Genomic DNA, 57671 nt, shown 5'->3' on the forward strand with positions numbered 1-57671 from the left:
TCCCAGCAAACATGTGTTTGCTGGGATATAATTATTGTTTATTTTAGTCTAAAACCTGTATCGGTTATTTAGGACTAGTCATGGGGTTAATCCATGTTTTTTACAGAAATAGTTTTCCTGTTGGCTTCAGGCATTGTACCAAATACTCTGTCCCAAAAAGAAGTGGTTACTCCAAATGCTCTGTCGTGTTGTTGATAATGGTGGATATTGTGATGTCTCCACCAGAAATTAAATCGTTTTGGCGCCGGAACTTTGTGAATGGTATAATGCACTGTCATATAAGATACATATCCAATCATAAATCCGGGTCCGAAAGTGTACGCGTAATTTCCGATAATCAGGTAAAAAACACCAAAGAAAATGGCAGCAATCAGCAATGAAGGAACCGGAGGTAAAACAAGTCGATCCTTATCATTCGGGTAGTAATGATGGATTCCGTGAAAAAGGTATTGAATCCCTGAAGAAAAAGTGGCATCACCAATCTTATGATATAAAAAGCGATGCATAAAGTACTCAGCCAACGTCCAGGAAAAATAGCCGGTAAAGAAGGCCAGGATAATTGATGTTGCACTTGGATTGATATTCAGGTAATAGTACCTTATCAGGAAAAATGCGATTACAAAGTACATCAATAAAATAACGATTGGATGGGTTTTGGTTAGCAGCTCAAGAAATTTATTTTTAAAGAGCTTTGGCGATTTACTATTCGGGTAAACGGGTATTTCGTATTGGCTCATGACTAGTTATTTTTGCAAATGTCTTAAAAAAATGGAAAACAATTCCCTTAAAATATATTAAAAAAACAATATTTTAACATAGGATAAGGAGAAATGTTTAGATAAATTTTTTTGAAATAAAAGTATGATGCGCATAATATAAGGTGAGAAGTACTGCCTGTTTTTATTTTTATAAGGGGTTGATTTGTAGCTGTGAAAAAATAAAGTGTTACAAAAAGAGGAATCAGAGATTGAAAAACGGGAGGTAAGGTGTAGTATACGATACAGTAGAAACTAAAGTGCAGATAGGAAACTGTAGGGGACTGTATTTTTGAGAAGAAAAATGAACGGATAAAATATAGCTTGAGATAGAAATGTTTCAGGAATACATAAACAGTGGTGATTGGTTCATTTCGTGTAAAAAATAGGATCATATCTTCACATCCAATTAGGGGTACTTATCCGGAGATGTAGTGAAATTCGTTATCTTTGCAGGCTGTAACACCACAGAAGTAGAATGGTGTAAGAGGCTAAACGAAAAAGAAAACAATGTTTAGACATCAGGGCAAAAGCAGAACACTTACACATAATCTACAAATCGCTACCGTTCTGTCTTTTGTGGCTGGAATCGTAAATGTTACTGGTTTTTTAGCATTTCAACAGTTAACAACAAATGTAACCGGACATTTTGCATTATTTATCAATGATATAGCCAATGCAGATTTTTGGAAAGGAACCATCTATTTTCTCTATATTTTTTCTTTCTTATTTGGTTCATTTTTATCGGGCTTTCTCATTGAAATGTTCCGGGAAAGTAAAAAACTAAATATTTTTCTGGTTCCGATGATACTGGAATCATTGATCCTGATTTCAATTGCATTGGTTGGTAATATTGCAGAAATAATGTATCCTGATAGTATTGTTTGCCTGTTACTTTTTGCAATGGGATTACAAAACTCATACGTCACAAAAATTTCCAATGCTATTGTTCGGACGACGCATCTGACCGGACTTTTTACGGATTTAGGAATTGATATATCACTATTATTTTTCCCTAGATCACATCCGAACAGAGAGAAGTTAAAAGCAAATATCAAACTTCGTTTATACATTATTTCATTCTTTTTTGCAGGCGGGTTGATTGGTGGTTTTCTATACTCTGAGATCGATTTGAAACTGAATACCTTGTTCTTCGGAGCTTTTATATTGCTAATGAGTCTATTCTATGATGATTTCCGGTTTAAACTGATTAAGGCTAAAAGGAAATATGCCAGTAAGAGAGTTCTATAATCAGTTTTTGAAAAATTCCAATTAGTGATAGTATATTTGTTCGGTAATCATAAATAACAAAATCAACCGTTTTCAGAGTGATGAGGTATTTAATTAATCATCTATCGGGAACATTAATATAATGTATATGAATAAGGTACTACTACTTCTTCTGGTTCAGTTTATAGTTGTTTCATTTTTTGCGCAAACAGATCAGGAAAAAGCGTTTGAAAAAGCGAAAGAAGCGATAAAAATGATGGATGCAGGGCAAATTGATGAAAGTATACAACTGTTGAGGGAATGCGAAAAAATGGATCCTGAGAACTATCAATATCCTTACGAAATAGCTTATGCGCATGTTTTGAAAGAAGAGTATGATAAGGCTGCAAAAATTCTAAAGAAAGTAAAAAAGTATAAGTTTATAAATAGTCAGGTTTATCAAATGCTAGGGAACTGTTACAGTTTAATGGGAAAACCTGAAGTAGCCATAAAAGAGTATGAAATGGGGATGAAAGTCTTTCCTAATTCAGGTAATTTACACTTGGAAAAGGGTAATATATACCTTGGACAGGGAAAGTATGATGAAGCTGTTGTTAATTATGAGAACGGAATTGCTGTTGATCCGACATTTACATCGAACTATTACAGACTCGCGAAGTTGTTTTTAAATTCAAGGGATAAGCTTTCAGGGTTAATTTATGGTGAGATATTTATGAACTTAGAACGAACTACTACAAGGACTCAGGAAATGAGCGAGCTTCTTTATGATGCTTATCAGTCATCTATCACGTTGGGAGATACGATGAGAGTAACTTTTTGTAAGGTGATTATTGATGCTGCTACAATTGTTTCGGGAGAAGAATTTCGTTTGCCTCTTTGTGCTGTTTTTGAAAATAACTTCATTTTAGCCTTATTAGGAGAACAAACACTCGATTTGAATTCTCTCGCCTCAATTCGAAAAAAATTCATTGAGAATTATTTCAAAAAAGATGCTGAGGAATATCCAAATGTGCTTTTTCAGTTCCATAAGCAAATGCTTGATAATGGTGTTTTTGATGCATATAACCATTACCTGTTTCAAATTGGTAACCAGGAAGAATTTAACCAGTGGAAAGAAAGTCACCAAAAAGAATTTGAGGAGTTTGTGGTTTGGTATATTCAGGAAGAGAATAGTTTGAAAATAACGAATGATACTAAGTTTATCAGGTCAAGATAGGTAAGTGGGGGAATGGTATTCTATCGGAAAATACTGAATTGTCAATTGATAATTTGTAGTGTGCTGATGGTCAGTTTTTCTGATCTTTACAGTCAGGGGTTTGATTGTTCTGAGTTTTATCGTACATATTGTAATCAAGTAGGAGTTGATTCGATACAAATCCGCAAGAATACAATAGATTTTACTGATAATGGAGGAAATGTAACTGTAAACTCTATATTGGGGTGCATAAATAATCTGGATGCTTTTTGCGCAGGGATTCAACAGGCTTTAGAAAAAAAGGAACTCTCCATTCGGCAAATAGGAGATCCGGGGCATGTTAGTGTATGCCATTACTTGTCGTATGAGGAGTATGGTATTCATTTAGTAATGACTGGAGATATAATAATGGATTCAGGTGTTTTTGATGAAAATGCAGGATTTAATTTTATTATGAGTCAGCGCATTAAGGATAGTCTTGGTAGAGTAGTATTTGAGAGTCTTGGAAAAACACACACAGGTAGGATTGATATTGATGATTCGCAGCTTCAAACATTATTTACGTCACTGTATGTAGATAATAAAACAGATTCGACACTGTATGTGAAAATGAATGAATCCAAATTGCTTCAAACAGCATTTAAACATCTCAGGGGTGTCATATTTATAGATGCATTAACTAAAAAACAGTTTTCTTATTCTGAATTGTTACAGGGAATAGAACTAAAATGTAGAGGGGATCGGGAGCGAAGAAGTTATTTGAAGATAAACTTCAGCGAGTATGAAAACCCAGCTTTTTGTACCAGAGATGACTTGATATGGATTCTACCAATTAACTTTAGAGAATAAAAATTGGGAATGAATACTTCTGATAAAAAATTCTGGGAAGAACGTTACGACGAGCAAAATACAGGGTGGGATTTGGGACAATGTTCACCACCACTGAGAGATTGGTTTGATAGAGAAGAGAACAAGCAACTGAATATTCTGATCCCCGGAGCCGGAAATGCGTATGAGGCAGAGTATTTATACAAATCAGGCTTTACCAATGTGGTTGTACTTGATTTTGCAGAAACACCGATTTTGAATTTCCGGAAAAGAGTAATTGATTTCCCGCAGGAACAATTGATCTTGCAGGATTTCTTTGAGCATGAAAAAAAATATGACCGTATTGTAGAGCAAACATTTTTTTGTGCTATTCCACCCGATTACAGAGAGCGATATGTGGAAAAAATAAAAGAATTGTTGGTGCCGGGAGGTAAACTGATTGGGGTTTTGTTTGATCGTGATTTTCCTGCAGGTCCCCCGTTTGGAGGAAGTGCAGTAGAATATAAACAACTGTTTGAAACCCACTTTTCTTCGGTGAAAATTTATCCGTGTTTACATTCAGTTACTCCCCGAATGGGAACAGAAGTATTCATTGAAATTGAAAAGTGATAAAATAAATACGAAAAAATGAAACCTTTACGGGAAGTTGCCGTTATAAGTTCATAACGGATCAATTATTAACTTCTACAGGTTAAGGATAACGGGATGTCTCTGGCATCCCTTATTTTTTGTTTAAAAAAACAATACGATCGTCTGAGATGTCGGCTGAAAACACAATTTTATTTTCCTGATAAAAATCACTCCTGACATTCGACGAATTGATTAACTTTAGCGGCTCAAATTTGATAAAGATGACACCAAAATTCCATACACTGAAAGTTAGTGACATTCGAAAAGAAACACCGGATTGTGTATCCATTGCCTTTGAGGTGCCGGATGCCTTAGTTAGTGACTACGTGTTTCTGCCCGGACAGTACCTGACATTAAAGCGCGATTTTGAAGGAGAAGAAGTGCGTCGTTCGTACTCCATTTGTTCAGCTCCGTTTGAAAAGGAATTAAGAGTGGCGGTAAAGCAGGTTGAAAATGGTAAGTTCTCAACGTATGCGAACCAGGAATTAAAGATTGGTGATTTATTGGATGTTATGACACCGGTGGGGAGATTTTGTCCGGAGATACAAGCTGAAAACCATAAACACTATGTTTTGGTTGCAGCAGGATCAGGAATTACCCCTGTTATATCAATTGCGAAGTCGGTTCTTAATGAAGAGCCTGAAAGTCAGGTGACATTGTTATATGGAAATAAAGGGGTAGGTTCTATTATATTTAAGGAAGAACTTGAAGCGTTAAAGAATAAGCATCTGACGAATTTGAACCTGATCCATGTGTTGTCCCGGGAAAATTTAGGGAATGACATTCAGCGAGGAAGAATTGATGCGGGAAAGTGCGATGCTATTTATGATTCATTCTTGAAAAATCAGCAGGTAGATGAAGTATTCATTTGCGGACCTGAGAAAATGATTTTGGATGTGAAAGATCGAATGGATTCGTATGGTATTCCATCATCACAGATTCATTTTGAGTTGTTTACAGCAGCTGTTCCTAAGAAAGAAGCTTCTGTAGCAAGCGGACCAAAGATTGAGTCGAATGTTACAGTGATTCTTGATGGCGTTGAAATGGAAATACGTGTGAATTCGGATGGTGATAATATTCTGGATGCTGCGTACAATGCCGGTGCGGATGTGCCTTTTGCCTGTAAAGGAGGGGTGTGTTGTACCTGTAAGGCAAAAGTTCTTGCAGGAACGGCGAAAATGGATGTTAATTATGGATTGGAACCGGATGAAATAGAAGCCGGATATATCCTGACCTGTCAATCGCATCCGACTTCGGAAAAACTGGTCGTGTCATTTGATGACTAATTTTGATAGTAGAAAGAGAAAGATAAGAGAGAAAGAATGGGATTATTGGGTAAGTTATTTGGTAAGAAAACGGAATCATCACTCAGAATTCCGAAGGGATTTGTACTGACAACCGTAGAGAAAATACAACGGGAGACACCACTTTCTGTAAGTATTCAATTCCGGATTCCGGAGGAGCATAAAAGTCGGTTTAATTTTATTCCGGGGCAATACATAACTGTTTTGGTTACTGTCAATGGGAAAGAAGAAAGACGATCATACTCACTTTGTAGTTCACCCGAAGAAGGAATTCGAATTGGTGTAAAAGAAGTAGAGGATGGTATTGTAAGTACTTTCCTGAACCGGCAACTGGCCGAAGGACAGGAAATCATGATTTCTTTTCCCGAAGGAAATTTCCGATTGAAGGAAAAAACAGGAAATTATGTAGCTTTTGCAGCAGGAAGTGGGATTACACCGATTTTATCTATTGCTAAAACACTCGCTGGAGCAGGTGGAAAACTGAATTTGTTTTATGGAAACAGAACGCAGGAAACAATTATGTTCAGATCTGAGTTGGAGCAATTATCTCCGGCTGTTCAGGTGAAACATATATTGTCGGGTGAAGAGCTTGAAGGATTCGGAACGGGGCGGTTGAATAAAGACAAAATCAGTGAGATTATAAAACAAGATCTTGCTATGCTTCGTGCTGATGGTTTTTTCATTTGCGGACCGGAAGAAATGATCGTTTCAGCAATCGAAACACTCAAACTTTTTGGCGTACAGGAAGATAAAATCATCTATGAGCTGTTTACAACACCTGTTCTTATGAAATCCAATGAGAAAAAGGTTGTGGCAGAACAATTTGAAGGAGTTTCTCACGTCGAAGTAGAGATGGATGGTGAAATGATTACTTTCGATTTGGCTACAAAAGGAAAAAGTATTCTGGATCATTTGACAGATATGGGAGAAGATGCTCCATACTCTTGCAAAGGTGGAGTTTGTTGTACATGTCGCGCAAAAGTAACGGAAGGATTAGCCGTAATGGATTTGAATTACTCCTTGACGGATAAGGAAGTTGAAGAGGGGTATGTGTTGACTTGTCAGGCACATCCTGCCAGCGAAACGTTAAAACTGACATACGATGAGTAAACAGGTCGTTATCATCGGAGCAAGTAGGGGAATAGGGGAAGAGTTGGTACATCAGTTTGCTAAACAGGAGGATTGCCAGGTTTTGGCTTTATCCCGAAACAGTAAGCAAATGTCAGAGGTGTTTTCAGAGTATCCATCTGTTACTTGTGTCACATTCGATCTGGATGGAGATAAGGTACGTGAAACAGCAGAAAGGATCTTTGCGGGAGTAGATAAGATTGATATTATTATCAATAACGCCGGGAAGTTGGTAAATAAACCGTTCCTTTCTCTGACAGCCGAGGATATTCGTTCGTGTTACCAGGTAAATGTGATGGGAGTATTTTCCGTTATGCAGGCGGCACTCCCTAAAATGTCTGCTGGCGCCCATTCCGTTATGATTTCGAGTATGGGAGGTTTTCAGGGATCGGTTAAGTTTGCCGGACTGAGTGCTTACAGCACATCGAAGGCCGCATTAGCTTCACTGACGGAATTACTGGCTGAAGAATACAAGGAAAGTGGAATAGCATTTAATTGTCTTGCATTGGGAGCAGCTCAGACAGAAATGCTAGAAGAAGCTTTTCCAGGGTATCAGGCTCCTGTTTCAGCTTCACAGATGGCAACCTTTATTGCTGATTTTTCCTCCAGTGCACATCAATGGATCAAAGGAAAAATCATTCCGGTTTCGCTTAGTACTCCCTGATAAAGAGTAGTAGAGAGAAAGCTACATAGCTGCCAATAAAAGTTCAATATCCTTGTAGGGTAGACCGAAAACCTTACCGAGAATTTCACTCGTCAGCGTTCCTTTGTACATATATACGCCACTTCTGAATCCGGGATCGTTTTTAATCAGCTCTTTACAGCCACCCTGATTCCCCATTTCAATAAGAATAGGAGAAAAGATATTGGATAACGCAAAAGAGGCCGTACGCGATACCCGTGATGCAATATTGGGTACACAGTAATGGATAACCCCATGCTTGGTAAATGTTGGGTTATTGTGATTCGTAACTTCAGAAGTTTCAAAACAACCACCCTGATCGATGCTTATATCCACTATAACGGAACCCGGTTTCATTTCTGCAACCATTTCTTCCGTGACAATACAGGGAGTTCTTCCAAGCGGTGCCCGCATAGCTCCTATTACTACATCTGCACGAAGAAGAGCTTTGGAAATTAGTTTCGGTTGAAGTACCGAAGTGAAAATTCGTGTTCCGATATCGTTCTGTAAGCGACGTAGTTTTGAAAGTGAGTTATCAAAAACTTTTACCGAGGCTCCCAGTCCGATGGCGGATCGGGCAGCGAATTCCCCTACTGTTCCGGCACCAAGAATTACTACCTCGGTGGGTTGGACACCTACAATACCTCCTAGCATCAATCCTTTTCCATTAGGATTGGAAAGTAATTCGGATGCAACCAGAATGGCCGTATTTCCGGCAATTTCTCCCATTGTTCTGACTACCGGGAAAATTCCCTGATCATCCTGAATATAGTCCCAGGCGACAGCAGTTATTTTCTTACGGTACAATTTTTCCAAAGTGGCTTTGGGTTGTACAGACAACTGCAAGGCGGACAAGAGCGTTTGTCCCCCCGGCATTAATTCAATTTCTTCTTCCGAAGGAGGGGCTACCTTCAGGATAATGTCACACGAAAAGACTTCCTTTTTATCATAACAGATTTCAGCACCTGCTTCAGAGTATTCATTGTCCGAAAACTTTGAATGCTCCCCAGCTTTGGATTCGACACGGATTCTATGTCCGTTTGCTGTAAGCAGGGAAACGGCCTCAGGAGCCAGTGCTACCCGGTTTTCCTGAAAAGAAGTTTCTTTGGGGATTCCAATAAAAAGTTTCCCCCTTTTTCGGCCTATTTCCAGTGTCTCTTCCTGCGGAGATAGTGATCCTGCCTTAAGCAGATGTTTCAGCGTTTCCGGATCTGTTATCATAACTCTACAATTAGCGTGCGTGATTGATCTTCATTTACTTCAATTTTCACTTCTACGTAATCTTCCGGTAAAAGGTTTAAAATTTTATCCGGCCATTCGATAAAGCAGATGGAATCCTGATAAATAATCTCTTCAATACCAAGATCAAGTGCCTCTTCCATACTCTCAATGCGATAGAGATCAAAATGAAAAATGGGACCGTACATGTACGAGGAATACTCGTTGATAAGTGCAAATGTGGGGGAGGAACCATCATCTCGGGCATCCATAGCTTTCAGGAGGGCTTTCACGAAAGTCGTCTTTCCGGCTCCCATCTGTCCGTTAAAACAAATGATTTTTCGATCCTTGATGAGTTCCAGAAATTCCTTCGCGGCACCGATAAGATCTTCAACCTTTTGAACGTGTATTTCTTTTTTGGTTTCCATTACAATCATTTGGCCTGCAAAATTACGAAAGGTATAAGAATTTCTTCAAGAGAAATTCCTCCGTGTTGAAAAGTATTTCCGTAGAATTTTACAAAATGATTGTAGTTATTCGGGTAAACAAAGAAGTCTTCTTCTCTGGCAAATACGTATTCGCCTGAAACGGATGTTTTAGGTAGAAAAGCATCTCCCGGATTTTTGATACTGAAAGCATCCTTATCTTTGTAACTGAGGTTACGTCCTACCTTATATCGGAGATTCGTATTGGTACTTCTTTCTCCTACAATCTTTACAGGGTTCTTCACACGAACGGTTCCGTGATCGGATGTGATAATAAGGCGTCCGTTTGTTTCAGCTATTTTCTTTAAGATGTCTCTTAGAGGACTGTGTTCAAACCAACTCATCGTAATGGAACGGTATGCAGCTTCGTCATCAGCTAATTCCCGGATGACTTCCATGTCTGTGCGGGCATGGGAAAGCATATCAACAAAGTTATATACGATAGCCGTGAAATCATTGTCCACGATCTTATTAAACTGATCTGCCAGTTTTTTCCCGGCATCGTAATTGGTGATTTTATGATAGCTCCAACGGATATCTTTACCCAATCGTTTTAGTTGAGCTTCAAGTAACTCATTTTCGTGATTATTCTTACCGCCTTCGGCATCTTCGCTGACCCAAAGTTTAGGAAATTTACGTTCAATTTCTCCCGGCATCAACCCGGCAAAAAAAGCATTTCTCGCATATTGGGTAGCTGTCGGAAGAATAGAGTAAATAATAGAGTCACTTTGAATGCTGAATTGTTCTGTAATCAAGGGTTGTAACACCTTCCACTGATCGTAACGCAGGTTGTCAATCACAAGTAGAAACGTTTTCTCTCCTTTATTGATGTGGGGAGCTACACGATGTTTAAATACCGTATGAATCATCTCGGGAGAATCATCAGCTCCGTTTAACCAGTCCGTATAGTTATCCTCAATGAATTTGCCGAACTGCTGATTTGCCTCTTTCTTTTGCATTAGCAGAATTTCATTCATACTATTGTCACGAGAATTAGCAAGCTCAAGTTCCCAGTACACCAGTTTCGCATATAGTTCAGCCCATTCTTCTGCATCTAAACGATCTCCCATTCGCATTCCCAGATTTCTGAATTCCTGTTGATACGATGAATTCGTTTTTTGCGAGACAAGTTTTGAATGTTCCAGTGTCTTTTTCAAACTGAGGAGAATCTGGTTGGGATTGACCGGTTTGATCAGATAATCGGCAATTTTAGCTCCGATCGCTTCTTCCATAATATGTTCCTCTTCACTTTTAGTGATCATAATAACAGGAACAGAAGGTCTGCGTTCTTTTATTTGTGTCAATGCATCCAGTCCGCTGATTCCGGGCATGTTTTCATCCAGGAAAATTACATCAAAAGAAGTCTCTTTGTTTTTTTCAATGGCATCCCCTCCGTTATTTACGGTTTCTACTGTATATCCTTTTGATTCCAAAAAGAGTATGTGAGGCTTTAGTAAGTCAATTTCGTCGTCTGCCCAAAGAATTTTTGTACTCATTCGTTTAAATATTTGTTAGTTTTGACACCAGATATTAAAAATAAGGTTTTGCAGTCAAATTCCCTAATTAATAACAAGAAGAAAATAGTTAACGATCCGGTGTACGGTTTTATTTCCGTTCCGGGATCGTATTTTTTCGACCTGGTGGAACATCCTTATTTTCAGCGATTGAGAAGGATCAAACAATTAGGGTTGACAGACCTTGTATATCCGGGAGCTTTGCATACCCGTTTTCATCATGTTCTTGGTGCTATGCATCTTATGGATAAAGCATTGACAACCTTGAAACGAAAAGGTACTGTAATTTCCCCGGAAGAAGAAAAAGCCGTTTTAACGGCTATTCTCTTGCACGATATTGGCCACGGTCCGTATTCACATACACTTGAACATACCATTATCAAAGGTGTGACGCACGAAGAAATATCGGGTGCGATTATGAAACGTCTGGCAGAGGAGTTGGGAGATGAACTGCTGCGGGCCTTACATGTATTCGAAAATGATTATCCGCGACCGTTTTTGCACCAGTTGGTTTCCAGTCAGCTGGATATGGATCGGATGGATTATTTGAATCGGGATAGCTTTTACACAGGAGTTTCCGAAGGTAAAATTGGTAGTGACCGGATCATTGAAATGCTAAATGTGCATAATGAACAGCTTGTTGTAGAAGAAAAAGGAATTTATTCGGTGGAAAAATTCATTACTGCCCGTAGATTAATGTACTGGCAGGTCTATCTACATAAAACAGTTGTGGGAGCTGAGTTTATGCTGATTCGAATTTTGGAACGGGCAAAGGAACTTGTGCGATCAGGAGAAGAGATCTTTGCCAGTCCTGCTTTACGGTTTTTCTTGGAAAATGATATCTCGAAAGATGAATTCCTAACCAATCGGGAAGTTCTGGAAACATTTACGCGGTTGGATGATTACGATATTATGGGCGCCATTAAAGTATGGTGCAGTCATAAAGATCGCATTCTTTCTTTGTTAAGTTCAAAACTGGTAAACCGAAAGCTATTAAAGGTAGAGGTATCTAAAGAACCCTTTAGTCCGGATCGCCTGAACCTCGAGCGGGAAATGGCAGCAAGTCTTCTCGGAATCTCATTGGAAGATGCTCATTATTTCGTTTTTGCGAATAGCCTGACAAACAATGCTTACTCCAGCGATAAGCAAAATATTAACCTGCTCATGAAAAACGGAGAAGTTATCGATTTACCGCATGCTTCCGATAACCTGAATATTTCAGCGTTATCAAAACCGGTTAAAAAATACGCGCTTTGTTACCCCGTAGGGTAAGTACCCGCATGTATAGTACAGGTACTTATTTTGGTTTAGATTTTTGCTACAGGCCATTCATCTCCGTCAGGAAATTGATTTTCCAGATAAAGAGAAATCTCTTCGGGTGAACAAATACAGCTCTCCAGTTGCTTCAGGATTTGCTGTTGATCCATATCCTGTCCGATGAAAACAAGTTCATTCAAGCGATCTCCAAAGTCTTTGCTCCATCTTTTTTCAATTTCTTCATGATAATCTAAGAAAGAGGCTATCGTATTCTTTCTTCGTAGGGCATACTCGCCCACCAAACACCGGCACTGTCTGCCCGGAGTGCTCCTCCTGCCTGCGACCAGTTTATAGCCTGAGCTGGGCGGGAAGCCATCCAAAGTAGTCCTTTACTGCGGATAATGGTGGAAGGAAACTCTTTTGTCACAAAATGCCATGAACGATGTGGATGAAAAGGCCGGTTATCACGAAAAACAAAGGAAGAAATTCCATACTCTTCTGTTTCCGGAGTATGATTACCTTCCAGTTCTTTGATCCATCCGGCAGCATTTTCTGCTTTTTCATAATCGAACAGCCCCGTATTAAGTAGTGTCGAAGGAGCAATTTTCCCAAATTCAGAAGTAAGAATTTTTGCTTCGGGATTTAGTTTTTTCAGAACTGCCTTAAGAGTTACGAGTTGCTCCGGACTAATGAGGTCGGTTTTATTAATCAGAATAACATTTGCAAACTCAATTTGATCAGTCAGGAGATTAACGATTGTTCGGAGATCTCCTTCCATGTCTGTAAGTTCCCGGTCGGACAAATATTCATCGCTGCCAAAATCCCTGAAAAAATTAAAGCCGTCAACGACTGTAACCATACAATCAATATAACTATAATGACTGAGGTCAATGCTTCCGTCTTCACTCACAAATGAAAAGGTTTGTGCAACAGGAACAGGTTCACTGATTCCCGTACTTTCGATAAGTAAGTAATCAAAACGGTTAGATTTGGCTAACTTTTCTACTTCAATCATAAGGTCTTCCCGAAGCGTACAACAGATACAACCGTTTGACATTTCTACCAGTTTTTCATCTGTTCGGGAAAGGGTGTATTCCTTTTCCACGAGTTTCGCGTCAATATTAATTTCACTCATATCATTTACAATAACAGCAACCTTCAGGTTTTCTTTATTATGCAAAATATGATTGAGAAGAGTGGTTTTTCCCGCTCCCAGAAAGCCACTAAGCACTGTTACCGGAAGCTTTTTTCTATTTTGAATCATGTTGTTATTTTACCAGTTTAAAAAATTCTTCCCGTTCTTTTACGGAATTAAAGATTCCAGAGTAAGAGGTGGTAATCGTATCACTTGTTGGATCTTTTACACCGCGTAAACTGACACATAAGTGACGGGCTTCTACATAGATAATTACATCTTTTGTGGATAAAACTTCTTTTAGTTCCTCTGCGATCTGTTCGGTGAGTCGTTCCTGTACTTGTGGGCGACTGGCATAATATCTCACGATACGATTGATTTTTGACAGCCCGATTATTTTTCCCGTTGATTGATAGGCAACATGTACTTTTCCTATCATGGGGAGGAAATGATGCTCACAAAATGAAGTGAAACTGATATTTCTTTCAATCAGAAGCCTGGAGTAGTTATAGGAATTGGAAAATATAGAAACAGAGGGTTTGTTTATGGGATTTAACCCGGCGAATAACTCCTTAACATACATTTTTGCAAAACGATAAGGAGTTCCTTCCAGACTATCACTTGTCAGGTCAAGTCCTAGCGTTTCCATAATCTTTTGAAAATGAAAAGCAATTTCAGTCATCTTCTCCTCGTCACTTTTCTCGAAAGCATCCTCTCGGATCGGATACAATAATTGTGAGAATTCGTGATGATCTCCCTGTTCCTCGAATCGTTCTGTTTTATTTGTTTCTAAACTCATTTTTAGTGGCGAAAATAGATAGAATATTCCATTTATGCAACTTAGTTGCATAAATGGAATGGTACAATTTGAATAAGCAGGAGAAACAAGTAAACAATAAAGAAGTACTTTATTACGTTATATTACTGTTGTTGACTCTGTTGATTGTTTCTTTATGTTCCATCTGAACTAGCTGATAAAGAAAAGTCAAAATTCCCTGTAACTTTTTTGAATTACTTACTTATAGAGGTAAGGACCAGTTAAAACCAAATAAAACCAATAAGCTATGACAGTTAACCCATTGTATCACCATACTCCGGAGAAAATTCAGCGTGAGTTGGAGTGGATACAGCATGCAAAGAGGGACCCGGAGAGGTTTGCTCCTTTGTATGACAAGTATCATGAACAGATATTCAGGTACATCTATCAGCGGATGGATGATATGGATATGGCAGCAGACGTTACGTCTCAGGTTTTTTTGAAAGCAATGAAAAATCTGCACAAGTACGAATTCAGGGGGGTTCCTTTCGGATCGTGGTTGTACCGGATTGCAAAAAGTGAATTGTATCAATCGTTCAGAGAGAAGCAGGCTATAAGAACGGTGAATGTAGAAACAGTACATTTGAGCGAGATGATGGATGTTTTTAGTGAGGAAGAAAACGAAGTCAACAGAGCAAAATTATTTGCCTGTATCGCAAAACTGAAAGAAGATGAGGTGCAATTACTTGAAATGCGGTATTTTGAAAAAAGACCTTTCAGGGAGATTGCCGAAATTCTTGATGTAACAGAAAATAACGCTAAAGTACGCTGCTTTAGAGTCGTAGAAAAATTAAAAAAACTCTTTCATAAAAAGTAAACTATGGAAAAATTCAAAATGAATCTGGATCGTGAGCAGGTTTCCAGGGAACAGATTCAAGGTTATCGGAATTTTAACCAGCTGAAAAAAGATTTTGAGTTGATAAAAAAACCGATTTGGAAGACCCCCTGGTTCTGGGGAGCCGGGGGAGTAGCTTCCACCACTATACTAGTCACCATTTATCTATTAACCCAGTCAAAAAACATAACGCATGAAATAAACTATACTCAGGCAAATCTTTTCCAGTCTACTACACTAATTGATCAGGAAAAAACGGAATCTGAAACGGTAACTATTCAGGAAGAATTGGTTGCTGAGTACCGTAAGGAAACCAAAGAGCAGGGTGCTTCTGAAACGAAGGCGAGTATGCCGGATCAGGAAAGTAGCTCGGATAAGACTATTTCTTCCACTCCGGAGAAAAGTGAAGAATCATCAGGTAATCGTCCTGTTATCCGTTTGGATATTGTAGAGGAAGAGTTTCCGGAACTGGCAAAGTTGTCAGGCGCATCTCTTGAAGTACTGAAAGGTTCGCGCTTCGATCCTTCCTGGTTTGAGCAAACCTGGGATGATGTTGAGTTGATCAGTCTCGCTGAAAATAAATTCGTATTGAAGTTCAGTTCAGGAAAAGAACTGAATAAACTCTATGTTCGCAAGCTATAAGTAAACAGGAGTTATGATTCGAATAAGTGTGCTGCTTTTTCTTTTAGTGGCGTTTATACCTGTCGTATCTTCTCAGGAATACACCTTGAAGATTCGGAAAAAGATTAAAGAATCTGATTATTATCCGCATTTTGATCGGGTTATGGATGGAGATATTGCTATAGACAGGTTGTGTTCATCAGTTCTGACTAATAATTTAGGATGGAAAGTAGTTTCGTATGCGCTTTCTTATGGTGCGGACACAGGAAGTAATATCCTTTTCATGGAAGGTGACAAAATTCCGGCTGATTTATGCAGAAGATGGAAAGCGGGAGGTTACGAAAATCTGGCGTTGTATTTTACCCGTATTACAGCGATTGATAAGGAGGGAAAATACTATACATTGAGTAACCTCAGGTTAATATTAACGAATGATTAAAGAAATCGGTCTAATGGCTTGGTTTTTATGTTATTGGTTTAATTAAAAAAGAGGTGTGTATAAAAAAAAACGTGTGTTTTTTTCGTAAAAAGTAAAAGCTTTGTAAATTAGCGTTTTAAAATGAACTGGTTAAACAGTAAAATTGAACCACACTATGCAAATATTAACTAAAGTTCAGCATGTTATGCTGGCAGGTCTGGTGCTTGTCGGATTTTCATACACGCTGAAAGCTCAACCTACGAATTTTAATACTTCCCGAAATTGGGCGCTTCATAAAAAAGAAGTCTATTTTGGTTTAGGTGCAACCCAGTTCCTAGGAGATGTCGGAGGTGGAAAAGGTGAAGGTCGTCAAAAGACATTCCTTGATCTTAACTTTCCTGCTACCCGTATTGGAGGACATGTAGGATTCAGATACCGCTTTCACCCGATGTTTGCAACAAAAACACATTTGAATATCGGTATGGTTAGTGGTGATGATGCGCTTTCCAAAGATGAAATTCGTTTTAACAGAAATCTTCATTTCAGATCAATAATTATAGAGCTTTCTCAACAGTTAGAGTTCATTTTGTGGTCCAATGAACAAGTAGGGCGCCGTTACCGCGTTCCGGGGTTGAAAGGTTTCAAAAATAAAGCATCTCAGATTTATCTTTTCGGAGGAATTGGTATTTTCTATTACAATCCTCAGGCACGTTACAACGGAAGCTGGACAAGTCTTCGCCCATTGGGTACGGAAGGACAAAACTTCGATGATGGAGCAAAAAAGTATGGCCCGGTGAGTGTATCTATTCCTATGGGATTAGGATTTAAAGTGGGGATTGGAAGAACCTGGAAACTGGGAATGGAGTTTGCGTATCACATGACATTTACGGATTACATTGATGATGTTTCTACAGTATATTACAACGAAGCTGCATTGGCAGCTCAGGATCCTGTTGCAGCTTCATTGGCAAATCCTACACTTCGTCCTGATTGGTTTAATTCAAATTCAGGTTCCAATCAAAGAGGAAACTCAAAAGATCGGGATGCACTGTTCTTTGTTAATGTAACATTGATTAAAAATATTACTTACTCGAATAGAACTGTTGGAAAAACCTCTGTTCGTTGGCGTTCGGTTAAGGCGAAATTCTAAAAAATATTTTTCGAAAGAACCTGTTGATTTGGGTGTAAGGTTTTTAACTTTACACTCAAATTTTTTTTATGTATAAGTTAATTCGCTCCTTCCTGTTTAAGGTTGATCCTGAGAAAGCACACCACTTTGTCTTTACTGCATTAAAAACGCTTCTGGCTATTCCCGGAATGAAATGGCTGTGGAAAAAATTATATGTAATCGAAGATAAGCGGCTGGAAAGGGAAGTGTTTGGAATTACTTTCAGGAATCCGGTCGGACTGGCAGCCGGGTTAGATAAAAATGCCGAATTATTCAATGAACTTGATTATTGTGGATTTGGATTTATAGAAGTAGGTACAGTTACACCCAGGCCACAGGACGGAAATGAGAAACCCCGTTTATTTCGATTGCCGGAGGATAACGGGCTGATCAACCGAATGGGCTTTAACAATGGTGGAGTAGAGGTAATGGTAGAACGTTTGAAACAACGAAAGTCAGGTCTGATCATAGGAGGAAATATAGGGAAGAATAAAGTGACTCCGAATGAAGAAGCAGTGAGTGATTATATATATTGCTTCAATGCCCTGTTTGATTCTGTTGATTACTTTGTTGTTAATGTAAGTTCTCCAAATACCCCTAACTTGCGTGAATTGCAGGATAAAGAACCTCTATTAGCCTTATTGAATACCCTGCACGGAGAGAATAAGAAAAGGACTTCCCCAAAACCAATTCTGTTAAAGATTGCACCGGACCTTAGCGATTCGCAGCTTTTGGATATTATAGATATAATTAAAGAGAGTGGTATTCAGGGCGTGATAGCAACCAACACTACGATCTCACGTGAAGGTCTTACAACCGATCAGAACCGTATTCAGGAGATTGGGGCAGGAGGATTATCCGGAAAACCGGTAAAAAACCGATCAACAGAAGTTATTCGTTTTCTATCTGAGAAATCAGGAAAGGCTTTTCCTATTATCGGAGTAGGTGGAATCTTTACTGCTGCTGATGCTATTGAGAAGCTGGAAGCAGGTGCAGACCTGGTTCAGGTGTACACCGGATTCATTTATGAAGGACCTGCAATGATTAAAAACATTAATAAAGAGATCCTTCGGAAATACAAAAAATAATTAAACAGAAATCTCGGATACATTATTTAGAATATCAACAAATATTCATTATTTTTAGCCATGCAAAGCTTGAAACTGATCGAATGTCCGCGTGATGCCATGCAAGGCATCAAAGAGTTTATTCCTACGGAAAAGAAAATTGAATATATCAACTCACTACTTAAGGTAGGGTTTGATACGATTGACTTCGGGAGTTTTGTAAATCCGAAAGCGATTCCACAAATGGCACATACGGAAGATGTGTTGAAAGGTCTTGATTTGAGTTCGACAAAGTCAAAGCTTCTGTCTATTGTAGCGAACAAGCGTGGTGCGGAAAATGCGTCAGTTTTTGAAGAAATAGATTACCTGGGGTATCCGTTTTCTGTTTCAGAAACTTTTCAACAGCGAAATACGAATGCTTCTATTGAAGAATCTTTTATTCGGGTAGAGCAAATCCAGAATATTTGTAAGAAATCAGGGAAAGAGTTGGTTGTGTATCTTTCGATGGGGTTTGGAAACCCTTATGGTGATCCATGGAGTCCGGATCTGGTTACTGAATGGTGTGAAAGACTATTTTCACAGTTAGATATTCGGATCATGGCCTTATCCGATACGATAGGTGTTTCAAATGATGAAACAATACGCCAATTGATGACAACTGTTATTCCTGCTCTGCCTGAAGTGGAGTTTGGTGCACATCTTCATACGACTCAGGAAACTTTTGCCGAAAAAGTCAAAGCTTCAGTGGAAAGTGGCTGCTTCAGATTGGATGGCGCAATAAAAGGTTTTGGAGGTTGTCCTATGGCTAAAGATGACCTTACCGGGAACATGCCAACTGAGAAGATGGTACATTGGTTGCAGGAGAATGGATATGAAACAGGGTTGGATATGGAAGCGTTTAACAAATCGCTTACATTGAGCGGAACCGTTTTTCCCTTGTAAGAGTATCGAAACAAATGTGAAAAAGTCAATTATGAAGTTAATTTCTTCCTTTTTATGTATTTGTTTACTCGTTTTGGTCTCCTGTGGAGAAGATCAGACCAAGAAGACTTCCTGGGAATCGGGAGATGAAGAAGAGATAGAAATTCCAGAAGACTTTGTAGCGGACACGATTGCTATCCGGAATTTATTTGATGAATTGACATTCCCGGATACGGTGATGTATGATTTGTTGGCAGAATTAGGTATTTGTGATACGGTTAAAGGTGCTGAATTCAATATCCATAAACCACCCTGTGAGCCTCGGTTTTATAAGTTTTTCCGGTATAAAAAAGACATGCCCTGGAAGGAAGGATTTGCATTGGAGATCAGAGCAGGAGTAGAGGAGTTCTATCTAAGACGTTTTATCTTATTTGAACGAATAGATGGAAAACTGACAAAAATTCAGGGGTTTGTTGCAAATTTAGTGGAGCAACATACTACTCACACAGGCTATTATGATTTGATGTTACTGTTCAGGGATGAGGAAGCAGGATCCTTTGTAGTGAAATATTCATGGGATAAAGATCGGTATGTTTACCGTTCTGTAGAGGCCATAGATGGTTATCTGGTAAAAGAAGAAAGAAAAGATTCCATATCAAACGTCGTACACCAGAGATTGGAAGAAAACAGTATGTTCTTTTGACAAAACAACTAAGATTCATATTTTTTACTCCTTTACTACTACTCGTATTAACGGGGTGTATCCCGGAAGGAGATTTACAACCGATTATTCCAAAAGATTATCTCAACGATAACAGTTCTAAAGTCTGGTTGGTTGCTGAAGAAACAGAAGGGGGAAAAGATTACTCTCCTTTCAAAAGAGAAAAGAAACAAACCTTTTTATTTTTTGATGACGGTACTTTTTATGTACAGCAATTAGGAGATTGGGGAACAGGTAAGTTTTATTCGGGAACTTATATTTTTTCTATAAATAACAGAAATAGTGAGTTGCAGTTAGATCTGGATTACGGAGGCGGTAATAAAGTCGGTTTTTGGGTACTTGAATCTCTACGAAATCGATTTGTATTAGAGTACAAAGATATTCCGGAAAGGAAAATTGTTTTAACGACAATAACGAAGCCGGAGCGATAAATCTTAGATCATACTGAAAATGATTTGTGTAGCGCCGATTTGATCGCTCATAAAATTGCTTACCTGATTTCGTAAAGTATCACCTCCCGATAGAATCGATGAATACGCATTCAGAAAAGTCGTTTCGTCAGAAATAGAAAAACCGATTCCAGCTTGTATAAAAGTTTGTGCCTCCGGAAACTTAGTGTGGTTCGGACCGAAAATTACCGGAAGACCGAAAGAAGCCGGTTCTAAAATATTGTGAAGTCCATTGCCAAAGGCTCCTCCTACGTAGGCATAATTGCCATAATAATAGGCACTGGCCAGCAATCCGATACAATCGATAATCAATACATGGGTTTGTCCGAAATCTGTTGAGGAATCACATGAAGATAACCGTAGAAAAGGCACAGATAACTTTTTTTCAATAGCTGTTATATGACTTTCGTGTACTTCGTGTGGTGCAATAATAATTCGTTCAGGAATAGCTCCTGAATTGATAAGTGGAAGCAGTAAATCTTCATCTACAGGCCAGGAACTCCCAACCACCATAACCGCATGGTTTGAAGAAAACTTACTGAGAATGGGGTGGGAAACAATGTGTTTTACATTTTCGGACACTCTGTCGTATCGTGTATCACCACTTATGGTAACATTTGAAATGCCAATGCTATTCAATAACTGTTTACTGCTTTCATTTTGTACAAAGAAATGAGTAAAACAACCCAATACTTTCCTGAAGAATTGATTGTTCTTTTTGAAAAAACGTTGTTCTTTTCTAAAGAGACCGGAAACATTATATACCGGAATTTTTTGTTGTTTTAGTTCAAAAAGATAATTAGCCCAGAATTCATATTTGATAAAAAAAGCTTTGTCCGGTTGTAATATGTCTATAAAATCCCGGGCATTTTGGGGGGTATCCAGAGGCAGATAGAGAATACAATCTGCTCCTTCGTAATTTTTACGAATCTCGTACCCGCTGGGACTGAAAAAAGTAATAACAATCTTTTGGTCAGGATTTTCATGTCTGACACGTTCCAGTAGAGGTCTTCCTTGTTCAAATTCACCCAAAGAAGCACAATGAAACCAGTAACAGCCTTGTAAAGAAGGTTGGTTATACAGTTGTTTACGCCAGTTTTTCCTTCCGGAAATCCATTTTTTAGCCTTTGGAGTAAAAGGTTGGGCAAGCCATACTATAACTCCATACGCCCGGATTCCGAGATTATAAAAAATACGCATTAGTTAAAGTAAACAGATTTAGCCTTTCGTTTATAAATCGGAATGTACCAACCGCCTCGGATACCTAACTGGAAGTCGTACAGAATTCCCTGATACGACGGAGCTCCCGTGTCATAAAAATAACTCCTGCTGTATTTGGTGAATCCCTGATTGGCGTAGAACCCGACGTAGAAATGAATTATTCCCCGCGTACTGAGGTGTGAATATCCTACAAACTGATGAAGACTTAATCCTACTGCCTGTCGATCATATCCTCGTTTATTTTCTGTTTCTATCATCGGAACAACGTCGTATGTTGTTTCAATTCTGATCTTGGACAATGTATATCCGGCACCGAGGGAAACATATAATCCCGAATTGGGATTCGGACCAAACCATGGGAAGATCTTACCGGCGTGGGCATTTACATTAAATCCACGTTGGAATAGCTCGACTACAGCCTGTCCGCCTCCAACTTCAGTAATAAATCCCTTGTCATCTACCAGGTGATCAAATAAACCTTCTACACGGATGGAATTCCCGAAATTGAAATTACCTTCTACTCCGTATACCCAGTTCTTTTTCGTTTTATAACCGGCTGTAAGCCCGATCTGGTTGGTATATCCATATCGTTTTGCCAGATCCATCGTTGGAAAGACAGCTGTGTAATGAATCCCTACCATTGGAGTACCAATCGCCTCATCTTTTAAATTACGCTGCCCGAATGTGTAGGAAGTTGCTAAAAGAATAATAAACAGTAACCGAATCTTCATAATTACAAATGTATAAATCAGAAACGTAAACTATTCCGATTTCGTACATATTTCTATATTTACCTAAAAATCACTAGATGAATACTATTTTCCCGGTACGCTCAGTTATCAGCCGAGAGGAACGAACCCGTCAAATGAAGCAAAGACCACTTATGGTTTGGTTTACAGGTTTGTCAGGAGCTGGCAAAAGTACGCTGGCAGCCGGATTGGAAAAGGCGTTGTTTGAACGCGGGTTTAAAGTGTATCATCTGGATGGGGATAATATTAGAAATGGTCTCAACAAGAACCTGGGTTTCTCGGAAGAAGACCGGACAGAGAATATCCGAAGAGTAGGTGAAGTAGGTGCACTAATGACAGATGCAGGTCTAATCGTATTATCAGCTTTTATATCTCCTTTTCAACGGGATCGCAACAAAGTCAGGGAAATTATCGGAGAGGATAATTTTATAGAAGTTTTTGTTGACTGCCCACTGAATATCTGTGAACAAAGAGACGTAAAAGGTCTTTACCGAAAAGCAAGAAGGGGAGAGCTAAAGAATTTTACAGGGATTGACTCTCCGTATGAATCTCCCGAACAACCTGATATTCATATTTTTTCTGACAGGGAGAGTATTGACGAATCAATCGAAAAGCTTTTGACTTCTATTTTACCTAAAATTTCAGGTTCTTGATCTGTCAAAATGGAGAGAAAGAATTTTAAATAGTCAAAAAGCCTTGATTTCATTGCCTTTCTACAAAGATTTACTAAAAAAAGCAAATTTTTTTTGTTAAAAAGTCAACCCTTTCCATAACTCATACGTCTTATAAATAGGAACCAGTAACCCAATAGCTTATGAGACAGTTAAAAATAGCCAAACAAGTAACCAACAGAGAAACAGCTTCCCTTGACAAATATTTGTTAGAGATAGGTCGTGTAGATCTGATTACTGCCGAAGAAGAGGTAGAGTTGGCACGTCGTATTAAGCAAGGAGATCAGCGGGCATTAGAGAGGCTGACCAAAGCCAACCTGAGGTTTGTTGTTTCTGTTTCGAAACAATATCAGAATCAGGGATTGTCGCTTCCGGATCTTATTAACGAAGGAAATGTAGGGTTGATCAAGGCAGCTCAGCGGTTTGATGAAACACGCGGATTTAAGTTTATTTCGTATGCTGTATGGTGGATTCGTCAGGCAATTTTGCAGGCATTGGCAGAGCAGGCGCGTATTGTACGTCTTCCGCTAAATAAAATCGGGACGATCAATAAAATTAACCGGGCTTTTGCGGAGTTGGAGCAACGATATGAGCGGCCGCCTTCAGCGGAAGAGTTGGCTGAGTTTCTGGATTTAACTACTGATGAAGTAAAACAATCACTTAATAATTCGGGGCGTCACATGTCTATGGATGCACCTCTGAAAGACGGAGATGAATCTTCTTCCAGTATGTTGGATGTTATGGAGAATGAAGATCTTCCGGGACCGGAGAATGAGTTGATGAAAGAATCGTTGAGAAAGGAAATTGAACGTTCACTTTCTACTTTGACGCACCGTGAGGGGGATGTGGTTCGTTTGTATTACGGATTGAACGGTACTCCTCCGATGACACTGGAAGAAATCGGAACTCAGTTTGACCTTACAAGAGAGCGTGTGCGACAGATTAAGGAAAAAGCCATTCGGAGATTGAAGCATACATCCCGGTCAAAGATTTTGAAATCGTATTTAGGATAATTGAGCGTTAATTAAAATACACTAAGGTAAAACGAACCTGAATCATTAATGATTCAGGTTCGTTTTGTTTTTAGAGGAGTGAATGATAAATTTGAGCTATTTTAGACCGGATCAACATCAATACTTATACGAACCGATTTGTTTACAGGGCTAGAGTAGAACTGGTTAATGATTTCCTGAAGTCTTCCTTTAATTTTTTTGTGAGAAGCTTCACGCTCCATTTTAATGCGTATTATTTTGATATACGAGTTTTGTATTTTACGGACTAAAGGATATTCCGGACCAATAATTCGGCTTCCGAATACGGCTTTTAATTGCTGTGCCAGATCGGCAGCAGATCCCTCCAATTGTTGTTCTGACTTGTGTTTTAGAGTAAGATAAATCAGCTTGGTATAGGGAGGATACCCAAAGTTTTTTCGTTCGATAAGTTCCTGTTTATACATGGTAACATAATCATGGTGCATAACTTGCTGTATAATCCAGTGCTCGGGAGTTCCGGTTTGAATAATTACTTTACCTCTTTTATTCCTGCGTCCCGCTCGCCCTGCTACCTGAGACATAAGTTGAAAGCTGCGTTCAAAAGAACGAAAATCAGGGTAGCGCAACATCATATCCGCATCAAGAATCCCAACAAGAGAAACATTATCAAAGTCAAGCCCTTTTGTCACCATCTGTGTACCTACAAGTACGTCAACTTCTTTTTTTCCAAATTGTTCCAGAATTTTCTGGTATCCGTCTTTGGAACGTGTAGAATCAAGATCCAATCGGCTGATTGTAACTCCGGGAAGAAGAAGGGACAATTCATCTTCAACCTTTTCTGTACCAAACCCATGCATGTGTAACCGGTTACTCCCGCAATTGGAGCACGTCCCCACCGGAGGAATTGTGTAACTACAGTAATGACACTTCAGCATATTGGAGTGCTTGTGATAGGTCAGAGATACGTCGCAATTTTTACATTTTGGCGACCAGTTACAGACTTCACAAATCCATATTGGTGTATAACCTCTCCGGTTCTGAAAAAGAATAATTTGCTCTTTATTATCCAGTGCTGTTTTCATTTCTTCCAGCAGAAAAGAACTGAATAGCGAGTGCATGGTTTTCCGCCGCCGCTCTTTTTTCAGATCGGCACATTGAATTTCGGGCATTTGAATTCCTCCGAAACGCTTTGAAAGTTCTACAAAGCCGTACTTTCCTTCTTGGGCATTGAAATAGGTTTCTATGGAAGGTGTGGCAGTACCGAGTAATGTTTTAGCACCATGTAAGTGACTTAGAACAATAGAGACATCTCTTGCGTGATAACGGGGAGACGGGTCATATTGCTTAAATGTATTTTCATGTTCCTCGTCAACAATAATAAGACCTAATGATTTGAATGGTAAGAATACACTGGATCTCGCACCCAAAATGATCCTGAATTTCGTCGGATCATCCCGAAGTACTGAATTCCATATTTCAACCCGTTCATTCTGATTGAATTTGGAGTGATATACACCGATCAGATCACCAAAATAAGCGGAAAGACGATCAATTAACTGGGTGGTAAGAGCGATTTCAGGGAGAAGGAAAAGAACCTGACGTCCTTGTGCCAGTTGTTCTTGAATCAGTTCAACATAAATCTCTGTTTTTCCCGAACCGGTGACTCCGTGTAAGAGACAAACGTCTTTTTCCTGAAAGTTTTCTCTGATTTGTTGAAGTGCTGTCGTTTGCTCGGGTGATAATTCTTTAGTTTCTGTCAGGGTTGTATCCTCCGAATTCAAACGGGAAATTTCGAGGCGTAGACTTTCGAGAATGCCGTTTTTTTCGAGTGTATTTAAAGCGGATAATGAAGCACCGGCATCCACAAGTTCACTTCTACGAACTGGAGATGCAGTATTTTGAGCAAAACCTCCGGCTTTCAGGTAATGCATGAGGGCTTCAAATTGTTTTTTCTTACGTCCATCCTGTTCCAGCTCATTTACCAGTTCTGAAAGCACTTCTTCCTGCGAAAATTGACTGTTAAGTTGAACAAAAGTTGCTGTTTTTGGAGTGTATTTATAGCGCATCTCTTCAACCGACATGACAATCCGTCTGTCAATGAGCTTTTTGATCAATGCATGAACAGATTTTTGTTGGAGAATCTGAGAGATTTCTTTCAGGTCTAACGTATCCTGAACATCAAGAGCTTCAACAATCAGATATTCTTTATCGTTGAGTTCATCATAGTTTCTGTCAAAGTCAGGGTGAAGAACAATTTTTGTCTCACTGGCAAGCTTAAAGTTGCCGGGGAGTGCCGCATTCATTACATCTCCGATGGGAGCCATGTAGTATTCCGAAATCCATTTCCAGAGCTTGAGTTGTTTTCCCGTAATAATAGGAGACTCATCCAAAACATGCTCAATGTACTTTGCCTGATATTCTTTGGGGATTTCTTCATGTACACGGACTACAATTCCCGTGTATAATTTAGATTTTCCAAAGGGAACAACTACTCTGACGCCATTTTTTATCGTGTCATTCAGTTCGAAAGGGACGCGATATGTGAATGTCAGGTCAACCGCCAGCGGAAGAATAATATCTGCAAAAAAAGTTTTTCTTTCGGACATGGATGTAAAGATACCAAAAAGGAAACGTGAAGAAGAGATTGATTTTTATAAAAAAAGCCTGCTCTTTTTAAGGGCAGGCTTCATACATAATATAGTATTCAGCTTACTGACATCGGAATGACATCGGATTCAGCGGATTGTTATCAATGGGATGATTCGAACAGAAATCCAGCTCATACGTGTACGGACCTTCACACAATTCACGCATTGAATTCTGATCCAGCGTACGGTAATTGCCGTTCACAAATAGTTTATCAAATCGGTGGGTATAACGAGCTGAGAATAAACCTATCGCCCCTTCCAGATTCGTATACGTTGGTTTGCTCTGCGCCAATGACGACGAAGGCTGTGATGCCAACATATAATTGGTTAAGTCTTCAGCTCCGGCGGTAAGAATAATCTCTACTTTTGTGTGCAAACGACGTTCTACAGACGGGTCAATTGGAATACGGTCACGCACCATTTGGAAGAATTGTTCTCCGGGAACAGAAACACTAATAGTTCCTCCCGTATAATTCTCACCACTTAACTCAGAAAGATTCCAGGTAAACGATTTGGACGTTGGAATACCTCCGGTGTATTCATCCCAATGAAAAACAAACTTAACATTGTAGCGTGAGTTTCTTCCTCCGCTTCCGGAAGCAGTTGTCCAAATAATTGGGATTCCTTTATAGTCTCCCGGTTGTGCACCGCGTAAGGCAAATGTTGTTTGTTGAATGGGAGATTGAATAGTTACGTTACTTACCACTCTGGTTTGTCCTTTAACGATATGCTCTCCATTGTTGATGTTGGCTTCCAGACGATAAATTGCATCAGGATATAATGTATCAGCATAGAAGTAATACAATTTATGTTGCGGTGCATAGAAAGCTCCATTTTCACTCTTATTCTCCAGAATAGTATCGCGAAGAGGCCATTCATTCTGTATAGATCCATTTATTACTTCTACTACTTTTGCATCAACCTGATCAAAATAGCTGGAATCAGCTACTTTGGCAAAATCATAGGCATTTCCTTGTCCCAGGAATGTTTTATTAATGCGGATGTACTGAAACTTCTCTCCTTGATCCAGAAGACCAAAAATAATAGGAGTTACCTGGTAGTCTGTTGTGACATCAAATTCAGATTTACACCCTGTCACCAGTAGGAATGTAGCTATACCGGACAAAGCTAGAAATGAATGTTTTAGTTTTTTCATGATTTTAACAATAGAACCCAAATGTATGTAAAAATATTGAAAGTAGACGAGAGGAAGAATCAACGGATTGTACCGTTTAATCAATTGACGGGTAAGTAAGTCGCTTTGCCAGAAGAAAACGCTGCTTATAATATGGCGTTTGGTACTCATCAATTCGAACACCACCACTTACGGAGGCATGGATCATTTTAAAACCGCCGGAATTTTTCTCGATTACCAGCCCTACATGCCCGACTGTTTTGACAGAAACTCGTCTTCCCGTAAAGAAAACAAGGTCTCCGGGCTCAATATCATGTAGGGGAATTTTTTCTCCTGACCGGGCTATTTCTCTTGAAGATCGTGCCAGATCAATTCCGAATTTTCTATGGATGTAGTTAATGAAGCCACTACAATCGAATCCGGAGGGAGAGCTGCCTGAGTAACGATAAGGAGTACCCTGAAATGAATAGGCATAATCAATGATCGAGTCTGTTGTGCACCATCGTGCCATAAGGGAGGATTCGTCGGAGGGAATACTGTCTTTTACCACCATAAGTGTATCATTTCCCGCAAAAAGTATCCCGGAGAAAAGCTGAAAACAAAAACTTAAAACGATAAATAGCTTCATTTTTTTAATTTCCGCACCGAATTTATGACTATTTTCGTTCATAACAAGTGTTTTTCGGTATGAAGCGGATTAATTATGAAAAACTTAACAAATTATATTATTCTATCGGTGAGGTAGCCGAAATGTTTGATGTAAATACTTCATTGATTCGTTTTTGGGAAAAAGAATTTACTGTTCTGAAACCGAAAAAAAACACCAAAGGAAATCGTCAATTTACTCCGAAAGACATCGCTGCTATCGAAAAGATCTATGTGCTTGTGAAGGAAAAAGGGTTCACATTAGAAGGAGCAAAGAAGGCGATGAAAAAATCAAGTGGAATAGATCCTTTGGAACAAGAAACACCTTCGGTTGATAACGTGATCAGTCGATTAGAACAAATCCGCGAAAAATTAATCCGATTGAAAAAGTAAATGCGACTGATGATCAGCCGCATTCATGGTGATTTACTGTATTCGAATTACTTTTTTCATGTTTAAAAATTGGGGAGGACATATCCAATTTCCTTTTTTATCAATAATACCCCATTTTCCGTTACTTTTTACCGAAGCATATTCACAGTTAAATTCATGTGTACTTTCAAATTGAGCAGGGATAGCCCATTCTCCTTTTTCATTGATGAAACCAACCAGTCCCTCTGTAGTTTTTGCATACGCGAGTCCGTTTGAGAAATCACCGCAAGATTTTACGTTTTCGGGTGTTATCAGTTTACCGTCAGGTTGTACATAGGACCAGTTTGCTCCCTGTTTAACACGGGCTAGTTTACTCTCTACACTAAACTCATGAGCTGCATCAAATAAAGGTTGAATCACCCATTCGCCCTTTTTATTGATAAACCCTACTTTTCCCTCTTCTGTTTTTGCCCAGGCAAGTCCAGCGGAAAAGTCTCCGGCAGATTTGAATGATGGTGCGATGTGTACCTTACCTTTTTCATTGAGAAATCCAACCTTTCCATCCTCTAATCGAAAGGCGGCTAATCCTTCTGAGAAAGCCTTGATAGTAGCTGCTTGCACAGAATTGATGCGCGTTGTATCTCCGGATTTAGTAAGAATGAAATGATCCGTTCCCAGGGTAGCTACAGCGTAACCTTCTGTAAAACGGGTTACTTTATCATATTGAGGTGCAATAACGATTTTACCTTGTTCGTCAATAAATCCCCATTTTTTAGAATAGGAAACTGCCGCCAGACCGTCCGAATAACCTTTTAGGCCAAGTCCGAATAGGTTCATAAGTACAAAACCACTTCGTTCAGGTGTAATCGAAGCTCCGTCTTTTCGGATAAAGGTGTGTTCTCTTGTTTTAGGATCGTATACAGGGGCTGTTCCGTTTTCTGAGAATTCAAAACATTTTTTGAATTGAGGAGCGATAAGAAGCTCTCCTTTTTCATTTGCATATCCCCAAAGTTTTGAATTTTCAGGGAGAACCTGCACTCTGTATTCTTGTGCTGAAACCGTTGAAAATAGAAAAACGGTAAGAATGATGAAAAGGTTTTTCATGGTGTTTTTTTATCAAATTTACAAAATATACCAAATAAAGAAGGGCCTCATCTGAAGCCCTTCTTATTATATATTATTTAGGTTACCATTTATTTTTTGTACACCAGGTGGAGATACGTATTTCCTTTTATCTCTTGTCCGTCCATATCAATGATAACATATTGACAGAAATAAACACCTTCTGCACAGAGTTGCCCTGATGATTGGTCTTTACCGGTCCATCCATCCTGCGGATTTACATCTGTTATGCGTCCGACAGTATTTCCCCAACGGTTCATAATGGTAGCATCAAAAGAAGCTGCATTTTGAAGATTGAAGTGATAGGTATCATTGATTCCGTCACCATTTGGAGTAAATACATTGGGGATCACGTACGACAACGGTGCAAAAAGAGCTACTTCGATGGAAGAATTATAAACATCACTACATCCGTTCGCATTGGTGACAATCAGCGTAACAGTATAAGTTCCGGCGTCAGTATATTCAGAAGTCAAACTTGCATCAGATGAATTACTGGTTTCTCCGTTTCCAAAATCCCAGTTATAATCCGTAGCTCCTGAGGAAGTATTGTCAAAAGTAACGACAAGAGGGGCGATACCTTCTGAAGGAGAAGCTGTGAAAGACGCTTCGGGATTAGCATCAACAACAATCGTTACCTGGTCGGTATTAGAGCAACCGTTAGCATCTGTCCCGGTAACTGTATACGTAACACTTCCGGGTGGTTGTACAAATGCCTGTCCATCCTGAACACCATTGTCCCACGAATAAGAGACAGCACCCGACCCTGAAAGTATAATATCACTTCCTTCACAATACGTTTGGTCATTTCCGGCATCAACAACAGGTAAATTATTTACAGTTACGGTAATTTGAACAGGACTGGAAGTACATCCTCCGAACTGTTCTGTAACATAATAGGTGTGTACTCCCACTGCAGAAGATGGGGTGAAAGTAGTTCCGGTAGCAATACTTGTTGTCAGAGAAGGATCATCGTACCAGTCCAATTGACCTCCGGCTGAAGCAGTAGCAGTCAAATCTGTTACATTATCTCCCAAACAATAGCTGGTTGTACCTGTTACGGAAGGAGCAGGTGCAGGATTGATTGTTATAAGGAATGTTTCCGGTGTTCCCTGACAGCCGTTTACATCCGGTGTAACTTCAATTTGTCCTGATATAGGTGTGTTACCGGTATTTGTTCCGGTAAAATCAGCAATGTTTCCATTTCCTGAAGTTCCCAACCCTATTGCTGCATTTGTATTCGTCCAGCTGAATGTTGTTCCGGGTAGCGATCCGCTAAAATCGGGAACATCTACAAGACCATTTGCACAAACGGTAATGTCTGAAACCGGGTTGACATCAGGAGCAGGACTGACTGTAACAGATATAATTCCTGATGAAGTCCCGCTACAGTTCTGGTCATCAACGGAGAGTATTTCATAAGTACCTGCTCCGGAAGGCGAGTATGTATAAGGGGATGAATTGATAGTTATAGTTTGGGTATTACTTCCGTCAGTTAGTTGGATGTCCCAGGGACCGGTTCCCGTTAAATTGATCGTAAGATCGGGTAGGGGATCTCCCTGGCAAGCCGTTCCTCCTCCTGACAGGGTTGCGGTAGGAGCCGGAAGAATGGTTACCGGACTCGAATGATTTGCTGCCGGACAGGCACCAGAAGCAGCAATATCGTTAGTTACAGTATAGGTTCCGGGTAATGAGTTTTGTAAATCAATTTCTCCGGTACTGGCATCAATGGAAAGATCCGTGGAAGATGCGGTGTATTGTCCGCTGGAAGCACCCGGTACAAGTTGAGGTACAGGATTAGTTCCTCCGGCACAGAATGGTCCGGAATAAGAAAATGTAGCATCCGGAGCGTTGGTTATCGTAATGGATTGTGAATGTGTTCCTGGACAGGGACCGTTAGTTGTAAAGGATATGGAATAGGTGCCTGGTCCTGTAGCGGCCATGTCGATTTCTCCTGTCGTAGGGTCAGCAAAAGTGACCCCTGTTCCCGTAAATGTACCTGAAACAGATGTACCATTTGTTATGACAGGGACTGGATTGGGTGATGATAGACAGATAGTGGATGGAGTGTATTGAAAATCTGCATTTTCACTTGGGTTTACCACAACTGAAGCAGAATTCGATACCTGGTTTCCACAGGCGTCGGTTACAATGGAGTAAACAGTTTGTGATCCGGATCCGGTGAAGTTGATTGAAGTAGAAGCTCCGGTTCCTACTGAGGGAGTTCCGGATGGATCCATACTCCATTCATACGTGTATGGAGCAACTCCGTATTGAGCCGTTGTCGAAGCGGTTAGAGAACCTCCTTCACAGACTGTATTGTTGGATAGTGTTATCGGGTTGGTAGGCGATTGGTAATCAATAGTTTCTCCCTCTATAGTGATCGTCCATGGAGTGGCAGCGCCAATACAGCTGCTGTTACAACCTGTAGCTCCATAACAGGTACGGAAAAACTGCATTGTAAAGTTTGCGTTTTGCGGTGTACAGGATGGAGCAGGGAGACAACTCTGAAGGTCTGAAAAGATAGATATGTTTACACCGTCACAAGTTCCGGTTCCTATACTGTTACAGAACCAGTAGTATCCTGCCTGGCTTGGACTTACACAAGATCCTGTTGCAAATCGGACAGCACCGTCTTCCATCCAGCAAAGTCCCGCTGCTGTATAAGAGAACGTCCATAAAACATCCGTTAATTGTGCATTAGCCGGAGTAGGAACAGTGAGGTTGTAATCACAGGAATTAGTGAATCCACAACTGGAATTATACATTGATCCTGTAATGGATGCTTGTGCAAGACTATTGGAACTGGAAACAAGCGGGTCAATGATTAATTCTCCGTATTGTGCCAGTTTTTCTTCAATCCATGCGTCACTAACAGCAATTCGCAGATGGTTGCCATTTAGTTCGTATGGAACTTCAATCAATTCAGATTTTGCTGCATTTCTTGGGTAGAGAATAGGCTTTCCGATTTCCAGAATAGAAGTCGAATTGCTTTTATACAATACACGATCGTTTGCAAAACTTTGACCAGGGAAAGATTCAAACTCAAGGTTACCGTTTCCACCAGAAAATTCGTCAGAGAAAATCAGTTTATCATAGTTGTTGAAAATATGTTCCTTTATAATGAAATTAGTTTTGACAGCTCCTCTCATTACAGCCATTTCAGCGTCAATACCCGGAAATACGGAATGTACACGAATTCCTTCCGATCCGACGGTGTAATTACTCCAATCTGCTGTAGCCAGTAATGTTTCGTCTCCGTTTACGACTCCGAATAAGGACCAATTGTTAAATGTGATTTTTCCGGATGGAGTTTGAATAAAACTGTGTTCGGAATGAGAATCAAAGCCTACAGGATCTGTTTGTAGAGAGGCAATGTACTGACCGTTTCCGACATCTGCAATACGATGATCAATGGTTTGCCAGAACTTTCCGTTTTTCTGATGTAATTGACCCATTGCCTGTTGGATATAAAAAACACTGGTATCCTTTGTGCTAACAAAGTACCGGCTTTCAGAAGTTCTTTTTTCATAAATTTCTACACATTCTTCGCAGGGTGTGTTATACGGGAGTTTTCCGAATTCAGGATGTGAATAATAGGTTTCTGAATTCAATACTTTCCATAATGGATTATGATTCTCAATGCGCTTTTCAAAAGAAGAAAAATTGTATTCCTTTGATTGCATTCCTTCTTTAGCTTTTTGTTGTGCGGAAAGAGGTGCAACCCCTAAAAAAAGAAATGAACAAACAGAAAGCGTCGGTAATATATGTGCTTTAAAAGCAGAATAATTGATTCTCATAGTGTTTACAGTAATAGTTCTTAATCAAATCAGAGAGTAGATAACTCTCACTCAATTCAGACGATAAACATACTTCTTTCGTTGCATATAGAGGGCTGGAAACAATAAATAAATATGAAAGTAATTGATTTGTAAATAGTAATGGCAGAACTACGGTACGGCAGAAAAGTGTTTTATCGGTTCAACATTCTTATTAACTTTGCATCCTAAATTTTTTAAAATGGATATTCCAAAGACGTACGAATCAGGTAAAGCAGAGGAAAAGTGGTACAGCCACTGGATGAACAAAGGATATTTTCATTCGGAGCCGGATGAAAGAGAGTCTTATACAGTCGTCATTCCTCCGCCAAACGTGACCGGAGTCTTACACATGGGGCACATGCTGAACAATACGATTCAGGATGTATTAGTACGTAAAGCCCGCATGGAAGGAAAAAATGCATGTTGGATTCCCGGGACGGACCATGCATCCATTGCTACTGAAGCTAAAGTGGTAAATAAACTGCGGGCGGAAGGAATTAAGAAGTCAGATTTGTCAAGAGATGAATTTTTGAAACATGCCTGGGAATGGAAAGAAAAACATGGTGGTATTATTTTGGATCAGTTAAAAAAACTGGGGGCTTCCTGTGACTGGGAGAGAACACATTTCACCATGGATCCGGAGTATTCAGAGTCTGTACTTGATGTATTTGTAGACTTGTATAAAAAGGGGAAGATTTATCGTGGAATCCGGATGGTAAATTGGGATCCTGAGGCTTTGACCGCACTTTCTGACGAAGAGGTAATTTATAAAGAAGTCAACTCAAAGTTATTTTATGTTCGCTACAAAATAGCAGGATCAGAAGATAGCTGGTTGACGATCGCCACCACACGTCCGGAAACAATTTTGGGAGATACGGCAATTTGTATTAATCCAAATGATGAGCGATTCAAACATTTGCATGGAAAGCAAGCTGTTGTACCGGTTGCTAACCGAACGATTCCAATTATTCTGGACGAATATGTAGAGATGGATTTCGGAACAGGATGTCTGAAGGTTACACCTGCTCACGATGAAAATGATTACGATCTTGGAAAGAAACACAATCTTGAAACGATAGACATTCTCAACGATAACGGAACGCTTAATGCGCATGGTCTGCATTATGAAGGGAAAGATCGTTTTGAAGTACGTAAACTGATTGAAAAAGAACTATACGATAAAGGGTATCTGGTAAAAACAGAAGATCATATCAATAAAGTTGGTTTTTCAGAACGCACGGATGCTGTTATTGAACCTAAGCTTTCTCTTCAGTGGTTCGTGAGTATGAAAGAACTTTCAGAGCCGGCGTTAGAGAATGTAATGAACGGAAAGATTAATTTCTATCCGGAAAAAATGAAGAATACGTACCGCCACTGGATGGAAAATATCAAGGATTGGTGTATTTCCAGACAGTTATGGTGGGGGCATCGTATTCCTGCCTGGTATTATGGTACAGGGGCAGATGAATATGTGGTAGCCAAAACAGAGGATGAAGCTATCGCTTTGGCTGGTGAGAAATCAGGAAAAACGTTTGAGAAAGGAGAATTGAAACAGGATGAAGATGTTCTGGATACGTGGTTCTCTTCCTGGTTATGGCCTATTTCGGTGTTCAATGGATTGACACAGCCCGGTAACGAGGAAATAAAGTATTACTATCCGACAAATGATTTGGTTACTGCTCCGGAGATTATGTTCTTTTGGGTCGCAAGAATGATTATTGCAGGATACGAATACATGGGAGACCTTCCGTTTAAAAATGTATACTATACAGGAATTGTAAGAGATAAACTGGGACGTAAAATGTCCAAGTCGCTTGGGAACTCTCCTGATCCGATAAAACTGATCGAAAAGTATGGAGCGGATGGAGTTCGCGTTGGAATTCTGATTTCCTCTCCGGCAGGAAATGACTTGCCTTTTGATAGTTCGCAATGTGAGCAAGGAAGAAATTTTGCCAATAAAGTATGGAACGCTTTCCGTTTGGTAAAATCCTGGGAGGTGAAAGACATGGATCAGCCGGAAGCTTCCCGCAAAGCAATAGAGTGGTTTGAAGCCAAGTTGAATCAGGGAATTGCAGAAATTAATGATGCATTTACCAAATTCCGTATCTCGGATGCTTTGATGACAACCTATAAATTGGTTTGGGATGATTTCTGTTCGTGGTATCTGGAAATGATCAAGCCCGGATATGAACAACCGATTGACAGCAAAACGTATGAGATGACACTTCAGTTCTTTGAACGATTGTTGAGTCTGATGCATCCGTTTACACCATTTGTAACAGAAGAAATCTGGCACCTGATTCGAGAAAGAAAAGAAGGTGAAGATATTATGTTGGCGAAATGGCCGGAGCAAAAGTCTTCTGATGAAACGATTCTGAAACAGTTTGGGAAGGCGGAGGAAGTGATTACAAACGTGCGTAATATTCGTAAGCAAAAGAATATTGCCAATAAGGTTAAGATCGATCTGAAAGTGAAGGTGAATAACGCTCCGGATAAATCGTTTGATCCGGTTATTTCTAAAATGGGAAATATAGCAGCGTATGAATATGTAAGTGAAAAAGTAGACAACTCGTATTCGTTTATCGTGGATTCCAATGAATATTTTATTCCTTTCGGAGAAGATATTGATGTGGAAGCAGAGATTAAAAAAATTGAGGAGGAGTTGCAGTATACGAAAGGCTTTTTAACCAGTGTTCAAAAGAAATTAAGCAATGAGAAATTTGTAAGTGGAGCACCTGAGCAGGTTGTGATGAATGAAAGAAAGAAAGAAGCAGATGCACAAAGTAAAATCACAATTCTTGAAGAAAAACTGAAATCACTCAAGTAGACTGGTCTAATTTTTTGAAATAGAGATCCTCTTTGGTTTGACCGGAGAGGATTTTTTTTGTAAGATTGACTCTATGAAAAAGAAATTTACACTATTCCTGACATTCGTTTGTTTGGTTTTGACAGGATTTTCGCAACAATGGGTGTCTGAAATGTTGGATGGGAATACGAATTTTTATGAAGTTCGTCAGTCGTTTGAAGAAGAATGGAGTGGAAGTGAATATGTAAAAGGAAAGGGCTGGAAACAATTCAAAAGATGGGAATATTTCATGGAACAACGGGTTTACCCTTCGGGAGATCGAATTCCTGTTCATGCAGCCTATTTTGAACGAAATAACTTTGTTACATCAGAACAGCAGGTAGCGAAGTCAAGGTCAGCTACCTGGCAGCCAATGGGACCATTTGAATGGAGTTCTACATCCTATAATCCGGGATTGGGTCGGGTAAATACGGTTGCAGTGCATCCCGGTAATAATCAGGTGATTTATGTAGGTACTCCAAGCGGTGGACTCTGGAAAACTACAAATGGAGGAACTAGCTGGGTTCCCCTTACAGACGATTTTAGTGCCATTGGAATATCAGGAATAGTTATTAATCCCTACAATCCGGATGAGGTGTACGTTGCGACAGGGGACGGAGATGGAGCAGATACCTACAGTATCGGGGTTTTGAAATCGACAGATGGAGGAGCAACATGGTCGGTTACAGGATTGGTTCATACAGTAATGGACTATATCGTTTGCCGGAGAATGATCATGCACCCTACAGATCCGTTAACAATTTTAGTTGCTACAAATGTTGGTGTTTTTAAGACAGTTGATGGAGGAAATAACTGGTATTTGGTAGCAACTGGTTCGTTTCGGGATATTGAGTTTCAGCCGGGAAATGCAAATCGTGTATATGCATCTTCTAACAGGTTATATATTTCTGAAAACGGAGGAGAAACTTTTGCTCCTTCTTCTGCTGTTCAGTTACCGCAGGCATCAGTGGTGAATCGAATGGAAATTGCTGTGAGTCCTGATCAGCCGGATTATGTTTATGTACTTTGCGGAAAAGAATCTGACGCTTCATTTCTGGGATTGTATCGTTCAGAAAACGCCGGGACTGGTTTTTCTCTGCGTACAAATTCGCCTAATCTGTTTACGTATGATGAACAGGGGCTTGAATCCGGAGGTCAGAGCTGGTACGATATGGCAATAGCAGTTGATCCGGATAATGCTGACAACGTATTTGTAGGAGGTATTAATATTTGGAAGTCAACAAATGGGGGAAGTAATTTTCAAATCAACACGCACTGGATCTGGCCGGGAGTATATGGATATACGCACGCAGATATTCATTTTCTGGCGTATGATGGTTCCGGAATATTTTGTGGGAGCGATGGCGGTATTTTTTACTCCGGAGATCAGGGAGCAAGCTGGGAAGACCTTTCTTCCGGAATGCAAATATCGCAGTTTTACCGATTTGGAAATTCACCCCTTGATGCGGGACTGATTATAGGCGGGACACAGGATAATGGATCCAAGTTAGGTGTTGATCAGACCTGGACGCATGTAATGGGAGGAGATGGAATGGAAGCGGCTGTGAATCCTACAAACCCGCAGATTTTATTTTGTACCCAGCAGTATGGGTACCTGAACCGAAGTTTAGACGGAGGAATGAGCTGGGAACTGGTTATGACAGGTAATGGTGAAGAGGGAAGGTGGGTAACACCGTTTGTTGTTCTCCCTGTCAATAAAGTGATCATGGGCTACGAAAATGTCTGGTTAAGTCAGGATAACGGCAGTAGTTTTACACAGATTTCTAATTTTAATTCAGGAGAGACTATCCGTGAAATTGCGGTAGCGGAACAGGATCATAATGTTATCTATGCAGCTCTTCCGGGGCATTTGTATAAAACAACGGACGGAGGAACTACCTGGACGGATGTGATGTCTAATCTGCCGGATTTGGCAATTACAGATATTCAGATTCACCCATTGGATAGCGATGTTGTTTATCTGACCACATCCGGATATAATCAGGGAAATAAAGTATTTGTTTCAGATAACGGTGGAGTGTCCTGGCAGAACATTTCAGGAAACCTGCCTAACCTGCCTGCGAATACACTTGTTTTGCAACGGGAAACCAATGGAGGTGTGTATGTGGGAATGGATGTAGGGATTTATTACATTGACAGTACACTAGGTAACTGGGCTCCTTTTGATGACGCTTTACCTAATGTAATTGTGAGCGAGTTGGAAATTCATTATCCGACTGGAAAAATTCGTGCAGCTACTTTTGGAAGAGGGGTTTGGGAGTCAGATCTGTTTAGTGTTCCTGAGTTAGAACCCATTGCTGATTTTTCATATTTACCTGAAGGATATTGTGTGTCTGACCCAATTGTCTTTTATGATGCTTCGCTGTATGCTTCACCTTCCTGGCAATGGTATTTCCCGGGAGGTGTTCCAGCAACAAGTACAGCGCAATCTCCTTCCGTTCAATATACTGTTTCGGGTGAATATATAGCTTCATTGGTGGTTCAGAATCAGTTTGGAACCGATTCGATAGCCAAAACAGTAACCGTTATAAGAGGAGAGAATGCGTTACTGGTAGAATTGGTAACAGATGATTATCCGGAGGAAACAGCCTGGACCATTACAGATAATCAGGGACAGGTATGGGAAAACCAGTCCGGATATTCGGATGCCAATACAGCTTTTCAGTATAACTTATGTCTCCCGGCGGGATGCTATACATTTCGCATCACGGATGCGTATAGTGATGGAATTTGTTGTGATTTTGGAACGGGATCTTATTCTTTGGTGAGTAGTGAAGGAGTAATCGCTACCGGGGGAACATTTGGTAGTGAAGATGTCGTTACTTTTTGTTTTGACGATCATTCAGGAGTGAAAGAAGAAGAAATAGAGACGCTTTTAGTATATCCCAACCCGACGAACGAAAAAGTGATGGTGGTAAATCCCGGAGGTAGTTATCAGGAATTATATATTCTGGACTTGCTAGGACGTAAACTGGCGACCTTCCCGATTTCAGGAAAGGAAAAACTAGAAATTGATCTTTCCGTTTTCTCAGAAGGTACCTATCTTTTTGTTGTGCATAGCAGGGATAAGACAACTAGTCATAGAGTGACGTATACCGGGAATTAGGAGATCGTGGTTCCTGTTTTGTGATTTGTTTTTTGGAAGTCAAACAAATATGGGGTGGAACGTAGTATATCGTTAAATAAAGTTTTTCACAAAAGAATGAATTCATTCACAATGCTAAATTTCGTTTGCAAAATTGACGTAATTTAGTAGCTGCGAAAGACGATGTTCCGTTCTTTCGATTCATCAACAACAAACGATAATTTAAGATGAAACAGTATCACGATTTACTTCAGCATATATTGGATAATGGTACAGAAAAGGGAGACCGGACCGGTACAGGTACGTTCTCAACTTTCGGATACCAGATGCGTTTTGACCTTTCGGAAGGTTTCCCGGTAGTAACGACTAAAAAATTACACCTTCGTTCAATAATCCACGAGTTGTTGTGGTTTTTACAGGGAGATACAAATATTAAATACTTGAAAGATAATGGTGTGAGTATCTGGGATGAGTGGGCAGATGAAAAAGGGAATTTAGGTCCTGTATATGGATACCAGTGGCGTTCATGGCCTACACCGGACGGAGGGAAGATTGATCAGATTAGTAAGGTGGTAGACCAGATTAAAAATAATCCGGATTCCCGCCGCCTGATGGTAAGTGCCTGGAATGTGGCAGATGTGGATAATATGGCGTTACCACCCTGTCATTGTTTGTTTCAGTTTTATGTGGCAGACGGAAAATTAAGCTGCCAGCTATACCAACGCAGTGCGGATACCTTTTTAGGAGTACCGTTTAATATTGCTTCGTATGCTTTATTGACGATGATGGTAGCTCAGGTGTGTGATCTGGAACCGGGAGAATTTGTACATACACTAGGGGATGCACATTTGTACTCGAATCATATTGATCAGGCTAAGTTGCAACTCAGTCGTGATTTCAGACCGCTTCCTGAGATGAAAATAAATCCGGAGGTGAAAGATCTCTTTTCTTTTACGTATGAAGATTTTGAACTGATAAATTACGATCCGCATCCACACATTAAGGCAGCTGTAGCTGTTTAAATTTTTCTGGAAAATGAGTAAAAAAGTAACGCTGATCGTTGCCGTGGCAGATAATAATGTTATTGGTAAGGATAATGACCTGGTTTGGAGATTGAGAGATGATATGCGCTTCTTTAAAGAAACGACCACCGGTCATATTATTCTGACAGGACGGAAAAATTTTGAATCTATTCCCGAAAAATTCAGACCACTTCCGGATCGGTTAAACTGTATTCTTACGAGAAACCCGGAATATGATGCTCCGGGGTGTGAATTGTTTTCTTCTGTTTCCGGGTGGTTGGAAACGTATCAAAATGATGAAAGAAACCTGTTCATTATAGGTGGAGGAGAAGTGTACAGAGAGTCTTTGGAAAAGGGATATGTTACTGAAATGTTCATTACCCATGTTCACGGAGAACCGGAAGGTGATACCTTTTTCCCGGATTTCGATAAAGAAGACTGGACAATTTCAGTAGTCGGTACTGGCGAAAAGAATGAGAGAAACGATTATAGTTTTACGATAAAAAAGTATACCCGAAAATAAGATATGAAGGTTTGTATCGCAGAGAAACCGAGTGTGGCTAAAGACATAGCGGAGATAATCGGAGCGAAACAACGCAAAGACGGTTATTACGAAGGGGGAGGATACCAGGTCACCTGGACGTTCGGGCATCTTTGTACCCTTAAAGAACCCAATGATTATCTTGAAAAATGGAAATACTGGAATTTACGGGATTTACCTATGATTCCGTCGCGTTTTGGCATCAAATTGATTAATGATGAAGGCGTGAAAAAACAATTTCATGTAATCAAACGTCTGGTTCAGAACTGTGAAGAGGTTATAAACTGTGGCGATGCCGGGCAGGAGGGAGAGTTGATCCAGCGATGGGTACTTCACAAAGCACAATGTAAGGTGCCTGTTAAGCGCCTTTGGATTTCTTCACTTACGGAAGAAGCGATACTTGAGGGATTTAATAAGTTAAAGGACGCGAATGATTTTAACCGATTATACGCGGCAGGAAGTTCGAGAGCAATCGGAGACTGGTTGTTAGGTATGAATGCTACGCGCTTGTTTACCCTAAAATATGGAAGTGGTAAGGGCGTATTGTCTATCGGTAGGGTACAGACACCTACTTTGGCAATGATTGTGAACCGTCAGAAAGAAATTGAAGCATTTGTTCCTGAAGATTACTGGGAAGTGAAAACAGTGTACCGTGAGACTGAATTTTCAAGTAACCTGGGCAAGTTAAAACAACAGGAGAAAGCGGATGAAGCTGTAGCATCCATAAAAGAACTTCCTTTTGAAATTGTTTCCTTTGAAGTGAAGGAAGGAAAAGAGTCTTCTCCGCGCTTATTTGACCTTACAGCCTTACAGGTTGAGTGTAATAAGAAGTTTGGATTTTCTGCGGATGATACGCTGAAAATGATTCAGAATTTATATGAAAAAAAGCTGGTAACCTATCCGAGGGTAGATACAACCTATCTTTCGGACGATATTTATCCGAAAATTCCCGGGATTATGAAAGGGCTTACTCACTTGAGCGCATTAACAGCTCCGCTGCTTGAAAAGCCCATAAAAAAGACAAAACAGATCTTTGATAACAAGAAAGTAACGGATCACCATGCGATTATTCCTACCGGAGTTGCTCCCGGGGGAATTACTCCTGACGAGCAAAAAGTGTACATGACGGTAGCCAAGCGGTTTATTGCAGCTTTTTATCCGGATTGTATTGTATCTAATACGACTGTTTTGGGACAGGTAGGAGAGATTGAGTTTAAGGCGACCGGAAAACAAATTTTGAGTCAGGGGTGGCGTGTTGTGTATGAAGGCGAGAAAGCGGATGAGAAGGATGAAAAAGATAAAATCATGCCGACGTTCGAAGAAGGAGAGTCCGGACCTCATGAGCCGGTTATTATCCAACGACAGACCTCACCTCCTAAACCTTATACAGAGGCTACGCTATTGCGGGCAATGGAAACAGCCGGGCGACAGATTGACGATGAGGAGTTACGTGAAATGTTGAAAGATAACGGAATAGGTCGTCCATCTACACGGGCGAATATTATCGAAACATTATTCCGAAGAAAGTATATTGAACGGAAACGAAAGACCATTTTTGCGACGGAAACAGGTGTACAGGTAATCGAAACTATTTCCAATGATTTGTTAAAATCTCCGGAATTAACCGGGGATTGGGAGAAGAAATTGCGTTTGATCGAAAAAGGAGAATACGACAGCGAGATTTTTAAAAAAGAGTTAGTTGATATGGTGGTTGACCTAACGAATGAAATTCTCTTTCCTGAACAGTTTAAAATGCAAAAGGCTATTCGTGAAATGGGAGACGTAGACTGTCCGAAATGTAAAGAAGGCAAGATCATCAAGGGAAGAAAAGCGTATGGTTGCAGTGCGTATAAATCGGGATGTAATTTCCGTGTTCCCTTTGAGCAGGATGGAAAAGAAATCGGACAGGAAGAATTGGAGAAAATGATTGCAGATAAGGTTTGGTAATATCAGATAGATGTATCTGAAGCTTAGATAAATTAATGAAATTTATAGATAACATAATTCAAATTCATAAGAATCATTTTTGATTTTTACTTTTTTGAGTTAAATTTGAAAAAAAATAAAAAATATGAAAAAGGCTTTTACAATTTTGGCGCTAACAGGATTAACACTGGTTTCCTGTACAAAAGATTATTCTTGTACTTGTGAGCAGAAAGAAGTTATTGGTACGGATGTAGAAAACTCAGAGTATAAATTTACTGTAGAAGGAGCTACTAAGGTTCAGGCTCAGGCAGCTTGTAACGAAGCAACAGTGAAAGTAGAAGAGTCTGGTTATTCAATGGAGCAAACTTGTACGCTTACAAAAAAGTAATTGAAATAATTTCAAAAAAAGCCGTGTCACACTGTGGTACGGCTTTTTTTATGGTTTACTTTAACTAAAGAGAAAAGTTCCAGACTAATAAAACTTTTTCTACATTTGATAAAAAAAGATGAGAATATTTGCTGCTCTAGTAGTACTTCTGTTGTCAGTACTGCTGATAATTTTCCCCGACGTATTGTATAACTATGGTATATCCGGAGGATGGTCCTGGACATTTTCGGCTTTATCGCATTGGATTGGGATTTTTGTATTGTCAACTGTTGGTGTGATTCTCCTTCCTTTTCAGATGAAAAAAATCTATGCTACGCTCTTAAAGATAACAGTGGTTTTAGCTCTTTTGGGAGGATATTTTTTTGTTCGACCAATTTATCAGGGAGATTATAAGAAGGCGGATCGCGAATTAAATGATGCGACTAATTCTGTTTTAACAGAAGTTCTTGCTGCTAAACCCGGATTTGAGGGAGTAATTTGTATTGCAAGTCCCGGATGCCCGTTTTGTAAAATTGCTACAAGATATCGCTTAAAAGAGATCAAACGAAGAACAAATCTGGGAGTAGGAGTTTTTCTTGCAGCCAAAGATAGTTCGGCTATTACAGCATATAGCGAAGAAACAGAAAGCCCGGAACTGGATTATTTTTTGGTAGAGAATACTGATGGAATGAACCAGATGTCAGAAGGAAGATACCCTACTTTTCTGTATATTAAAGATAAGAAGATTATTCACAAATGGTCAAATGATAATCTGGGGTATCCGGCATTAGATTGGATTGAATCGGGAATGGAATAACGAATCGACATAAGTTTATATTTAAAGAAACCTTCTTAGGTTTTGGTTTAACCTATTATTGTAATACATTAAAACAATATAATATGAAATTAAAAATTACTCTGGGTCTTTTTGCTTTGGCAGTTTTTGGGATGACATCTTGCCGTAAAACACGTTATTGTAATTGTTATGATAGTTACGGAGACTTTCAAATAGCAGATACGTACTTGTTCGCAACAAAGAAGCAGGCAGAAGTGAACTGTAAAAATACAGCTTCGATCTCCGGACTGAATTGTAAATTGGACTAGCAGAACATAAGACTATACTGAAAGGGGAGACGGGAGTCTCCTTTTTTATTTAAAATATATATAATTGATCTTTATTGATTAACAGTTGGTTAAAATTAAAAGCTGAAAAAAAAGTAAAATTTCTTCGAAAAATGTTTGGCGAAATGGAATTAGTGCCTATCTTTGCACCCGCAATCACGAACGAGTGAGACCAAAAAAAATAAAGATTCCGTAGCTCAGCTGGTAGAGCATTACACTTTTAATGTAAGGGTCCTGGGTTCGAACCCCAGCGGGATCACAAGGGGAAGCAGTAGCTTCCCCTTCTTTTTTGTCAAAACCCTGCAAATTCTATGATTGCGGGGTTTTCTTTTTTACACAAAACTCCTTGTCTGTCTTTACAAATTCGCCCTCCGTAACCGATTTTTAGATTGAGTTCATTTTTCTGCTATGCTTCATTTAACAAATCGAAATAATTGTTTACATTGTTGGAACTGTACAAGAGAGATTTGCAGCTCTTATTAGAACCTGATTGTTAGCTTAACCTCTGACAACAAAATATAAATTATACTATGACCGACTATTATTCTCCCGACCCAATTTGGTCATCTTTACAAGTAAAAAATAAAGAAGATTACGTTAAGAAATATGTAATCAAAGGAAATTTTCATACTGGTGTTCATGAAGACGTGATCAAGAGCTTCAAAACAGTTGAATACCTGATGGCTCACGCATACTACCATTGGGAAATGTACGACCAAGTATTGGTGAAACTTCTATCCATATTTGAAATGTCCATTAAGTTAAGGTCTAAGGAGTTAAAAAATCCATTGCAATTTCAGACTAGAAACGGAAGATCTCAAGATAAGAAACTGGTTCAATTGATTAACGAATTGAAGAATTTTGGATATCCAGACTATTTGATTCGGGATTTACATTGGTTAAGAACATTAAGAAACATCGAATCACATCCTGACGGTCATCATATCGCTGGAGCGATGAAAAAGAAAGCTGTTATACCTGGTCTCAATATGATCAATCGGCTTTTTATTGATCCTACATTATTGACTCTCCAAAACGAGAACAATACCGAGTTATTGAAAAGTAAGAACATCTTTTCCAATGATATTTTTATCCATTCATATAAAGGAAAAAATGTCTTGGTCCACGATTTAGAGTTTTTGGCAAATGTCGATTTGAAAACAAGAAATTGTGAATACTGGAAAGCAAACCCAATATTGACAGATACATACGAATCATTCAGTGGAATGAGGTTCTCAAGCCCATTCACATTCTTCCTGAAGAACGTACAAATCGAAAACGGTAACCTGATAGCAAGAGACTTTCACACCGATGAAACAATAACACTAAATAAGACCACCGCTGAAGTAAATCTCAAAATGTATCAAACTCATGTAGAAGCCATAAATAAACTTGAACACACGCCAAAATCTGGACTGGAAGCATCACATCGGAATCATCTGAATACGCACTTAGAAGAATTTGTATATACTAATTGTTGGACTTATGAAAAAAGTCAATAATTAACTGAAAGACAATCTTAAAAAAGTGCAATCATTCATTTTTTAACCAATTCTTTAACCATATCAATGTACGATCAGGATAAAATATAGCCCAATAGGTAAAGCTGTCTTCCTCCTTACCCTCACAGCTTCAGAAAAACATAAAAACAAGGGTGTAACAAGCTCCGTTGCTCTTCGCCCTTGTTTTTTGCGTTCACTTAGCCAATCGTTCAGAATTCTAATCAAATAAGACTACGTATGTGAGAGCATATAAACATGCTTAAAAGCGAAAAATGATATTAAAAACAACGGTATTTTATTCCATCAAATTTGATGTGTTTTATCGCTATTGATTTTGAGTAAGCCCCTAACACATTGTTAAAAAAGGTTTTTAGGATGTACAAAAAGGTTTAATTTATTTGAAATACCCGTCTGCTTTATCTCAAAAAACTATATTTGAAGTCAAATTTTGTAACGCTCTCAACAATCGTTACTTATTACTACAGATTAACTTTAATTTACTACATGATGGGAAAACGAACGCGTATTGTTACTAGTAGCCTGTTTTTATTTTTCTCTTTGTCGGTTCAAACCGCCTTTACTCAAATGGACAGTGTATCCGTCTCAATTTATGAAGAAGGAGAAGTTACTTCCCCTTTGGATTCTACACAGACAATCCCCTTACTGAAGCTCAGTTTATACGTAGCGGATTACGATTTTTTCGGAGAACTGTTTGTGGAAGTATTGGAGAAAACCAGCCAGCACCCCATCTATCGGGTAAAGTATGACCTGGCACGACTGGAAACGGAAGCGGCCAGTTTTACAGATAATCAATTTATCCTGGACTTCATCCCTTTCATGAACGAAGTTGATTATACGATCCATGTACGGGTGAAGGATTACTTATTGAATCCGGAGTTGTTCAGTACGTTTGAATTTATCCATTAACTGCTAATACAAGAAGTATACTATGTTTGTTGATCAAAACTGTTTACCTGTAAGGGGGCGATATGCTTATGTCGTAGCTCTGATGGCTTTGTTGCTTTCAATCCGACTGACTTCAGCACAGACTACAGTCACTATAGAATCATCTGCCGACGTGTTGTTGACATCATTAATGCCAACTACCAACTTTGGGACTACGACTAATATAGGAGTTAGCAGAAGTACAATTTCTTTTAACTTCAATACTAAAAGTCTACTCAAATTCGATTTATCCTCTATCCCAGAGAATGCAATTATCACATCAGCGGAATTAATACTGGAAGTAAACAGTGGAACTCCCTTTAGTTTTTTATTTCAGCAATTGACAGAAGATTGGAGTGAAACAACGGTTACCTGGAATACTATTCCAACGGAAACTACACAATATGAATTTACAGAAATACCAACAGTAAATAGTTGGCCCTGGGATACAAATGTTAAGTTTCATCATTTTGATGAGCTGAATTTAACTACTATGGTACAACGCTGGATCAATTATCCGCACCTAAACCATGGTATGCTTATTGATCGGGATCCGGCAGCCGTAGCAGATAACTCGAATTCGTACAAATCAAGAGAGGCCGGGACTTCTTATATAGAGTTGTCTGGAGGATTTGTTATCCCATTGTATCATAGTCCACGGCTTATTGTACGATACGTATTGCCGATTGAAATCGATTTGGTATCTGTAATACATGCTTCAGGAACAAGTTCAGGAGACGGTTCGATTACGGCTTCTGCCAGTGGGGGAAATGGAGCATATACCTATCAATGGTACAACAGTTCAGGGAGTGCTATCGGAACGAACTCTCCGACAATAAGCGGATTGAATTATGGTTGGTACGGTGTAAAGGTGACAGATGGTCTTGGCGTGGAGAGCTATATGTCTTTTATCGTTGGTGTGGAATGTGAGAAGGTAAGTATTTCCTATAATCCGGGTCCCAATTATGTCAATGATACTTATATCACCAATTTCCAAACGATATCTTCGGATCTTAGAGATGTGAATTATGGAAATACTGCATCATTTCTGGTTAGGAGACGATACAGTACGAATGGTATTGTAGGATACTTTGACTATAGATCACTACTGCGATTTCTTTTGACGAATGACCCGAATTTAAAGATAAATAAAGCCGATTTAAAAATACGGGTTTCCAGTAATTCAGGAACCGGAAACAATCCCTTTCTACGCTTGATTGCAGAGGATTGGCAAGAACATATTGTTACACACAATCATCAACCTCTTTTTTCTAGTTTTATTGAGAAAGCAACAGGAATTACCTCTACAGGAGATCAAGTTATTGATGTGCAGGAATATTGGGAGTATTGGCGAACAAGTTCGAATTATGGTTTTTTATTGGAATTGGAAAATCCGGCTGTAAATGCGAATAGGATGGTCAATGTGTATTCATCGGATTATACTGCAAACATAGGATATAGACCTCAAATGGAATTTGAGGTCACGCTTACTTGCCCGGAATATGTCACATTGAAAGAGAAACCCGATGGTGGAGTCTATCTTTTGTATCGTCCGGTTATCCGATTTTATTTTAATGAACTGGAGGATGCCGAAACCGGAGAACAGTTGAAATTTGAGATCAGAAATAGTTCAAATACCATAATCGCTTCTTCGGGACATTCTGGAGCTCCTACAGGTATCGGGTCAGCAGTGATTCACCGAACAGATGGCAATTATCACATTTTTGATTTATCAGGAATATCACTGCCTGTTGATGAACCTCATACACTTACTATCTATAAAATAGATGGAACGAAACGCTATCTGAATTTTAAGAAAGTTAATTAATCAAAGTCATTATGATACAACAAATTCGCAAACATCCGGTAACGAAAGTACTTAGTGTACTGTTGATTTACTGTATACTTCTTCCGGTTGTGCTTGTTCAACAGCCGGTCTACTCACAGGTAGGGCCTTCGCAAACAGAAACTTCCGGTTATACTTTGGGGTCTACAGCAGGAATGGTAGATGAATTTACCGGAGATTTTTCGTATTCGATTCCTTTATTAGATGTAGATGGGTATCCGATTACGATCTCCTATAACTCAAATGTATCTATGTTTCAGGATGCTTCCTGGGTAGGTTTAGGATGGGATTTAAACGTAGGATCTGTTTCGCGTGATATGAGAGGTATCCCAGATGACTTTAACGGGGAAGATAAAGTGGAGCGTTCTATCGGGATGAAAGACTATGAAACTGATGGTAATAAGTTGGGAACCCGTTCAGGTATTTCAGTGAGTTTTGCAGATGGGGCAGGAGGTGGACTGGGAATGAGTTTGTTATACGGTACGTATATGAATTCATATAATGGAAAAGGTACAACCTGGGATTTTGGATTAAACGGAACATTGAATGTAGGGGATCACCTGAACTTTAACTGGGGAGTTGGATTTAGTATGGATTCGCAGAATGGAGTGGGAAGAAATAACTCCATCGGGATAGGCGGAGATTATGCTATTAATGGATTTCAGGGGGGGGGAGGATTTACTGCTTCCAGTAGTTTTTCCAGTAGACAGGGGTTGAAGTCAACGCACTTTGGTTTGTCTCATTCCTTTTCGCTGAAAGACAAGGAAGTTACGCAAAACGGGAATACGGAAAAGTTTTCGGGAGGTGGAATAGGAATGTCACATGGATCGTCGTATTCATTAGGAACGATGACTTCTGTACCTAAATTTGATCTTCCCCGTTTAGGATATAATGAAACGAGTACGAATAGCTTAAAAGGAGTGGTGCGGTTAACGGCGATTCAATTTTATGGATCATTTATTTCTACGAATTATTACTTCAACGACCTGATCACGCTTAACAAACAAACAATAAGTTCTCCTGCATATGGTTATTTCCATCTTGGAAAAGGTCAACAGGCAAAAGCAGCTACTTTACCTATGATGGATTTTAATCGTGAACGTGATTCCGAATTTTCGGAAGAAATGGTAAAACTTCCTTTTTCTGCGCCAACGTATGATTTTTTTAATGTTTCTGCAATGGGAATTGCCGGAAGTGTAAGAGGACATCGAAATGATGTCGGTACACTCAGAGATCCCCTTGTGAATATTTACAATGAAGGAACGAATAAAGAAGTAGAGGTGACAGGAGGTTATTCAACACCTAATGGCTTAATTCTGGGAGCGACATATTCGCAGGGAGATGTTGCTTCTGCCGGAAAATCAGGGGTCTGGGATAATTTATTAGGAGTGCTGTTTCGTTGGAATGCAGAAAACAAGAACGGAATTGAAAAGGAAGTCTTTTTTAAAGCGGTTGGAGAGCCTACTCCCCGGGATATGGAAAGATGGGGAGATTTTGCGGGGGAAGAACCACTACGGGCAAAAATGTACGCAGCCGGCGATAATATTTTTATGGATTCTGAGTTAGAGGCTCCTTCTAGTAATCAGAGCCTGGATGTAGTCTCCTTAATGAATGCACCTAGTCCCGAACAGGTAAGAGCCAACTATTACCGACCTTATACCGGAGATGTATATGTTTCGACTCTTCAAAAAGACAAGGTTCGGTATAAAGATGAAGGGGATTGGATAAATCCAGTGGATATCGAAATAAATCGTGTCGACGGAACACTTAGAAAGGGACATCATATTTCAGCTTTTGAAGCTACAGCGGTAAACGGATTACAGTATTATTTTGATGTACCGGTTTATAATATGGGGGAATCAGAGATTCGTTTTAATGCCGGAGGTTTGGCAGGAACCCAGAATTTTTATGCAACTACAGCTACCGGTAATGTAAGCTATGTCCCGGGTGTAGATAATTCATGGAATAACGCACGGGGCAGAAACGGGTTTTATGAAAAAACAACTATCCCGGGGTATGCACATTCCCACTTATTGTCATTGATGACCAGTTCCGATTATGTAGATCGTTTCGGGGATGGTCCTACTGCTGATGACATGGGGAATTACTATAAATTTAATTACACACGTATTTATGATGCGACAACTCCTTATAAATGGCGTTTTCCCTACGAAGCGAATTCTGCCAAACTGAATCAGGGACATTTTTCTACACCTTTTGATGATGTAGCGAGTTATAGTTTCGGTGAAAAAGAAGTTTGGTATGCCCATTCAATTGAGACAAAAAATTACATAGTTGAATTTCATTTGAACGATCCCAGATCCGTTAAACGAAAAGATGGACATGGCGTAAATGATGAAAATGGAGGTTTGGATTCTGATCAGGATTTACGTTATCTGGAAAAAATTGTTTTGTATAACAGAAGTGACAGAACCGAGAATGGAACTAATGCGATTCCTCTTAAAGTAATTAGTTTTAAGTATGATTATTCACTTTGTCCCGGAACTCCTTCCAATAGTAATACAGCAAATGGTATTCCAACGGATTCAGGAAAACTCACATTGAAATCGATACACTTTTCAGGAGGGAATTCAAATGAAGGAAAACTGGCTCCTTATGAGTTTGTTTATGATCAGGGAGGAACGTTTGATAATCCGTCTTTCTCCTACCTTGATATGAACCGTTGGGGTGGTTATAAACCCAATAATTCTTCTGAAAATAATCTGGATTATCCGTTTGCAGAACAGCAATTGAGTTTGGCTAATGCTTACGCAAAAGCCTGGAAGTTGAAAAAAATCATAACTCCTTCGAGTGGAGCAATTGCTGTAGAATACGAGGCGGATCGTTATACCCACACACAGGATAAAAAGGCAATGCGAACCTTTAAGGTTTTAGGAATGACTACTTTTCCTGACTTCCTGGTGAATGGTTTTGCCAATGCTGATGAAAAGTTGGTTAATTCTTCAGATCGTAAGCAGCCCTTTACAATTCTGTTTTTTGAGTTGGATAATTCAATGGGACCAATAACAGGTACAGCTGCGGAAAAGAATCAGAAAATAACTGATCTGTATTTTAGAGATGAAACAACCGGAAAACTTCTCAATGAGTTGTTTTTTCAGTTCCGTGTATTTGTCAATCCTTCCGTTAGTGACAGTTATGAGAATATTCTTGGATTCGCAGACATTATCAAATGGATGGGAGTGACAGAGTACGGAGGTAACCAGATTGGTTATGTTCTTCTAAAAGATGAAGACATAAAGGATAAAGAAGGCTCTTCCAACTACAAGGTAAATCCCATTCAAAAAGCAGCCTGGCAGTATGCCCGTTTGAATATTCCGGATGTAGTATACGGGAATTGTAATTTTAACTGGTCGAATCCTCAGGTAACCAACTGCGATTATTCAAATGATATTGATGCATCAGTGGCTTTCGGATCAGATTTGAATAAACAATTGAATAAAAAAGGATACTGTCATTCGTTCGATTCGGACAATAGTTTTATCCGGTTGTATGATCCGAGGGGATATACAATAGGAGGTAATTCCAGAGTGAAATCAATAACCTATTCGGATAACTGGGAAAATATGACCAGTTCGGAAGATGCATCAGAATACACCTGGGAATATACGTATGATCATGCGGATCTGGACAATAATGATGTCGTTAAGAAGTACACAAGTGGAATTGCGGCTTATGAACCGGCTTTGGGGAATGTAGTCAACCCTTTCTATAGTTGGTCCGTGTATAAAAATGAAATTAAACAATTCCCCGATGAAACGCGCTTTACGGTTGAACCGGTGGGAGAATTGTTATTCCCTGCTCCTGTTGTCGGGTATGAACGTGTTCATATCCGATTTAAAGAAAGAGCCGGAGTTACACAGAATACAGTCGGAAGTCAGGAGACGGTATTTTTTACGGCAAAAGATAAACCTACGCGGGTGAGATTTACACCTATTGACAGATCAGCAAGAGTAAAGAGAAACAATTTTTTCACTTCCGAAGAAGTACTGCTGCAAGGTTTGAGTCAGGGCTACACGGTTGTGACAAACGATTTTCACGGAAAAGTAAAAAAGGTAAGTGTTTATGACCGGGACGATAATCTCATCCAGTTATCAAATTATGTGTATGATGCCGATAACAGGGTAAATATGCTTGATCGGTCAGGTGGTATGAACGAGGAAGCAATAGCGATGGAGTATGATATTTATGCGGATACTCGTTTTATTGAGCATGATGCCTCTACAATGACCATCGGAGGGGGGATTGATCTTACCTGGTATATTCCTTTACCGATCTTACCGATGCCTATTTTTAACTTTTCTCAGGCCAAAACACGAAAAGGTTTTTATGCACATACGATTAATAAACACCTGAACAGGTCTGCCATACTCAATAAAGTAGAGACGACGTATCTGGGATCCAGGAACAGTGCTGAAAATCTGGTATGGGACAGGTATTCCGGAATGGTAATAGTCTCTTCACTGAATGACGAGTTTAATGATAAACTGTATTCTGTTTCCTATCCTTCTCACTGGTATCATACGAATTTTGAGAATCGATACAGTAATGAAACATTGACGCTCAGTAATGTAAATCTTAATAATGGTACATTGACTTTCAGCGGAACCATTCCTCCTTTAGTGAATGGTGATCTTGTACAAATTTCTAATGGGGTTACAACAGAAACAGGGTGGGCATTAACCGGAGGAAATGGCGGAAATATAATCAACGAAGACGGTGATCGCTTCAATACAACGAGCGAACAGGTGGATGTAAAAATGATGGTTTCTGCCCGAAAAAACCGTCTGACAGAGACCATGATGCAGGTAACGACGAAAAAAAATCCTGTAGTAGGATCTTCGTTCCTATTTCCGGACGAGGATATCTTATCGGTCAGTGCTGTTGAATATGATTTTAATTATGATGTTCCCTGCCCAACAGATGCAGGGTGGCCTTTGATCAACCCGATAAAAATTAATCCGTTTAATCAATATGGTGTATACACAAGTCTGTATCCTGTTCGTCAGTTGGCTTTTCAGGAAGAAAGAGAAAGTGTAACGGACGGTATCCATAAAGATGCTGAAATAGAGAATTACAAACCCTTTTACGCGTTGAATAATGGTGCATGGCACAAAATTTATGAGACAGGACATCCGGATCTGACAACAGAAGGTGATTATCAGAGATGGAGAGAATTACAGCAGATTACCAGCTTTGATGAGTTTGCGAAACCCGCCAATGTAAAAGATCCGTTGGATGTTCATGCTGCTGTTTTGTATGGCTATAATAAACTATTCAAATTAATTCCAGTGGCCAGTGCGGTAAATGCGCAAACCAACCAATTGGTATTTGAAGGTTTTGAAGAATACGGATACCTTGTTTCAGAGTTGGTTCCTTCTCCTGCTAATTTTGATTATTATCACTTTGATTTTACCGTTTCGAATGATTCTCAGGTAGAAATTACCAAAGAAGAGAAACATTCTGGATTGTACAGTATGAAAATCGAACCGGGAGATTCAGCATACGTTTCACGATGGAGAACTTCATTACCTTGCGAGGATACTGTAAACCGGATCGTTGAAGGAGAGTATATTGCTCCGGTTTGTGATTGCATCAAACGGTTTTCTCCCTATCCGGGCGAGTATGTGTTAAGCACCTGGGTGAAACAGAATACCGGTGCGCCGGATTATACAGACGTAGAGGTATATGTGAAGATCAACGGTACAACCTATACAATGACTCCGTCAGGCCCTGTCATTGATGGATGGCAGCGGGTAGAAGGACGTTTTACGGTTCCGGCCATAGCAACAATACCCGTTTATGTGACCATACCGAATACTACTTCCGATAATTTGTATGTGGATGATTTCCGGATTCATCCGGTGCTTTCGGAAATGACGACAACGGTCTATCATCCGGATCATTTATTACCGATAGCTACACATGACGGATACAACTATACGACGTTCTACAATTATGATGAGAACCGGCGACTGGTTCGCGTTCGGGTTGAGACGGTAGAAGGGGTCAAAACGATTTCGGAAACGGAAACGGGGATTCGCAAACGCTATACGAATAACTAACTGCTAATACGAAAAGAAATGAAGATATTACAAGCTCTATTTTTCTTAGTTACGTTCTCGCTTATTACAAGTTTTTCCTTCGGACAAAAGGAATTGTATACCAATGAGCTGAGTGGAGTACTTAGCAGTGGCATGCAGGTAACAACAGCCGATGAGAAATTTGATTATATGGAAATGAATCCGACTACCTGGGAGGATGAGTTTAAGAATCTGCGGGTAGAAAACCGGGTAAGTTTGTTTTACGATCCGACGGTTCCATTGACGGGGGTGTCGGCAGGTAATACACAGGTTACTGTCGATATTACCTGGCAGGACGAATTGTTTATAGTGCATACTACGCAGGAAATTCTGGAGGTGACGTATGATCCGGATGGAACAATAGTTGTGGATGACAGAGCTACTTATCTGTTCTCAGGAGGTCATGTTGTTGATCTGGAAGTAGTGAGCGTGGGAGGAAGCTTATCGGCTGCAGCCGTTATTCTGCGAAGTGAAATTGAAGTTGACAGAGGGTATACCTATGCAGGAACTCCGTTAACAGGAGTGGGAATAGATGCAGTAAGTGAAACGGAGTATATTACTTTTTACTGGCAGGGAGATCAGGGAGCTGTAAAATATGAACTGGAGTATGTACATATTAATGACTATACGGATGAGGATGGTGTTTATGTAGCTCAGACAAGTCTTCCGTATGATTTTTACCAAAACTCTACACGTGTTGAGGTGTTGGGAACTACCTACCGGTTACCTAAGTTGTTTGATCATGGATATGTTATTTTCAGAGTGCGTGGAATTGGTCGTCAGGGTACCAATTTTGAGTACCGCAAAGAAGGAGCATGGAATGCGAATGAAAGTGGTATGATATCCGGTCTTCCGGCAGCGCATAAACTGGCGGTTAGCGGTGAAGTGGAAAATGGCGAAAAGAACTGGTCGCATTCGGTAGGATATGCGGAAGAAGGGAAACGTTTTGAAAGTATTGGCTTTGCGGATGGATTAGGCCGGGGAAGACAGCAAGTGGTAAGAAATCCGGAGACGGAACAGGCTGTTGTATCCAATGTATATTATGATTATCATGGTCGCCCGGTGGTCAGTGATTTAGGAACTCCTGTAGAAGGAGAAAGTCTTTCGTATTACGAATCGTTCAACCGTCCCGAAAGTAACCCTTTAGTAAATTATGGTCCGGCATTTTTTGATGAAGATACAGATCCTATGATTGCGTGTATTCCTCAAAGTGAAGGATTTTCCCAAAACCATGGCGCTGGGCAATACTATTCGGATAATAATCCGGATAAAGAACGGGAAAATGCGTATATCCCCGATGCAGACGGTTTCCCTTTTGCACGGATTCAGTATATGCCGGATCAGACGGGACGAATCAAGCGTGCTGGGGCGTATGGAGAGGAATTCCAGATTGGTAATGGACATGAAACAGAGTTCTTTTATGTGATTCCTTCACAAGAAGAACTCAACGTTCTTTTTGGAACAGATGTGGGGATGAATACACATTATCAAAAACGGGTAATGCGTGATGCGAACGGACAGCACTACGTCGAATATTATGATATGGCAGGACGCGTTATTGCGAGTGGGTTGATAGGTAATGCGCCAACAAATGTGGATGAAATTCACGATGTGGGAGCGGTTACGATGACGGTTTCACTGATTGATGGTGTTGACGAAAATAATCCTCCTTCGGACGGAATCAGTCGAGAGACCCAACACGTGTTCTTTGATACTGATGCTGAAGTAGCCTTTAATTATGGATTTACTCCGGGGCATTTTGATACTTTCTGTGCAGAATCCCAACTGTGCTTTGACTGTATTTATGAGCTTACGTTGGTTGTAAAAGATGATTGTGGTGATATCGTACAGGATGAAGCGCGGTATATAAACGGAAGTGACCTGGCGGAACTTACAGGTTATACTCTTGATGGCTCCTGCAGCGAAACTCCACAGAGCTATGTTTTCAGTGAACCTTTTACGGTGACTGCAGGTGTTTATGTGATCACAAAGGAATTACGTGTTGCACAGGAAGTGCTTCCGGTGTATTGGTGTATTGAAGCCAACGAAGGAAATTGTTCCTCCAGTTATTTTGATTTTTTTAATACACTTTATGAACAGACTGTATTTGACGTTTGTGAACAGGTGGAAGAAGGTCCTTCATTGATTAGTGAAGGGATGACATGCGCTGATTATCTGAGTATCCTGAAGCGGGATGTAAGCCCGAACGGACAATATGGTGAGTATCAGTTCTGGTCAGGGGGAGTACATACACAGGATCCTTCTTTATTTGATTTGTCCGTATTCAATACAACAAATAGTCTGGGAGGAAATTGGAAAAGCCCGTCCATTACATATAAGGAGGCGGATGGTGTTACGGTGTCCTATATCGAAATTTTTGACGATGGTAGCGGAGGATATATTCCAGCTGTAGATAACCCGGTTCTGGTTACGACTAATGCGAGCGGGCAGCACCTTACAACACCACAAAACCTTTCCTTTTTCGAAGATTTTATACTGTATTGGCGTTCGGGTTGGGCCAATGCGTTGGTAGAGTTTCACCCGGAATATTGCTATTACTCCTTTTGTACTTCGCAACAGGATTCGCGGGATTA

The 57671-nt window shown here is 39.8% G+C and carries 44 protein-coding genes, 1 tRNA gene and 1 pseudogene (1 of these 46 running past the window's edge); 33 read left to right on the top strand and 13 right to left on the bottom strand.

Features of this window, described 5'->3' with window-relative positions:
- Positions 1 to 86: 86 nt before the first annotated feature.
- The gene (locus ABDZ97_RS00290) at positions 87 to 737 is read right to left on the bottom strand and encodes a sterol desaturase family protein (RefSeq protein WP_343783887.1); all 651 of its coding nucleotides are present in this window, start codon (positions 735 to 737) and stop codon (positions 87 to 89) included.
- 528 nt (positions 738 to 1265) lie between these two features.
- Between ABDZ97_RS00290 and ABDZ97_RS00295 the strand changes: the two genes are divergently transcribed.
- The 7 genes from ABDZ97_RS00295 (at position 1266) to ABDZ97_RS00325 (ending at position 7734) form a co-directional block, all read left to right on the top strand.
- Positions 1266 to 2006: a YoaK family protein gene (locus ABDZ97_RS00295; protein ID WP_343783889.1), complete on the top strand. Its 741-nt coding sequence runs from the start codon at positions 1266 to 1268 to the stop codon at positions 2004 to 2006.
- 127 nt (positions 2007 to 2133) lie between these two features.
- On the top strand, positions 2134 to 3201 hold the full coding sequence (locus tag ABDZ97_RS00300; protein WP_343783891.1) for a tetratricopeptide repeat protein: 1068 nt from the start codon (positions 2134 to 2136) through the stop codon (positions 3199 to 3201).
- A gap of 66 nt (positions 3202 to 3267) precedes the next feature.
- Positions 3268 to 4029: a hypothetical protein gene (locus tag ABDZ97_RS00305; RefSeq protein WP_343783893.1), complete on the top strand. Its 762-nt coding sequence runs from the start codon at positions 3268 to 3270 to the stop codon at positions 4027 to 4029.
- Between the two features lie 9 nt (positions 4030 to 4038).
- Positions 4039 to 4617 (top strand): methyltransferase domain-containing protein, encoded by a 579-nt coding sequence (locus ABDZ97_RS00310; RefSeq protein ID WP_343783895.1) that lies wholly within the window; start codon positions 4039 to 4041, stop codon positions 4615 to 4617.
- A gap of 242 nt (positions 4618 to 4859) precedes the next feature.
- Positions 4860 to 5924 carry a 1,2-phenylacetyl-CoA epoxidase subunit PaaE gene (paaE, locus tag ABDZ97_RS00315; RefSeq protein WP_343783897.1) on the top strand — a complete coding sequence of 355 codons (1065 nt, stop codon included), beginning with the start codon at positions 4860 to 4862 and terminating at the stop codon, positions 5922 to 5924.
- A gap of 36 nt (positions 5925 to 5960) precedes the next feature.
- Positions 5961 to 7052, top strand: a complete 1092-nt coding sequence (locus ABDZ97_RS00320; protein WP_343783899.1) for a 2Fe-2S iron-sulfur cluster-binding protein — start codon at positions 5961 to 5963, stop codon at positions 7050 to 7052.
- Positions 7045 to 7734 carry an SDR family NAD(P)-dependent oxidoreductase gene (locus ABDZ97_RS00325; RefSeq protein ID WP_343783901.1) on the top strand — a complete coding sequence of 230 codons (690 nt, stop codon included), beginning with the start codon at positions 7045 to 7047 and terminating at the stop codon, positions 7732 to 7734. The genes ABDZ97_RS00320 and ABDZ97_RS00325 overlap by 8 nt, the downstream gene beginning before the upstream one ends.
- Positions 7735 to 7755: 21 nt before the next feature.
- On the opposite strand, the gene ABDZ97_RS00330 is transcribed toward ABDZ97_RS00325, so the two are convergent.
- From ABDZ97_RS00330 to porX, 3 genes are read right to left on the bottom strand one after another with little or no spacing between them, the layout of a single operon-like run.
- Positions 7756 to 8973: an alanine dehydrogenase gene (locus ABDZ97_RS00330; protein WP_343783903.1), complete on the bottom strand. Its 1218-nt coding sequence runs from the start codon at positions 8971 to 8973 to the stop codon at positions 7756 to 7758.
- On the bottom strand, positions 8970 to 9398 hold the full coding sequence (gene tsaE / locus ABDZ97_RS00335) for a tRNA (adenosine(37)-N6)-threonylcarbamoyltransferase complex ATPase subunit type 1 TsaE (RefSeq protein ID WP_343783905.1): 429 nt from the start codon (positions 9396 to 9398) through the stop codon (positions 8970 to 8972). Before tsaE ends, ABDZ97_RS00330 begins: the two co-directional genes overlap by 4 nt.
- A gap of 5 nt (positions 9399 to 9403) precedes the next feature.
- Positions 9404 to 10951: a T9SS response regulator signal transducer PorX gene (gene porX / locus ABDZ97_RS00340; RefSeq protein ID WP_343783907.1), complete on the bottom strand. Its 1548-nt coding sequence runs from the start codon at positions 10949 to 10951 to the stop codon at positions 9404 to 9406.
- Between the two features lie 48 nt (positions 10952 to 10999).
- Between porX and ABDZ97_RS00345 the strand changes: the two genes are divergently transcribed.
- Entirely contained in the window at positions 11000 to 12241 is a 1242-nt protein-coding gene (locus ABDZ97_RS00345; RefSeq protein WP_343783909.1) for an HD domain-containing protein, read from the top strand.
- A gap of 35 nt (positions 12242 to 12276) precedes the next feature.
- On the opposite strand, the pseudogene ABDZ97_RS00350 reads toward ABDZ97_RS00345, so the two are convergent.
- Together ABDZ97_RS00350 and folE are read right to left on the bottom strand one after the other, a co-directional pair.
- A pseudogene (locus ABDZ97_RS00350) lies at positions 12277 to 13490 on the bottom strand (GTP-binding protein).
- Between the two features lie 4 nt (positions 13491 to 13494).
- Positions 13495 to 14160, bottom strand: coding sequence for a GTP cyclohydrolase I FolE (folE, locus tag ABDZ97_RS00355; protein ID WP_343783911.1), 666 nt, complete (start codon positions 14158 to 14160; stop codon positions 13495 to 13497).
- Positions 14161 to 14425: 265 nt separating this feature from the next.
- Here folE and ABDZ97_RS00360 point away from each other — a divergent pair, with 265 nt between their 5' ends.
- The 8 genes from ABDZ97_RS00360 (at position 14426) to ABDZ97_RS00395 (ending at position 20360) form a co-directional block, all read left to right on the top strand.
- On the top strand, positions 14426 to 14995 hold the full coding sequence (locus ABDZ97_RS00360; protein ID WP_343783913.1) for an RNA polymerase sigma factor: 570 nt from the start codon (positions 14426 to 14428) through the stop codon (positions 14993 to 14995).
- A 3-nt stretch (positions 14996 to 14998) separates the two neighbouring features.
- The gene (locus tag ABDZ97_RS00365; RefSeq protein ID WP_343783915.1) at positions 14999 to 15655 is read left to right on the top strand and encodes a hypothetical protein; all 657 of its coding nucleotides are present in this window, start codon (positions 14999 to 15001) and stop codon (positions 15653 to 15655) included.
- A 13-nt stretch (positions 15656 to 15668) separates the two neighbouring features.
- Positions 15669 to 16073, top strand: a complete 405-nt coding sequence (locus ABDZ97_RS00370; protein ID WP_343783917.1) for a hypothetical protein — start codon at positions 15669 to 15671, stop codon at positions 16071 to 16073.
- Positions 16074 to 16227: 154 nt separating this feature from the next.
- Positions 16228 to 17202 (top strand): DUF6089 family protein, encoded by a 975-nt coding sequence (locus ABDZ97_RS00375; protein WP_343783919.1) that lies wholly within the window; start codon positions 16228 to 16230, stop codon positions 17200 to 17202.
- 68 nt (positions 17203 to 17270) lie between these two features.
- Positions 17271 to 18308: a quinone-dependent dihydroorotate dehydrogenase gene (locus tag ABDZ97_RS00380; RefSeq protein ID WP_343783921.1), complete on the top strand. Its 1038-nt coding sequence runs from the start codon at positions 17271 to 17273 to the stop codon at positions 18306 to 18308.
- Positions 18309 to 18368: 60 nt separating this feature from the next.
- Positions 18369 to 19229, top strand: a complete 861-nt coding sequence (locus tag ABDZ97_RS00385) for a hydroxymethylglutaryl-CoA lyase (protein WP_343783923.1) — start codon at positions 18369 to 18371, stop codon at positions 19227 to 19229.
- Positions 19230 to 19260: 31 nt separating this feature from the next.
- Positions 19261 to 19911, top strand: a complete 651-nt coding sequence (locus ABDZ97_RS00390; RefSeq protein ID WP_343783925.1) for a hypothetical protein — start codon at positions 19261 to 19263, stop codon at positions 19909 to 19911.
- On the top strand, positions 19908 to 20360 hold the full coding sequence (locus ABDZ97_RS00395; protein ID WP_343783927.1) for a hypothetical protein: 453 nt from the start codon (positions 19908 to 19910) through the stop codon (positions 20358 to 20360). Before ABDZ97_RS00390 ends, ABDZ97_RS00395 begins: the two co-directional genes overlap by 4 nt.
- A 3-nt stretch (positions 20361 to 20363) precedes the next feature.
- Here the strand turns inward: ABDZ97_RS00395 and ABDZ97_RS00400 are convergent, their stop codons facing one another.
- Both ABDZ97_RS00400 and ABDZ97_RS00405 read right to left on the bottom strand, forming a co-directional pair.
- Entirely contained in the window at positions 20364 to 21578 is a 1215-nt protein-coding gene (locus ABDZ97_RS00400; RefSeq protein ID WP_343783929.1) for a 3-deoxy-D-manno-octulosonic acid transferase, read from the bottom strand.
- On the bottom strand, positions 21578 to 22330 hold the full coding sequence (locus tag ABDZ97_RS00405) for a hypothetical protein (RefSeq protein ID WP_343783931.1): 753 nt from the start codon (positions 22328 to 22330) through the stop codon (positions 21578 to 21580). The genes ABDZ97_RS00400 and ABDZ97_RS00405 overlap by 1 nt, the downstream gene beginning before the upstream one ends.
- A gap of 77 nt (positions 22331 to 22407) precedes the next feature.
- On the opposite strand from ABDZ97_RS00405, the gene cysC reads away from it, so the two are divergent.
- Entirely contained in the window at positions 22408 to 23001 is a 594-nt protein-coding gene (gene cysC, locus ABDZ97_RS00410) for an adenylyl-sulfate kinase (protein ID WP_343783933.1), read from the top strand.
- Positions 23002 to 23162: 161 nt separating this feature from the next.
- Complete coding sequence (locus ABDZ97_RS00415) at positions 23163 to 24032, top strand: sigma-70 family RNA polymerase sigma factor (RefSeq protein ID WP_343783935.1); 870 nt, start codon at positions 23163 to 23165, stop codon at positions 24030 to 24032.
- A gap of 101 nt (positions 24033 to 24133) precedes the next feature.
- On the opposite strand, the gene priA is transcribed toward ABDZ97_RS00415, so the two are convergent.
- From priA to ABDZ97_RS00430, 3 genes are all read right to left on the bottom strand, one after another.
- Entirely contained in the window at positions 24134 to 26617 is a 2484-nt protein-coding gene (gene priA / locus ABDZ97_RS00420; protein ID WP_343783937.1) for a replication restart helicase PriA, read from the bottom strand.
- A gap of 103 nt (positions 26618 to 26720) precedes the next feature.
- Complete coding sequence (locus tag ABDZ97_RS00425) at positions 26721 to 27815, bottom strand: hypothetical protein (protein WP_343783939.1); 1095 nt, start codon at positions 27813 to 27815, stop codon at positions 26721 to 26723.
- A 76-nt stretch (positions 27816 to 27891) separates the two neighbouring features.
- A complete protein-coding gene (locus ABDZ97_RS00430) occupies positions 27892 to 28464 on the bottom strand; it encodes a C40 family peptidase (RefSeq protein ID WP_343783941.1) in 573 nt (190 codons plus the stop codon).
- A 17-nt stretch (positions 28465 to 28481) separates the two neighbouring features.
- Between ABDZ97_RS00430 and ABDZ97_RS00435 the strand changes: the two genes are divergently transcribed.
- Positions 28482 to 28832, top strand: a complete 351-nt coding sequence (locus tag ABDZ97_RS00435) for a MerR family transcriptional regulator (protein WP_343783943.1) — start codon at positions 28482 to 28484, stop codon at positions 28830 to 28832.
- Between the two features lie 33 nt (positions 28833 to 28865).
- Here the strand turns inward: ABDZ97_RS00435 and ABDZ97_RS00440 are convergent, their stop codons facing one another.
- Both ABDZ97_RS00440 and ABDZ97_RS00445 read right to left on the bottom strand, forming a co-directional pair.
- Complete coding sequence (locus ABDZ97_RS00440) at positions 28866 to 29915, bottom strand: WG repeat-containing protein (protein WP_343783945.1); 1050 nt, start codon at positions 29913 to 29915, stop codon at positions 28866 to 28868.
- An 89-nt stretch (positions 29916 to 30004) separates the two neighbouring features.
- Positions 30005 to 33733, bottom strand: a complete 3729-nt coding sequence (locus tag ABDZ97_RS00445; RefSeq protein WP_343783947.1) for a PKD domain-containing protein — start codon at positions 33731 to 33733, stop codon at positions 30005 to 30007.
- Between the two features lie 220 nt (positions 33734 to 33953).
- Between ABDZ97_RS00445 and ABDZ97_RS00450 the strand changes: the two genes are divergently transcribed.
- From ABDZ97_RS00450 to ABDZ97_RS00515, 14 genes are all read left to right on the top strand, one after another.
- Entirely contained in the window at positions 33954 to 36581 is a 2628-nt protein-coding gene (locus ABDZ97_RS00450) for a valine--tRNA ligase (RefSeq protein WP_343783949.1), read from the top strand.
- 73 nt (positions 36582 to 36654) lie between these two features.
- Positions 36655 to 39726 carry a VPS10 domain-containing protein gene (locus ABDZ97_RS00455; protein WP_343783951.1) on the top strand — a complete coding sequence of 1024 codons (3072 nt, stop codon included), beginning with the start codon at positions 36655 to 36657 and terminating at the stop codon, positions 39724 to 39726.
- Between the two features lie 206 nt (positions 39727 to 39932).
- Positions 39933 to 40727, top strand: a complete 795-nt coding sequence (locus ABDZ97_RS00460; RefSeq protein ID WP_343783953.1) for a thymidylate synthase — start codon at positions 39933 to 39935, stop codon at positions 40725 to 40727.
- A 13-nt stretch (positions 40728 to 40740) separates the two neighbouring features.
- Complete coding sequence (locus tag ABDZ97_RS00465) at positions 40741 to 41250, top strand: dihydrofolate reductase (protein WP_343783955.1); 510 nt, start codon at positions 40741 to 40743, stop codon at positions 41248 to 41250.
- A gap of 3 nt (positions 41251 to 41253) precedes the next feature.
- Positions 41254 to 43215 carry a DNA topoisomerase 3 gene (locus tag ABDZ97_RS00470; protein WP_343783957.1) on the top strand — a complete coding sequence of 654 codons (1962 nt, stop codon included), beginning with the start codon at positions 41254 to 41256 and terminating at the stop codon, positions 43213 to 43215.
- A gap of 124 nt (positions 43216 to 43339) precedes the next feature.
- Positions 43340 to 43582, top strand: a complete 243-nt coding sequence (locus ABDZ97_RS00475) for a hypothetical protein (protein WP_343783959.1) — start codon at positions 43340 to 43342, stop codon at positions 43580 to 43582.
- 118 nt (positions 43583 to 43700) lie between these two features.
- A complete protein-coding gene (locus ABDZ97_RS00480; protein ID WP_343783962.1) occupies positions 43701 to 44378 on the top strand; it encodes a hypothetical protein in 678 nt (225 codons plus the stop codon).
- An 83-nt stretch (positions 44379 to 44461) separates the two neighbouring features.
- Positions 44462 to 44665 (top strand): hypothetical protein, encoded by a 204-nt coding sequence (locus ABDZ97_RS00485; protein WP_343783963.1) that lies wholly within the window; start codon positions 44462 to 44464, stop codon positions 44663 to 44665.
- 204 nt (positions 44666 to 44869) lie between these two features.
- Positions 44870 to 44942 (top strand) — tRNA-Lys (locus ABDZ97_RS00490).
- A gap of 271 nt (positions 44943 to 45213) precedes the next feature.
- Positions 45214 to 46185, top strand: coding sequence for a hypothetical protein (locus ABDZ97_RS00495; RefSeq protein ID WP_343783964.1), 972 nt, complete (start codon positions 45214 to 45216; stop codon positions 46183 to 46185).
- A 504-nt stretch (positions 46186 to 46689) separates the two neighbouring features.
- A complete protein-coding gene (locus ABDZ97_RS00500) occupies positions 46690 to 47112 on the top strand; it encodes a hypothetical protein (RefSeq protein WP_343783965.1) in 423 nt (140 codons plus the stop codon).
- A gap of 22 nt (positions 47113 to 47134) precedes the next feature.
- The gene (locus ABDZ97_RS00505; protein WP_343783966.1) at positions 47135 to 48958 is read left to right on the top strand and encodes a DNRLRE domain-containing protein; all 1824 of its coding nucleotides are present in this window, start codon (positions 47135 to 47137) and stop codon (positions 48956 to 48958) included.
- A gap of 11 nt (positions 48959 to 48969) precedes the next feature.
- On the top strand, positions 48970 to 55059 hold the full coding sequence (locus ABDZ97_RS00510) for a carbohydrate binding domain-containing protein (RefSeq protein ID WP_343783968.1): 6090 nt from the start codon (positions 48970 to 48972) through the stop codon (positions 55057 to 55059).
- A gap of 18 nt (positions 55060 to 55077) precedes the next feature.
- Positions 55078 to 57671, top strand: part of the annotated coding region (locus ABDZ97_RS00515; RefSeq protein WP_343783970.1) for a hypothetical protein (this coding region is incomplete at its 3' end). 2896 nt of the annotated region lie beyond the right edge of the window; 2594 of its 5490 annotated nt are in view.

This window comes from Wandonia haliotis (assembly GCF_039523435.1).
GTDB classification, from domain to species: Bacteria; Bacteroidota; Bacteroidia; order Flavobacteriales_D; family Crocinitomicaceae; genus Wandonia; species Wandonia haliotis.

Excerpts from the sequence above, each read along its gene's own strand:
- ABDZ97_RS00290 (WP_343783887.1), bottom strand. The coding sequence starts at position 737 with ATGAGCCAATACGAAATACCCGTTTACCCGAATAGTAAATCGCCAAAG.
- ABDZ97_RS00295 (WP_343783889.1), top strand. The coding sequence starts at position 1,266 with ATGTTTAGACATCAGGGCAAAAGCAGAACACTTACACATAATCTACAA.
- ABDZ97_RS00300 (WP_343783891.1), top strand. The coding sequence starts at position 2,134 with ATGAATAAGGTACTACTACTTCTTCTGGTTCAGTTTATAGTTGTTTCA.
- ABDZ97_RS00305 (WP_343783893.1), top strand. The coding sequence starts at position 3,268 with ATGGTCAGTTTTTCTGATCTTTACAGTCAGGGGTTTGATTGTTCTGAG.
- ABDZ97_RS00310 (WP_343783895.1), top strand. The coding sequence starts at position 4,039 with ATGAATACTTCTGATAAAAAATTCTGGGAAGAACGTTACGACGAGCAA.
- paaE (WP_343783897.1), top strand. The coding sequence starts at position 4,860 with ATGACACCAAAATTCCATACACTGAAAGTTAGTGACATTCGAAAAGAA.
- ABDZ97_RS00320 (WP_343783899.1), top strand. The coding sequence starts at position 5,961 with ATGGGATTATTGGGTAAGTTATTTGGTAAGAAAACGGAATCATCACTC.
- ABDZ97_RS00325 (WP_343783901.1), top strand. The coding sequence starts at position 7,045 with ATGAGTAAACAGGTCGTTATCATCGGAGCAAGTAGGGGAATAGGGGAA.
- ABDZ97_RS00330 (WP_343783903.1), bottom strand. The coding sequence starts at position 8,973 with ATGATAACAGATCCGGAAACGCTGAAACATCTGCTTAAGGCAGGATCA.
- tsaE (WP_343783905.1), bottom strand. The coding sequence starts at position 9,398 with ATGGAAACCAAAAAAGAAATACACGTTCAAAAGGTTGAAGATCTTATC.
- porX (WP_343783907.1), bottom strand. The coding sequence starts at position 10,951 with ATGAGTACAAAAATTCTTTGGGCAGACGACGAAATTGACTTACTAAAG.
- folE (WP_343783911.1), bottom strand. The coding sequence starts at position 14,160 with ATGAGTTTAGAAACAAATAAAACAGAACGATTCGAGGAACAGGGAGAT.
- ABDZ97_RS00360 (WP_343783913.1), top strand. The coding sequence starts at position 14,426 with ATGACAGTTAACCCATTGTATCACCATACTCCGGAGAAAATTCAGCGT.
- ABDZ97_RS00365 (WP_343783915.1), top strand. The coding sequence starts at position 14,999 with ATGGAAAAATTCAAAATGAATCTGGATCGTGAGCAGGTTTCCAGGGAA.
- ABDZ97_RS00370 (WP_343783917.1), top strand. The coding sequence starts at position 15,669 with ATGATTCGAATAAGTGTGCTGCTTTTTCTTTTAGTGGCGTTTATACCT.
- ABDZ97_RS00375 (WP_343783919.1), top strand. The coding sequence starts at position 16,228 with ATGCAAATATTAACTAAAGTTCAGCATGTTATGCTGGCAGGTCTGGTG.
- ABDZ97_RS00380 (WP_343783921.1), top strand. The coding sequence starts at position 17,271 with ATGTATAAGTTAATTCGCTCCTTCCTGTTTAAGGTTGATCCTGAGAAA.
- ABDZ97_RS00385 (WP_343783923.1), top strand. The coding sequence starts at position 18,369 with ATGCAAAGCTTGAAACTGATCGAATGTCCGCGTGATGCCATGCAAGGC.
- ABDZ97_RS00390 (WP_343783925.1), top strand. The coding sequence starts at position 19,261 with ATGAAGTTAATTTCTTCCTTTTTATGTATTTGTTTACTCGTTTTGGTC.
- ABDZ97_RS00400 (WP_343783929.1), bottom strand. The coding sequence starts at position 21,578 with ATGCGTATTTTTTATAATCTCGGAATCCGGGCGTATGGAGTTATAGTA.
- ABDZ97_RS00405 (WP_343783931.1), bottom strand. The coding sequence starts at position 22,330 with ATGAAGATTCGGTTACTGTTTATTATTCTTTTAGCAACTTCCTACACA.
- cysC (WP_343783933.1), top strand. The coding sequence starts at position 22,408 with ATGAATACTATTTTCCCGGTACGCTCAGTTATCAGCCGAGAGGAACGA.
- ABDZ97_RS00415 (WP_343783935.1), top strand. The coding sequence starts at position 23,163 with ATGAGACAGTTAAAAATAGCCAAACAAGTAACCAACAGAGAAACAGCT.
- priA (WP_343783937.1), bottom strand. The coding sequence starts at position 26,617 with ATGTCCGAAAGAAAAACTTTTTTTGCAGATATTATTCTTCCGCTGGCG.
- ABDZ97_RS00425 (WP_343783939.1), bottom strand. The coding sequence starts at position 27,815 with ATGAAAAAACTAAAACATTCATTTCTAGCTTTGTCCGGTATAGCTACA.
- ABDZ97_RS00430 (WP_343783941.1), bottom strand. The coding sequence starts at position 28,464 with ATGAACGAAAATAGTCATAAATTCGGTGCGGAAATTAAAAAAATGAAG.
- ABDZ97_RS00435 (WP_343783943.1), top strand. The coding sequence starts at position 28,482 with ATGAAGCGGATTAATTATGAAAAACTTAACAAATTATATTATTCTATC.
- ABDZ97_RS00440 (WP_343783945.1), bottom strand. The coding sequence starts at position 29,915 with ATGAAAAACCTTTTCATCATTCTTACCGTTTTTCTATTTTCAACGGTT.
- ABDZ97_RS00445 (WP_343783947.1), bottom strand. The coding sequence starts at position 33,733 with ATGAGAATCAATTATTCTGCTTTTAAAGCACATATATTACCGACGCTT.
- ABDZ97_RS00450 (WP_343783949.1), top strand. The coding sequence starts at position 33,954 with ATGGATATTCCAAAGACGTACGAATCAGGTAAAGCAGAGGAAAAGTGG.
- ABDZ97_RS00455 (WP_343783951.1), top strand. The coding sequence starts at position 36,655 with ATGAAAAAGAAATTTACACTATTCCTGACATTCGTTTGTTTGGTTTTG.
- ABDZ97_RS00460 (WP_343783953.1), top strand. The coding sequence starts at position 39,933 with ATGAAACAGTATCACGATTTACTTCAGCATATATTGGATAATGGTACA.
- ABDZ97_RS00465 (WP_343783955.1), top strand. The coding sequence starts at position 40,741 with ATGAGTAAAAAAGTAACGCTGATCGTTGCCGTGGCAGATAATAATGTT.
- ABDZ97_RS00470 (WP_343783957.1), top strand. The coding sequence starts at position 41,254 with ATGAAGGTTTGTATCGCAGAGAAACCGAGTGTGGCTAAAGACATAGCG.
- ABDZ97_RS00475 (WP_343783959.1), top strand. The coding sequence starts at position 43,340 with ATGAAAAAGGCTTTTACAATTTTGGCGCTAACAGGATTAACACTGGTT.
- ABDZ97_RS00480 (WP_343783962.1), top strand. The coding sequence starts at position 43,701 with ATGAGAATATTTGCTGCTCTAGTAGTACTTCTGTTGTCAGTACTGCTG.
- ABDZ97_RS00485 (WP_343783963.1), top strand. The coding sequence starts at position 44,462 with ATGAAATTAAAAATTACTCTGGGTCTTTTTGCTTTGGCAGTTTTTGGG.
- ABDZ97_RS00495 (WP_343783964.1), top strand. The coding sequence starts at position 45,214 with ATGACCGACTATTATTCTCCCGACCCAATTTGGTCATCTTTACAAGTA.
- ABDZ97_RS00500 (WP_343783965.1), top strand. The coding sequence starts at position 46,690 with ATGATGGGAAAACGAACGCGTATTGTTACTAGTAGCCTGTTTTTATTT.
- ABDZ97_RS00505 (WP_343783966.1), top strand. The coding sequence starts at position 47,135 with ATGTTTGTTGATCAAAACTGTTTACCTGTAAGGGGGCGATATGCTTAT.
- ABDZ97_RS00510 (WP_343783968.1), top strand. The coding sequence starts at position 48,970 with ATGATACAACAAATTCGCAAACATCCGGTAACGAAAGTACTTAGTGTA.